51 protein-coding genes and 1 pseudogene (2 of these 52 running past the window's edge) are annotated in these 57,671 nt (G+C 40.7%); 31 read left to right on the top strand and 21 right to left on the bottom strand.

The features are described from left to right. The 3 genes from pyk to IPM65_05095 form a co-directional block, all read right to left on the bottom strand. Positions 1 to 631, bottom strand: the beginning of a protein-coding gene (gene pyk / locus IPM65_05105; GenBank protein ID QQS43501.1) for a pyruvate kinase. It extends 794 nt beyond the left edge of the window; the window shows 631 of its 1,425 coding nt (coding positions 1–631); its start codon is at positions 629 to 631; the stop codon falls past the left edge of the window. A gap of 81 nt (positions 632 to 712) precedes the next feature. Further along, complete coding sequence (locus IPM65_05100) at positions 713 to 1,966, bottom strand: adenosylhomocysteinase (GenBank protein ID QQS43500.1); 1,254 nt, start codon at positions 1,964 to 1,966, stop codon at positions 713 to 715. 14 nt (positions 1,967 to 1,980) lie between these two features. After that, the gene (locus tag IPM65_05095) at positions 1,981 to 2,922 is read right to left on the bottom strand and encodes a hypothetical protein (protein ID QQS43499.1); all 942 of its coding nucleotides are present in this window, start codon (positions 2,920 to 2,922) and stop codon (positions 1,981 to 1,983) included. A 40-nt stretch (positions 2,923 to 2,962) separates the two neighbouring features. On the opposite strand from IPM65_05095, the gene IPM65_05090 reads away from it, so the two are divergent. Continuing rightward, a complete protein-coding gene (locus tag IPM65_05090) occupies positions 2,963 to 3,997 on the top strand; it encodes a glycosyltransferase (protein ID QQS43498.1) in 1,035 nt (344 codons plus the stop codon). A gap of 62 nt (positions 3,998 to 4,059) precedes the next feature. On the opposite strand, the gene IPM65_05085 is transcribed toward IPM65_05090, so the two are convergent. Further along, positions 4,060 to 5,706 carry a radical SAM protein gene (locus IPM65_05085; GenBank protein ID QQS44724.1) on the bottom strand — a complete coding sequence of 549 codons (1,647 nt, stop codon included), beginning with the start codon at positions 5,704 to 5,706 and terminating at the stop codon, positions 4,060 to 4,062. 59 nt (positions 5,707 to 5,765) lie between these two features. Beyond that, positions 5,766 to 7,460 (bottom strand): tetratricopeptide repeat protein, encoded by a 1,695-nt coding sequence (locus IPM65_05080; GenBank protein QQS43497.1) that lies wholly within the window; start codon positions 7,458 to 7,460, stop codon positions 5,766 to 5,768. Positions 7,461 to 7,491: 31 nt separating this feature from the next. Here IPM65_05080 and IPM65_05075 point away from each other — a divergent pair, with 31 nt between their 5' ends. From IPM65_05075 to IPM65_05055, 5 genes are read left to right on the top strand one after another with little or no spacing between them, the layout of a single operon-like run. After that, positions 7,492 to 8,631 (top strand): glycosyltransferase family 4 protein, encoded by a 1,140-nt coding sequence (locus tag IPM65_05075; protein QQS43496.1) that lies wholly within the window; start codon positions 7,492 to 7,494, stop codon positions 8,629 to 8,631. Then, positions 8,628 to 9,596 carry a glycosyltransferase gene (locus tag IPM65_05070; GenBank protein ID QQS43495.1) on the top strand — a complete coding sequence of 323 codons (969 nt, stop codon included), beginning with the start codon at positions 8,628 to 8,630 and terminating at the stop codon, positions 9,594 to 9,596. Before IPM65_05075 ends, IPM65_05070 begins: the two co-directional genes overlap by 4 nt. Then, a complete protein-coding gene (locus IPM65_05065; GenBank protein ID QQS43494.1) occupies positions 9,593 to 10,606 on the top strand; it encodes a glycosyltransferase in 1,014 nt (337 codons plus the stop codon). Before IPM65_05070 ends, IPM65_05065 begins: the two co-directional genes overlap by 4 nt. Beyond that, a complete protein-coding gene (locus IPM65_05060) occupies positions 10,593 to 11,576 on the top strand; it encodes a glycosyltransferase family 2 protein (protein QQS43493.1) in 984 nt (327 codons plus the stop codon). The genes IPM65_05065 and IPM65_05060 overlap by 14 nt, the downstream gene beginning before the upstream one ends. Beyond that, positions 11,569 to 12,444, top strand: coding sequence for a glycosyltransferase family 2 protein (locus tag IPM65_05055; protein QQS43492.1), 876 nt, complete (start codon positions 11,569 to 11,571; stop codon positions 12,442 to 12,444). The genes IPM65_05060 and IPM65_05055 overlap by 8 nt, the downstream gene beginning before the upstream one ends. Positions 12,445 to 12,464: 20 nt before the next feature. Here IPM65_05055 and IPM65_05050 read toward each other — a convergent pair whose 3' ends face one another. The 3 genes from IPM65_05050 to IPM65_05040 are packed head-to-tail and all read right to left on the bottom strand — an operon-like array spanning position 12,465 to position 15,306. Then, positions 12,465 to 13,391 (bottom strand): glycosyltransferase family 2 protein, encoded by a 927-nt coding sequence (locus IPM65_05050; GenBank protein QQS43491.1) that lies wholly within the window; start codon positions 13,389 to 13,391, stop codon positions 12,465 to 12,467. Beyond that, positions 13,388 to 14,056, bottom strand: a complete 669-nt coding sequence (locus IPM65_05045; GenBank protein QQS43490.1) for a methyltransferase domain-containing protein — start codon at positions 14,054 to 14,056, stop codon at positions 13,388 to 13,390. The genes IPM65_05050 and IPM65_05045 overlap by 4 nt, the downstream gene beginning before the upstream one ends. Next, positions 14,053 to 15,306 (bottom strand): methyltransferase domain-containing protein, encoded by a 1,254-nt coding sequence (locus IPM65_05040; GenBank protein ID QQS43489.1) that lies wholly within the window; start codon positions 15,304 to 15,306, stop codon positions 14,053 to 14,055. The genes IPM65_05045 and IPM65_05040 overlap by 4 nt, the downstream gene beginning before the upstream one ends. Positions 15,307 to 15,367: 61 nt before the next feature. On the opposite strand from IPM65_05040, the gene IPM65_05035 reads away from it, so the two are divergent. From IPM65_05035 to IPM65_04980, 12 genes and pseudogenes are all read left to right on the top strand, one after another. After that, complete coding sequence (locus IPM65_05035; GenBank protein QQS43488.1) at positions 15,368 to 16,645, top strand: oligosaccharide flippase family protein; 1,278 nt, start codon at positions 15,368 to 15,370, stop codon at positions 16,643 to 16,645. Between the two features lie 55 nt (positions 16,646 to 16,700). Then, positions 16,701 to 17,567, top strand: a complete 867-nt coding sequence (locus IPM65_05030; GenBank protein ID QQS43487.1) for a hypothetical protein — start codon at positions 16,701 to 16,703, stop codon at positions 17,565 to 17,567. Positions 17,568 to 17,735: 168 nt separating this feature from the next. After that, entirely contained in the window at positions 17,736 to 19,808 is a 2,073-nt protein-coding gene (locus tag IPM65_05025; GenBank protein ID QQS43486.1) for a M23 family metallopeptidase, read from the top strand. Positions 19,809 to 19,853: 45 nt separating this feature from the next. Then, on the top strand, positions 19,854 to 20,372 hold the full coding sequence (locus IPM65_05020; GenBank protein ID QQS43485.1) for a hypothetical protein: 519 nt from the start codon (positions 19,854 to 19,856) through the stop codon (positions 20,370 to 20,372). 28 nt (positions 20,373 to 20,400) lie between these two features. Then, a complete protein-coding gene (locus IPM65_05015) occupies positions 20,401 to 21,189 on the top strand; it encodes a glycosyltransferase (GenBank protein ID QQS43484.1) in 789 nt (262 codons plus the stop codon). Positions 21,190 to 21,237: 48 nt separating this feature from the next. Beyond that, positions 21,238 to 22,161 carry a glycosyltransferase family 2 protein gene (locus IPM65_05010; GenBank protein QQS43483.1) on the top strand — a complete coding sequence of 308 codons (924 nt, stop codon included), beginning with the start codon at positions 21,238 to 21,240 and terminating at the stop codon, positions 22,159 to 22,161. Next, positions 22,145 to 23,083: a GDP-L-fucose synthase gene (locus IPM65_05005; GenBank protein QQS43482.1), complete on the top strand. Its 939-nt coding sequence runs from the start codon at positions 22,145 to 22,147 to the stop codon at positions 23,081 to 23,083. The genes IPM65_05010 and IPM65_05005 overlap by 17 nt, the downstream gene beginning before the upstream one ends. Before the next feature lie 2 nt (positions 23,084 to 23,085). Beyond that, a complete protein-coding gene (locus tag IPM65_05000; protein QQS43481.1) occupies positions 23,086 to 23,901 on the top strand; it encodes an alpha-1,2-fucosyltransferase in 816 nt (271 codons plus the stop codon). Beyond that, positions 23,898 to 25,078, top strand: a pseudogene (locus IPM65_04995) (DegT/DnrJ/EryC1/StrS family aminotransferase). Before IPM65_05000 ends, IPM65_04995 begins: the two are co-directional and overlap by 4 nt. 1 nt (position 25,079) lies before the next feature. Then, positions 25,080 to 26,126, top strand: a complete 1,047-nt coding sequence (locus IPM65_04990) for a hypothetical protein (GenBank protein ID QQS43480.1) — start codon at positions 25,080 to 25,082, stop codon at positions 26,124 to 26,126. After that, positions 26,119 to 28,287 (top strand): hypothetical protein, encoded by a 2,169-nt coding sequence (locus IPM65_04985; GenBank protein ID QQS43479.1) that lies wholly within the window; start codon positions 26,119 to 26,121, stop codon positions 28,285 to 28,287. The genes IPM65_04990 and IPM65_04985 overlap by 8 nt, the downstream gene beginning before the upstream one ends. After that, positions 28,253 to 28,783 carry an acyltransferase gene (locus tag IPM65_04980; protein QQS43478.1) on the top strand — a complete coding sequence of 177 codons (531 nt, stop codon included), beginning with the start codon at positions 28,253 to 28,255 and terminating at the stop codon, positions 28,781 to 28,783. The genes IPM65_04985 and IPM65_04980 overlap by 35 nt, the downstream gene beginning before the upstream one ends. On the opposite strand, the gene IPM65_04975 is transcribed toward IPM65_04980, so the two are convergent. The 8 genes from IPM65_04975 to IPM65_04940 form a co-directional block, all read right to left on the bottom strand. After that, complete coding sequence (locus tag IPM65_04975) at positions 28,760 to 29,560, bottom strand: hypothetical protein (protein QQS43477.1); 801 nt, start codon at positions 29,558 to 29,560, stop codon at positions 28,760 to 28,762. The two genes, IPM65_04980 and IPM65_04975, sit on opposite strands and share 24 nt — an antisense overlap. Positions 29,561 to 29,715: 155 nt before the next feature. Next, a complete protein-coding gene (gene rfbH, locus IPM65_04970; GenBank protein ID QQS43476.1) occupies positions 29,716 to 30,969 on the bottom strand; it encodes a lipopolysaccharide biosynthesis protein RfbH in 1,254 nt (417 codons plus the stop codon). Between the two features lie 17 nt (positions 30,970 to 30,986). Beyond that, positions 30,987 to 31,652 (bottom strand): SDR family oxidoreductase, encoded by a 666-nt coding sequence (locus IPM65_04965; GenBank protein QQS43475.1) that lies wholly within the window; start codon positions 31,650 to 31,652, stop codon positions 30,987 to 30,989. Further along, positions 31,649 to 32,536, bottom strand: a complete 888-nt coding sequence (locus tag IPM65_04960) for an NAD(P)-dependent oxidoreductase (GenBank protein QQS43474.1) — start codon at positions 32,534 to 32,536, stop codon at positions 31,649 to 31,651. The genes IPM65_04965 and IPM65_04960 overlap by 4 nt, the downstream gene beginning before the upstream one ends. Continuing rightward, positions 32,518 to 34,365: a thiamine pyrophosphate-binding protein gene (locus IPM65_04955; GenBank protein QQS43473.1), complete on the bottom strand. Its 1,848-nt coding sequence runs from the start codon at positions 34,363 to 34,365 to the stop codon at positions 32,518 to 32,520. Before IPM65_04955 ends, IPM65_04960 begins: the two co-directional genes overlap by 19 nt. A 1-nt stretch (position 34,366) precedes the next feature. Then, positions 34,367 to 35,779 carry a hypothetical protein gene (locus IPM65_04950; protein ID QQS43472.1) on the bottom strand — a complete coding sequence of 471 codons (1,413 nt, stop codon included), beginning with the start codon at positions 35,777 to 35,779 and terminating at the stop codon, positions 34,367 to 34,369. Between the two features lie 5 nt (positions 35,780 to 35,784). Continuing rightward, the gene (locus IPM65_04945; protein ID QQS43471.1) at positions 35,785 to 36,846 is read right to left on the bottom strand and encodes a 3-dehydroquinate synthase; all 1,062 of its coding nucleotides are present in this window, start codon (positions 36,844 to 36,846) and stop codon (positions 35,785 to 35,787) included. Between the two features lies 1 nt (position 36,847). Continuing rightward, entirely contained in the window at positions 36,848 to 37,729 is an 882-nt protein-coding gene (locus IPM65_04940; GenBank protein ID QQS43470.1) for a class I SAM-dependent methyltransferase, read from the bottom strand. Positions 37,730 to 38,021: 292 nt separating this feature from the next. Here IPM65_04940 and IPM65_04935 point away from each other — a divergent pair, with 292 nt between their 5' ends. Continuing rightward, on the top strand, positions 38,022 to 39,185 hold the full coding sequence (locus IPM65_04935; GenBank protein ID QQS43469.1) for an N-acetylneuraminate synthase family protein: 1,164 nt from the start codon (positions 38,022 to 38,024) through the stop codon (positions 39,183 to 39,185). Here the strand turns inward: IPM65_04935 and IPM65_04930 are convergent. After that, positions 39,182 to 40,141 (bottom strand): GDP-mannose 4,6-dehydratase, encoded by a 960-nt coding sequence (locus tag IPM65_04930; GenBank protein ID QQS43468.1) that lies wholly within the window; start codon positions 40,139 to 40,141, stop codon positions 39,182 to 39,184. The two genes, IPM65_04935 and IPM65_04930, sit on opposite strands and share 4 nt — an antisense overlap. 4 nt (positions 40,142 to 40,145) lie before the next feature. After that, entirely contained in the window at positions 40,146 to 40,922 is a 777-nt protein-coding gene (locus IPM65_04925; protein QQS43467.1) for a glucose-1-phosphate cytidylyltransferase, read from the bottom strand. Between the two features lie 49 nt (positions 40,923 to 40,971). Here IPM65_04925 and IPM65_04920 point away from each other — a divergent pair, with 49 nt between their 5' ends. Genes IPM65_04920 through IPM65_04885 form a run of 8 tightly spaced genes read left to right on the top strand, consistent with a single transcriptional unit; the run spans position 40,972 to position 50,596 of the window. After that, a complete protein-coding gene (locus IPM65_04920) occupies positions 40,972 to 42,018 on the top strand; it encodes a hypothetical protein (GenBank protein ID QQS43466.1) in 1,047 nt (348 codons plus the stop codon). 37 nt (positions 42,019 to 42,055) lie between these two features. Beyond that, on the top strand, positions 42,056 to 43,555 hold the full coding sequence (locus tag IPM65_04915) for a glycosyltransferase family 39 protein (protein ID QQS43465.1): 1,500 nt from the start codon (positions 42,056 to 42,058) through the stop codon (positions 43,553 to 43,555). 1 nt (position 43,556) lies between these two features. Further along, the gene (locus IPM65_04910) at positions 43,557 to 44,834 is read left to right on the top strand and encodes a hypothetical protein (GenBank protein ID QQS43464.1); all 1,278 of its coding nucleotides are present in this window, start codon (positions 43,557 to 43,559) and stop codon (positions 44,832 to 44,834) included. Continuing rightward, complete coding sequence (locus tag IPM65_04905) at positions 44,792 to 45,640, top strand: glycosyltransferase family 2 protein (protein QQS43463.1); 849 nt, start codon at positions 44,792 to 44,794, stop codon at positions 45,638 to 45,640. Before IPM65_04910 ends, IPM65_04905 begins: the two co-directional genes overlap by 43 nt. Before the next feature lies 1 nt (position 45,641). Continuing rightward, positions 45,642 to 47,063, top strand: coding sequence for a glycosyltransferase family 39 protein (locus IPM65_04900; protein QQS43462.1), 1,422 nt, complete (start codon positions 45,642 to 45,644; stop codon positions 47,061 to 47,063). Between the two features lie 16 nt (positions 47,064 to 47,079). Next, positions 47,080 to 48,564: a glycosyltransferase family 39 protein gene (locus tag IPM65_04895; GenBank protein QQS43461.1), complete on the top strand. Its 1,485-nt coding sequence runs from the start codon at positions 47,080 to 47,082 to the stop codon at positions 48,562 to 48,564. After that, positions 48,551 to 49,759 (top strand): glycosyltransferase family 39 protein, encoded by a 1,209-nt coding sequence (locus IPM65_04890; GenBank protein QQS43460.1) that lies wholly within the window; start codon positions 48,551 to 48,553, stop codon positions 49,757 to 49,759. Before IPM65_04895 ends, IPM65_04890 begins: the two co-directional genes overlap by 14 nt. Positions 49,760 to 49,786: 27 nt before the next feature. After that, on the top strand, positions 49,787 to 50,596 hold the full coding sequence (locus tag IPM65_04885) for a glycosyltransferase family 2 protein (protein QQS43459.1): 810 nt from the start codon (positions 49,787 to 49,789) through the stop codon (positions 50,594 to 50,596). Here IPM65_04885 and IPM65_04880 read toward each other — a convergent pair. Beyond that, positions 50,555 to 51,499, bottom strand: a complete 945-nt coding sequence (locus IPM65_04880; GenBank protein ID QQS43458.1) for a class I SAM-dependent methyltransferase — start codon at positions 51,497 to 51,499, stop codon at positions 50,555 to 50,557. The genes IPM65_04885 and IPM65_04880 overlap by 42 nt on opposite strands. A gap of 47 nt (positions 51,500 to 51,546) precedes the next feature. Here IPM65_04880 and IPM65_04875 point away from each other — a divergent pair, with 47 nt between their 5' ends. Beyond that, the gene (locus tag IPM65_04875) at positions 51,547 to 51,768 is read left to right on the top strand and encodes a hypothetical protein (protein QQS43457.1); all 222 of its coding nucleotides are present in this window, start codon (positions 51,547 to 51,549) and stop codon (positions 51,766 to 51,768) included. 3 nt (positions 51,769 to 51,771) lie between these two features. Here the strand turns inward: IPM65_04875 and IPM65_04870 are convergent, their stop codons facing one another. Then, on the bottom strand, positions 51,772 to 52,761 hold the full coding sequence (locus IPM65_04870) for a GDP-mannose 4,6-dehydratase (GenBank protein QQS43456.1): 990 nt from the start codon (positions 52,759 to 52,761) through the stop codon (positions 51,772 to 51,774). A gap of 39 nt (positions 52,762 to 52,800) precedes the next feature. After that, complete coding sequence (locus tag IPM65_04865) at positions 52,801 to 54,561, bottom strand: hypothetical protein (GenBank protein ID QQS43455.1); 1,761 nt, start codon at positions 54,559 to 54,561, stop codon at positions 52,801 to 52,803. A 315-nt stretch (positions 54,562 to 54,876) separates the two neighbouring features. On the opposite strand from IPM65_04865, the gene IPM65_04860 reads away from it, so the two are divergent. The 3 genes in view from IPM65_04860 to IPM65_04850 are tightly spaced (at most 28 nt apart) and all read left to right on the top strand, a layout consistent with a single transcriptional unit that may run on beyond the window. Then, complete coding sequence (locus IPM65_04860; protein ID QQS43454.1) at positions 54,877 to 56,319, top strand: hypothetical protein; 1,443 nt, start codon at positions 54,877 to 54,879, stop codon at positions 56,317 to 56,319. A 28-nt stretch (positions 56,320 to 56,347) separates the two neighbouring features. Further along, a complete protein-coding gene (locus tag IPM65_04855) occupies positions 56,348 to 57,610 on the top strand; it encodes a hypothetical protein (protein QQS43453.1) in 1,263 nt (420 codons plus the stop codon). A gap of 19 nt (positions 57,611 to 57,629) precedes the next feature. Continuing rightward, positions 57,630 to 57,671, top strand: partial view of a hypothetical protein gene (locus IPM65_04850; protein QQS43452.1) — the 5' end (the start) only. The gene runs 1,653 nt beyond the window's last position; only the first 42 of its 1,695 coding nucleotides appear in the window; the start codon lies at positions 57,630 to 57,632; its stop codon lies off the right edge, out of view.

Here is a 57,671-nt window from a genome sequence, read left to right as displayed (position 1 = left end):
CCGTCACTCCGTATTTTTTAGCTTCACGTCGGACCGTCCGAAGATCTTTTGAACTGCGGACCATAGAAAGAGCTATGAAATCAATTGCGTGTCTTGCTGCAAGTTTCAGCCCCTCAAAATCCCGGTCAATAAGAACGGGAAACGGAAACTCTGCTCCCGGGATATTCATGGACTTTCTGGTCGGAAGTACTCCTGTCGTTTCGGATCTCAGGTATGTCTTTTTGCCTGTCTTGACAACGCGGAATGTATAATAACCGTCGTCTGCAAGAATAAGCTGTCCGTCTGCTAAGTGTTCGATTATCTGTGGATGAGTGATGGAAAAACCTTTCTCTTTGCCTTTATAGACTTCCTCACCAAAAAGAAGCAATTCTCCTTTTTTGATTTTGATCTTGTCTTCAGGCATGTTAATACGGATTTCAGGCCCCTGAAGGTCAATCAGAGTACCGACATGAACACCCAGTTTTTTTGCCACTTTGTTTACACGCTCGATGCGTTCGCTGTGCCATTCGACCTCACTGTGCTTGAAGTTGAAGCGGAATACATTGACTCCTGCCTTAATCAGCTTTTCAATCATCTGTGGAGAATCAGATGAAGGACCGATTGTTGCGATGATTTTTGTTAGTTTTTGCATGTAATATTATAACACTCAATAAGCACTCAATACAGCATTGCCTATAAGCCATAAACTATCAGCACAAATTAACAGCTATATTCAGGTTCCTTCTTCCCATGAATTCAGATAATGCTTTTGTTCTTTTGACAGTTTATCAATACTGATTCCTTTGCTTGCCAGCTTCAATGCCGCAATCTCTTCATCGATTAAGGAGGGGAGTGCATACACTTTTGGCTCAAGTGTTTTTGCATGATCCCAAATGTATTTGGCAGCAAGCGACTGTCCCGCGAAACTCATATCCATAACTGAGGCAGGATGCCCGTCAGCTGCCGCTAAATTCACCAATCGTCCTTCTCCGACGAGATATACACGACGATTCCCGAAATCATATTCATCTACCATAGGCCTCACTCGTGTCATTTTCTTGGCCAGTTTTTTCAAAGCCACCTTATTGATTTCTATATCAAAATGTCCTGCCTGAGCAAGAATGACTCCGTCTTTTGCTTTTTTGAGATGCTTTTCATCAACGATGTGCTTGCCGCCGGTGACCGATACCACAAAATCCGCATTCATAATTGCTTTCTCAAGAGGCATCACCAGATATCCGTCCATCACGGCTTCCAGAGCTTTCACGGGATCGACTTCACAGATCACAACCTGTGCTCCCATGCCGCGTGCCCGCATTGCAACACCTCGTCCGCACCATCCGTACCCGCAAACGACAAAAATACTACCGGCTATCAGTTTATTGGTAGACCTCATCAAAGCGTCAATCGTCGATTGACCTGTTCCGTATCTGTTGTCAAACAAATGTTTCGTCAGATTATCATTAACTGCCACCACGGGTATTTTAAGATCTCCTTTTTGTTCCATTGCCTTCAACCGAATCACGCCCGTTGTCGTTTCTTCTGTCGACCCAATTACTTCGGGAATCTGTTTTTTGTATTTGGTGTGAAGAAGCCCGACAAGATCCGCTCCGTCATCCATTGTCTGATTCGGATAAATATCAAGGACTGAATACAGATGACTGTAATAGGTTTTATTGTCTTCGCCTTTTTTTGCAAAAGTAGGTACATCAAAATCTTTGACAAGTGATGCGGCAACGGCATCGTTAGTCGAAAGTGGATTACTGGCAGTCAGATACACATCGGCACCGCCTTCTTTCAGTGTGATCATCAGATTTGCCGTTTCAGACGTGACATGGAGACAGGCTGCAAGTTTTACTCCTTTCAGCGGCTTTTCTTTCTTAAATTGCTCACGAATGAGTCTGAGAACGGGCATATCCTTTTCCGCCCATTCAATACGTTTTTTTCCTTCTTTTGCTAAACCGATATCGGTTACATCGTATTTCATATTGTTAATGAAATTTATAAACTGGCTGCCCTTTGGACGATCTGTTCATGTGCCGGACGGTGATTAGCCGTACCGACTGATTCCACTGCAAAGCTTGCCAAAGCGTTTCCGAATGAAAGTGATTCCCTCAACGTTTTTCCTTCAGCAAGAGCCGCCACAAAACCTCCGCGCCAGGCATCACCGGCACCGGTCGGATCAACAAATCCTTTTATCGTAAAAGCCTTAACCTCATGTTTTTCTGATGAACTTTGATACATAACTCCTTCAGCACCGAGTGTGGTAATAACACCGCAGCCTTTCGGGACTACGTCAATAAGCTGCTTTTTAAGTCTGCGCTCCATCTGAGCAATTTCATAATCATTCCCGACAACAAATGCCGCATGTCTGACTCCCTGCTCAAGTCTCTCATCGTCAATCCAGGTCAGTGACATGCCGGGATCATAGAGATAGGGGACTGAATGTTCTATACAATATGTTTGTGCATGTAAAAACGCATCGGCATGATTGGCAGAAAGTATGACAAAGGAATTTTCAGCAAATTTTTCAAAGCGGACGTCTTTTCCCCGTGCTCCCGCTCCGTAATAATAACTCCAAATCTGATTATCGGCACGGTCTGTCATGACTTTTCCCGTAGAGGTATACAGCTTCTTATCAATAATGCAGCCTGAATAATCAATCCCGCATTCATCATAAAAATCAGTCAGGTTTTTGTGATCTTTCCCCATGGCGCCAAGTATGACCGTTTTTTTTCCGGTTATACGTGTAATATTGAAAGCAATATTTGTCGCGGTTCCGCCTAAATGTTTGTCGAGACGGTCCACAACGAACGAAATATTTATTTGGTGAAGTTTTTCCGGATGGAAGTGATCTTTGAAATAACCGGGGAAATTCATGATATCATCATATGCTATAGATCCTGTTACAATTATGCATGAAGATTTTGTAAGATCGGGCATACTGAATTTAAGCTTATTAAAATAACATTATACTAGAAGAATGTCTCTTTTTTTTACCATAATAATTCCGACAAGGAAAATATCCGGCATTCTTATCGATGAAACACTCCCTGCAATCGGAAATCAGACCTTTACATCATTTGAAGTAATCATTGTTTCGGATATTACGGGACAAGATGATCAGAAACTAACACAGAAGTATCCCTGGCTTCGGATTTTGTCTAACGGTGCCAAAAACAGGCCCGGAGATAAACGTGATTATGCAGCGAAGCACGCTAAGGGAGAAGTGTTGGCATTTATCGATGACGACGTATATCCTTCAAAGAAATGGTTGTTTCAGGCACATAAAATTCTGCAAAAGGAGCCAGAAATTGCCGCACTGGGAGGACCCGGGACACTTCCAGAAAAAGTCTCATTCTGGGAGAGGATATTTGATGCTGTTCTTCGGACCTGGGTAGGAAGCGGCTCATACGTGTACCGTTTTCAGCCGCAACCGAAACGGTTCGTCGACGATTATCCGGCAATGAATCTGATGCTTCGGAAAGAAATATTTGCAAGTATCGGCGGTTTTGACAATCATCACTGGCCGGGAGAGGACAGTAAATTATTGAACAAATTCATAGTCAAAGAACAGAAGTTTATCTTGTATCACCCTGACGTACAGGTGTTTCATCACAGGAGGGATTCACTTTCCGGTCATCTGGCACAGCATAAAAACTACGGAAAAACGAGGGGAAAATTTGCGGCTCAAGGAGATCAAAACTCGGTTCATCTCATGTATGTCATACCGGCTTTTTTTACTTTGTATCTTGCGGTCTTGTTTGTATTTTTTATACTGAAAAGTCCGTATCTTTTCACAGCTGCAATTCCGTTTTTTCTTTACTGCGGACTGTTAGCATATGTATTTTTTGAGACGCATCTGCGGACGGAAAATCTTCTTATCGCACTCGGAGCAATACTCGTCATCCCGATCACGCATGTGACCTACGGCTTCTGGTTTATTGTGGGGTATGTGAGAGAGAAAATGACAAATGTAACAAACCGCCAGGACGCTAAAGTAAATAATGGAGACTGAGATGCATAGCACTTGCGAAAATATAATTTTTTGTGCGACTTGGGAGGTTCGGAGCTGAAAAATCATCTTCCCACACTTGCCGCAATCCGTTCTTTCTCCTCGTCAACAGCCGTTTTTGATGTAGTAAAGTGACTGAATAATCGTTTGACGGTATTCTGCCAAAACTTCAGCGATGTGAACTTTACTTCTGTCTGATTCGGATCGAAGTCAAGCATATGCCCCAGGAACTTGTATGCCATATAAAACAAATACTTCACGTCATGCAGCGATCGAAGCCGGAGAAGTTTGCGTCCGATATACTGAGGTGTCATAAAAGTAGAGTAGAGATCCTGTTCAAGCTCCAGTAATTTCTCTTTCGGAAACGGAATTTTCATCACCGGTTCACGCATATCAAACCGTTCGTAGTCATCAGTCAGAAGCCAGTCATTTTCTTTACATTCACGATACAGAGGAGTGCCGGGATACGGCATGATGATCGTTGCCTGAATGGTTTCATAATATCCTTTTTTTAAAGCAAATTTAGCAGTCTCAATGGTACGTTTCGCATCTTCGTAACTTTCCCACGGATAACCGAGCATGATCGTCACATGCGGATCAAGACCGGCTTTTCTGGCCATTGCCGGCCCCATGATCGCATCGCGTTCTTTCGTTCCTTTCTCCAGACGATCCAGCGTCTTTTGGTTTCCGGATTCCATACCGTACAGGATGAACCGGAAACCTGCTTTTCCCATCAGGTCATACAACTCCTGATTCGGAATGGCATTAAATCTCATATTACATCCGTATCGGACTTTTTTGTTGTAGCCGCTCTCGATCATCAGCTCACAGAATTTTTTCAATTTATTTCCGACAAACATCGTACCGGCATCATCAAAAATTTCCTTTACACCGTAATTATCAACTACATGTTTCACTTCGGCAAAAAGCCGTTCCGGAGTCAAGCTGCGATACGAACCGATCGGATTTATCGTATGATCCCAAACACAGAACGTGCATTTATTCCACCAGCAGTCCCTTCCGCTGTACATATATGTTGCGGGAGTATATTTATAATTTCCGTTTGCATAGGCATAAAGCTCCCACTTGGTAAGGTCCCGATCCACGAAAGGAAGTTTGTTTAAGTCATGCTTCAGTGACGGCGGTCCTGAATTATAAATTACTTCGCCGTTTTTGAGTTTCTGCTTGCGGATTTCTTTCTTGTCTGCCTGAATACTTTTATCAGTAGAGCGCCAGTACAAACCGCCTTCCAGTTTTTCACCTTTTGCAAGATGATTCAAAAGATTCACCAAAACAAAATCATAATCACCACCTTTTATGACATAATCTACCTTGCTGTTTTCGAACTGCTCGTAAGGTACATAACTCGGATGGTCTCCGACCAACACAATTTTCATGTCAGGAAGCAGCTTTTTCATTTTGGCAATGATCTTCCAGTGTTTTTTCACAACGGGAGACTTCGTTTCGAGAAGGAAAATATCCGGATTATGTTCTTTCAGTTCCGCAAACCATTGGGTCTCAGTCTTTCTTTCGGCAATGCCGTCCATCCAGAAAACGGGATATCCGTGCTTTTTCAGATTGGAAGCAGCATAGGCCGGGACCATAGGATAAATATACGTGGGAGCATTAAAATACTGAAACTGCCTGTTCTGAGACAGTAGGGGAACGCCTTTTTTTGAGGAAAGAGGAGGATATCCGATTGCAACCGACATTTGTTTCATCTGTGACATGAGGCGGAGCTAATGTAATTGTATAATCAGTATACCAACAATCAGAGTTTGTTCAATTCAATGATACCTTGCTGGGCCATTTGGTTGTTGGGATCGGCTGATAAAACTATCTCAAAATACCTACGTGCCTGTTCCTTTTCACCCAGCTGGAAATAAATCACTCCGACATTCAGATAAGCGCTGACTTGATTGGGATTCATCTTGAGCACTGTCAAATTTTCTTCTAGCGCTTTTTGATAATTACCCTGATTGTAATAAATTGCTCCGAGATTTTGATGCGGCTGCCAGAGGCCAGGATTGAGTTCGATGGCTCTTTTAAATAACTGTTCGGCTTCTTCAGTTTTTCCCTGCTTCATATAAATATTCCCGAGATTGTGGTGTGCATCCGGATATCCGGGATTGAGTTTTATGGCATTATTAAATGCCCGGGCGGCATTTTCTAAATCATCGTGACGGGCATACACATCACCCATATTGTTGTGAGATTTAGGATCCGAAGGTGACGTTTTGACAGTGGCGATCCAAAGATTGTCTTCATTGTCCCAGTCGTTGTTTCTGACTATTGTGCGGATCGACAACGCTACGATGGCAAGAACCAGCAGTCCGTAAACAATGCCGTCATACCGTTTATGAATCCGTGTAAGCCCGTATCCGACAATATATACCAATCCGATCATACTGAAATATGCGTACCGCTCCGCAACAACCCACGCGATGGAAATCGGTGTAAGAGTCGGCAACAATCCAAGGAAAAAAATCGAAAGCCCGAAAAATACATGTTTATTTTTAAAAAATGAATAAACGGTCACACCGAATACCGTCAGAAAAACAATCAGTCTCACCGTATATTCAAGAGGCGGCGCTGACAATTCTGACTGATACAGTGTCAGAGAATCCGGCCACAAAAACAGTCTGATATATTCACTAATTGCAACTGGTACCTGTATCATCGGATTGAGTACTTCAGGAGCAGAATTATTGGTTGCGGATAGCGATTGGACCCGGGTCCCGTATCCTTTAAGCGTGAGGAAGGCATATATGCCGGACAGGACAAAATAGGGGAGAGACCACATCCATTTTTTGACAATATTCCCGAATGACAACTCATACAAGATAAAAACTCCCGAAAGGACAACTGCCGGAACGCCGACGACAAGTGACATCCAGAAGAAAAAAACGGAAAGGTAATATCGCCATGTGATACGGTCCCTTGCGAGATAGTAATAGAATGAAAGTAAAAAGAAAAAGGTATACCATGAATAAATTCCTCCTGAAATCCAAGAGACTGACTCGACCAGGATCGGATGTACGGCAAATAAAGCTCCGGCAATAAACGCAGCCATCGGATTGACAAACCGCTTGACCAAAATGAAAACAAGGTTGGCAACCCCCATATGAACAAGTATGTTGAAAACTCTGAATAATGTGGGGTTTGTGGGATCAATCTGATAAATCAAAAAGTAAAGAAGCGGCTGAAAGAATTTAAGTATTTGGGAAGTCACATTTTTCCACTGACCGATCGCCGGATTGTTAACGATACCATAGATGTCGTCCGATACAAATGCGTTATTGAATGCGTTAAAATATGTTATCAGGACAAGAAGAGTAATAATGGCAGGGTACATGTATTTTTCAATTTTCTGCATCTCCTCTGATTTCGGTTTTTCATCCTCTTTTATCTTTTTTTCTCTGTTGCGCCATTTTTTTTTGCCCATGGAAATCATTATACTACGCATATGAAATGGAGTATAATAACTGAACCCACACATGAAAGTTTTTATTGTTTCGACGCTTCAGCCGTTCGGTCATTATACCCAAATACTTACAAACTCCCTGACCAGGAATTCCGACTTAGAGGTCTTTGTTGCGGCTGAAAAAAATCCGGCAAATAAAACGCTGCAGGGCTGCGGAACCGTATTTCCTGTTTGGGAAAAAGGTCCGTTCTTTTTTGTTCCGATTCTCAAAAAAATACTTCAGACAAAACCAGACATTATTCATCTCCAGCATGAGTTTATGATGTACGGAGGAGCAGTATCTGCGGTCATGTTCCCGCTGTTTCTTGCCGTTTTAAAGATGCTCGGTTATCCAGTTGTTGTGACCATCCATGCCGTCCTGGATTTGGACAATATGAACGATGATTTTGTTTCTGCCTTTCATCTAAAGTCGATTCTCGCAAAACCGTTTTTCCTCAGAAAGTTTTTTACCTTCATTCTGTGGTTTATCGGACTAACCACTGACGGTATTGTTTGTCATACCGAAAGAGCCGTACATTTACTTGAAAAACAATACCGGGTATCTAAAAAAAAGATCCATGTCATTCCGGCATGTATTCCCGAAAAGAAAGTCCATAACAGGAATCCTGAGAAGTATTTTCTGTATTTCGGATACATCACACCGCGAAAAGGACTGGAAACCGTGATTTCCGCTTTTTCGGATTTTCAGAAAAAACATACCGGCTACCGGTTCATAATTGCAGGTGGAACAATTCGGGGTCAGGAAACATATGTTGAATCGATAAAAAAACTGATTACTCCCTGTCCTGCCATTGAATTTCGCGGTGAAATAATTGACGAATCGGAACTTGATTTCTTGTACGAAAAAGCATATGCAGTAATAAATCCTGCATTAATAAATGTCGGCTCCAGCGGACCTTTGTATCAGGCAAGAGGATATCACTCCTGTATTTTGGCATCCGATGTAGATCACCTGAAAGAAGACATTAGTCATCTGAAAAACGGCATGCTTATTGATAATAACCATTGGGCAGATGCATTTGAAATGATTACCAATGATAGAAAACTGAGAGACATGCTCATCAAAAATACTATTCACCTTGCAAAAAGCCGGAATCCTGAGAATACCGCCGTACAATATTTTAACTATTATTCTCGCATTCTTGCCTTATGAAAGCGAATATCTTCATACCGATTTCAAGAGATTCTGAACAACTGGTAAACTGTCTTAAAAGTTTGTCAGAACAGTCCGATCAGCGTTTTTCCGTTATTGCCGTGTCACTCACGGACAACGATCATATTAAAAAACTTCTGAAAAAATATATCAAAGATTATCTTTTTTTGGTTCAGCCGAAACGGGGATTATTGCATGCGGCAAACCTGGCTTTAAATCACGCAAAAGATGATATTTTTATCAGAATTGATGATGATATTGTGGCTGATAAAAACTGGCTCAAAGCTATTCTCACATCATTTGAAGATAAAAAGGTAGGAGGAGTGACCGGTCCCACGATTATTAAAAAGAAACTAATGGATGGCCGGGATCTTTTTGCGTTTTTGAATGATTTTGAGAAATCAACAAATCCTTTGAAGAAGCTTCTTTCGTATTTGTATACGGATGTTATTTATGAAGGGAAGATGAAGGAAGTAAGCCTGTTTACCCGTAGCGGTGCTTTTACCCTCGGATCCAATTTTGAGGAATCGGTTCAAAAAATCGGGGAACCGAAATCAGTTGATAATCTTGAAGCCTGTAACTTTGCCGTACGACGGACACTTCTTGAAGAGTTTGGCGGATTTGATCCCACCTTTGCTCAGGGACTTTCCGAATATCATGAAGCAGATGTTGCCTGCAAAATCACTGAAGCCGGGTATACGAACGTATTCAATCCGCAGGCTCAAGTCTTTCACAATGTACAGAAATCAGCTCATGTCCGCGTCGACTCATATCACCGTATTCAAAATTTTATTATCTTCTATCGAAAACATCTTTCAAGAACTGATTCATCAGCCCGACTACGGTTTCTCTTCAATGTTTTACTACAGAATTGCTACTATATATTTCTTTTCATGAGAACCGGGAAACGGGAGCTTCTCGGCGCCATCCCCGGAAGTATTGTAGGATTATTCCGACCGATATGAAACCTGAAATTTCAATTATTATCGCAGTAAGAAATGCAGAACAATTTATCAAAACCTGCATTGATTCATTGCTTGCGGAAAAAACGGAAAACTATGAGATTATTGCGGTTGATGATGCCTCAGATGACGATACCGGGAAAATTCTCAAAACATATGAACGACGGAAAATGATAACGCTTTACACTTTTCAGTCAAAAAAAGGAGCTGCCGCAGCACGCAACTATGCCGTGAGAAAAAGCAGCGGAACGTATTTGTTTTTTCTCGATTCTGATACCGAAATACAGCCCGGCTGGGGAGAAACCGTTCCGCAACTGTATAAAACTAATTCGAACGCAATTATGCTCTGCAAACTTCTCCGTTTTCACTCAAACAGATTTGACAGTGCGGGAGAATTGCTCACACCATTTTATCTTCTGATTGACCGTGCGAAAGCTGCAATCAATACCGGCCAGTTTGAAAAAGAAGCGTTCGTTTTTTCGGGAAAATCTGCCGCAATGATCATTCCGAAAAAGCAGTTCGAACGGATCGGAGGATTTGATGAAAAGATGGAATGGCTGGTGGAGGATACTGACCTTTGTTTCCGTAATTGGCTGGCGGGATACACTGTCCTGTACCAACCTGCAATCACCGTTTTTCACAATGATCCGACTTACGAAAAAACAAAAAAATATTACAGCATGCTTCAGCCGAAGTACCGCGGATGCAGGAATACCATCCGGTCAGTTATTAAAAATGTTGAGGGTAAAAGACTCTGGTATGCTTTACCTGTGCAGGTCGGGATCTGGATTGTGCTTGCAGTCATAATATTGCTTCGGTTTGATCTGAGAGCGGGAGGAGAACTCGTGCAGGGTATATTATGGAACTTTATGAATATCACGGATACCCTGCGTGAAAGGAAAAAAATTCAAAGGTTACGAATTATCTCCGATGAAGATTTACTGAAAAAAGTCGGAAATTCGGAACCTATTACTCATTATCTTGACAAAGCAATCCGATATGTCAAAGGCTGATATCTCAATTATCATTCCGTGTTTCAATGCTGAGAAGTATATTCAAAAATGTATTGATTCCGTCCTTCCGAATCTTCTGTCGGGGGATCAACTCATGGTGATTGATGACGGCTCAACGGATAGAACATCTGCCCTTATCAGAAAGTACAAGCAAAAGCAGCTGAGTCTTATTTCTCATGAGACCAACATCGGACCGTCCCGGTCACGGAACGAGGGGGCACAACAAGCATCAGGAGATATTCTGTTTTTTCTTGACGTTGATACGGAGATAACGGATCAAACCCTTTATACAATACGGAAGTTTTTTATGAAGGATCTGCAGGCAGGTGCCGTCCAATGTGAATTGAGATTATCAGATCAAAAACTTGACAGCATCGGCCATTTTTTGACGATTTTCGGGTTTCCGTATGAGCTCGGTGTCAATGAAGCTCCTGAAAAATTCAGAAAGATTACACCGGTTTTCGGTGCAAAATCCGCAGGAATGGCTGTCCGGAAAAAGGTATTCGAAGAAGCCGGCGGTTTTGATGAAGATTATTTGATTTACGGGGAAGATACGGATTTGTCATGGCGCATATGGCTTGGCGGATATGAAATAAATTACTTGCCGGGATCAGTCGTATATCACCGTCAAAGAAGCAGTATGACAGCTCAAACCAAACAGCGGGTGTATTTTGAAGGATCAAAGAATAATCTGAATTATATTTTGAAAGATGCACCGATAAACACTGCCCTTTACATGGTCCCGCTGCATATACTTGGATGGATTTTACTTTCAATGAAACTGTTTCTTCAAGGTGAGTTTCAATCGGCTTTTGTAATCTATAAAGGACTGGGATGGAATCTGTTGAATGGATATCGGACTCTGGAAAAGAAGCAGCGGATCATCAGAAAAAAAGACGTTCAGGTCTTCGGGAAGATCACCTTTCGAAAACTTTTACAGAAAGGATGGAGGTGGTTTATCCATGTCTGAAAAATTCCCGCGGATCACGGTCATCATTCTTCATTACAACGAATTTGCATTGACAAAAAAATGTATTCAGTCAGTCGTGAAAACCCGATACCCCCATTTCGACATTCTGGTAGTTGATAACGCTTCAACCAATGACTCATCGGACAAACTGAAAGAGTACTGCACAAATAAACAAATCTCATATATCCGTTCAGAAAAAAACCTGTTCTATACCGGCGGTTTCAACCTCGGTGCAAAACATGCAAAAGGAGAATATATTATCTTTTTGAACAATGACACGGAGGTTGATCCTGATTGGATTTCAGAGTTGATTCAGTGTTGTGAGGGAAATAATAAAGTATTTATCCAACCGCAAATTCTTTTTTCCGATAAACGGACTGTTGTCGACAACCGCGGAGGGAAATATCGTTGGTGGGGAAGCGGATACGGAATAGGAAGGAATAAACCTATGATGAGAGTGACAAGCAAAACTGTAGACTACACCGTCGGAACTGCCTGCATGATCAAAAGATCATTTTTTCTGAAACTGGGCGGTTTTGACGAATGGTATCGGGGATATTATGAGGATGTCGATCTCAGTCTGAGAGTAAAGCGAAACGGAGGAACATGTATGGTTTGCTACAGCAGTCTCGTTTATCACAAAGGTTCATCGACATATAAGAAGCACGTCTTAAAATCCGACCACTTATTTGATATCAGGAAAAACCGTTTGAGAACCGTGCTGAAAAATTTCTCCGGAATAGAACGTATCTTAAGAATTACGATTGCACTGATTTCATATGCAATTCTTCTTATGGTAGACCCGGGACATGCTTCTGTAACGATACGTGCAGTATATTTCGCTTTCAGACCAGAAGAATTAAAATAATAGTGTCTTTCAGCATCCATTCATTTTGAGAAAACCACGGAATAGATCTTCTTCTCAAGAGACCAATACAATCTGATTAGCTGCAGACCGAAAGGGATTTGTATGACCATCGAAATCAGTGTCCTTTCCACCGTATGCGCGATGAAATACAAATGCAGTACAAACGGAATATCCCAAAAGTTAAGCCTCTGGATATTCCCGAAATGAAAACCGCTTATTTTATATGACCTGAGGGTTTGAGCGATAGGATCGGGATCAGCCCAGCTTTCATTACCGGTCCGGCGAAGCACGATAGGTTTTTTAGTGATGATAATCGGACATTCCATTTTCGAATACAAAAAAGGGATAACTAGGGGAGTCATATTAAATTCGGAATCGTATTTTGCGTTAATATCAGAATATTTTTCATAGAGTTCCCGCCTGATAATAAAGTTTGAGATATATGACGTAAAGTACGTAATCCTCCCGAATTTGGTACTGAGGAACCGGAAAAAATCTTTTCTGGTTGAAAGTTCCATATCCTTATCCATCCGCAGCATATTCGGGCTGGTGATTTTCTCTCCGTTAAAATCATCGACATTCCCGAAAATGATGCCCGGTTTCTTTTGTTGAATTAACTCCAGCACGTACTTCAGACTTCCTTTGACAGGGACATCATCATCCGAAAAAAACCAGATATATTTCCCGCATGCTACTTCGGGAAGGTATTCGATCGCTTTCCGAAGTCCTCTTCGCTTTTTCTGCATAACATAGGTGATAAAAGGGTACTTGTGAAGCAACGTACGGATAAAGGTATCCGTTTCATCATGACCGTTGTCATTGAAAATGACGATTTCAAAAGATGATTCGAGTTTGTATTTTGTAACCTCATCAAGCATGGGGGACAGTGCCTGTTCTAAAAATGCCCGACGTTTATAGGTAGGAATACAGATCGAAATCTGTTTCATGAAGATGTGCAATAACTTACCCCAACCGTGTTTGCATGCATGATGGACCAGGAATAATGTGTTTTTGATAGTTCAGACATTTTTATTTCATGCCAATCATTCCAAAAATTGTTCCTTTCGAGAAAATAGGTTTTATCAACCGGAAGCTTTTCTTCAAGAAGCAGCACATCAAGGTACGGGTTGTATCCGAAAGGAGTTGTAATGAGTAATAATCCCTTCGGTGCCAGCAGTTTTTTCATATTTCTGACGGCATCAATAACTTTATCGGGTTCGCGCGGTGTCTCATCCCAGCCGACATGCTCCAGAGTTGAGATACACAGAATCAGATCATATTTTTTACCGGGATTAAATGTAACAATGTCTTCGTTCATGACACCGGGTGCAACTTCATATTTATCGAGAACTTCATGATTTCTTTTCGTGTAATTTGACAGCACATTACCGACTTCAAGAATCCGTTTTCCCTTATACTGCTCAAGCATATCAAGCCCCAACGGTACTTCAATGATCCTCTCGTTGACCCAGGTCCGATTGTGCGGATGTCTGAGATACGGATATGTTTTTCCCTGAAACTCAAACGTATCGGAGCCGTTTCTGACAAAAAGAGGATACAACCGGGGAACGATAAGTTCACGTAAAGCAGCGCGCAGTGTGGGAATATTCATACGATGTCAATTTCCGGAAGCGGAAAAATAAATTGTGTTCCGTGTTTCCGGTAAAACGTTTCTTTCCGTAAAATGGTGTCCCGGAAATGCCAGGGGAGGACCAGGAAATACTCAGGCGGTTTTCTTCTTACTTCTTCATCGGATATGATCGGAATATGGGTGCCCGGTGTGACCCGTCCGAATTTATCAGGATTGATTTCCATGATGAAGGGAATGTCCTTTCCTGTCAATCCGACATACTGAAGAATGACATTTCCTTTTGTTGATGCTCCGTACCCATATACTGATTTCCCTTTCAAGGTTGTCGTTAACAACTCAATTAATGCCTTCTTATGATTTTCAATATTTTTCCGGAACCTTTCAAATGTTTGCGTATCTTTTTCAACCGTTCTTTCCTCCTGTAGAATTCTCTCGATTTCCTCCGAAATTTCCGGAGCCGGATGCGATTTCTTTGCCGCAATGATCTGAAAGCTGCCGCCGTTTACGGTATTAAAACGGATGGAGACAATTTTCATACCGATTTTATCCATGATCCATTTGATTTGCTTCAGATTATAGTACTCCAGATGTTCATGACAGATCGTGTCATAGGATGAGTTTTTGATCATCGTATTGCAGTAGCTCTGCTCAAGGACCCAGATTCCCCGGTCATCAAGGAGAGAAACAACATCCAGAGCGAACTTCACAGGCTCATCAAGATCATAAAACATCGCAATACTCGTGATGATCTTTGCTTTGTGTCCCGGGAAAACCGATTCTACCTTTTCTTTTGAAAAAAAATCGGAAAGGACATGAATATCATCGCGATATGAATCAATAAATTTATTTGCCGTCGGATCAACCCCGAGGAGTGTATACGTACTTTTCGGAAAAAAAGAGAGAAGCGTCCCGTCATTACTGCCGATATCAATGATGAGATCTTTTTTTGAAAGCGATACAAATGTTTTGCCGTAATTCACAATATCCTCAAGATGACGCACCATCGATTTGTTGAGAGCCGAGCTGTACCCGTAGTTTTCACCGTACAGAATCCCGGGCTCGAATGTATCTTTGAGTTGTACTAATCCGCAGGAATTTTTCCCGGTACATCGGACAAGGGTTAGAGGACCGACAGGGACATCATCTTCTGAAGTTCTCGGAAAAATTCCGGTGACGGACATGATTCCCAAATCAAGAACGGTTTGAAGATCTCCGTTACCGCAAATTCTGCATTTGTCTATCGAAACATGCGTCTTTTTCTGATCGGTCATCACAAGTGATGAATTATAATGTACTCATTCTACTATACTGATTATTTAAAAAAGGACAAACATGAAACAGACTCCCAATAAACTTCGATCAAATACATTTGTCCAAGGCGGTTTTCTTTTTACGGTATCGAATCTGCTGGTCGGACTCATTAATTACTTCTTTAATTTTCTGGCAGGGCGGGCGCTGGGGCCGGTGGGTTACGGCGAGATTGCTGCCATGTTTTCATATATCGTGATTCTGAATATTCCGATTGGTGTCATCAGTATGCTTCTAATTCAGAAAATCGGTGCAGCCGAAGATCCTGAAAGCTATACGATTGCATTGCAGAAATGGCTGAAACTAAAACTCAGAAGATGGTGGTTTTTGCTCGTACTTATGCTTGCCGTGACGCCTTTTGTCCCGGGTCTGACGAATCTGACACCCATTGCGGGATATGCACTGCCGCTTCTTTTATTGCTTGCATTTCTAGGGGCTTTTTACAACGGAGCGATTCAGGGACTGCACCTATTTGCCTGGTTTTCCGTTCTCAGTATTCTGGGGGCAATTATCAAGCTGGGAGGAGCGCTGTTTGCTATTGCCGGTATCGGAGGTTTGAAGAGTGTCGTTTTACTTATTGTGCTTTCAACAGTGATATCATTTATACTCGGAGTCGTGATATTCGAAAGGCATATCCGGGGAAAGGTTGCCGATGTACCTGATAAGCTGAAAAGGATTCGGGATATTTTCAAAGACAAACAATTGTGGTATACCACAGGGGCGACTGGAATTCTTACGCTTTTGAACAATATCGATATTATTTACGTGAAAAAGATGTTCCCGGCAGAGGAAGCCGGGATCTTCGGAGCATGGGCATTGTTTGCAAAAATGGTTTTATATGCGATCGGTCCTTTGCTGACACTCAGTTATATTTTCTTCTCCAGCAAAAAGAATGAAAAGTATCATCATGCAGTGTTCATCGGGATGTTTCTTCTTTTTATTGTCGGCGGAATTGCCGCCAATCTTTTTTACGGCATGTTCGGACGGCTGATGATTGAGTCACTATTCGGAGAAAAGTTCTTAAGTCTGTACCCGTATATTGAATGGGCGAGTCTGTTCGGTATCGGGTACGTGATGATGATGTTTATGATGAATTATTTTCTGGCAAAAAAAAGTATTGTATCGCTCGTTCCGGCAATTCTGTTTCCGGTATATCTCGGCGCTTTGATTTTCTATGCTGATCAGCTTGTTGAGGTAATGTATGTTGATACGGTGTTTACTTTTGCCACAATAACTGTATTTCTTTTGGTATTCTTCAAAAACCGTATGGAATACCTATTTCATCTCTTTAAAAAACAATAACTCTTGCAGGAAGTGAATAAAAAGGTTAATCTGAAAGCATACTATGGATAGAATTATGGAAAAGCGCCCCTCATTACAACATTGGGTATGTGTGTTACTGATCGCCTTCTTCACAATAACTTCAGCAGCTCAGGTGAAACTGTATGCAGCAGAGGACACTGAGCCGCCGACAAGCAGCGCGACATTAATTGGGAACTGGGACGGACTGTATTACAAATCACCAGTCGAAGTTAGTATCTCAGCAACAGACAATCCGTCCGGTCAAAATCACGGCGTCGCATATACAGCGTACAGAATTAATTCCGGAGAATGGTCTGCTTACACTGAGCCTTTTGTGATAGAAAGGGAAGGAATTCATATCATTTCCTATTTCTCAGAAGATCGTGCCCGCAATCCGGAACCAGTCAAGACAGTGCAATTCGAAATCAATTTTAATGCGCCGACTCCCACTCCCACTCAAATACCGGCACCGACGCAGGGAGCATTTGCAACATCCACACCGACACCTATTACTACACCTACGGTAGTACAGGGAGTATCACCGTCTGTAATTCCGACTCAATCAGCAGCGTCTTCCGGTCAGGCTTACCCGGCATCATTCCCGTACTACCGAAGCCCGACCAAAACACCAACCCCGACTGCTGCAAAAGTACTAACATTCACAGCAAGCAGGCAGACAGCACCTGAGACAATATCCTCAACCCGCGTAATATTTTCACCTACTCCTACAGCTCCTATCGTAAATGAGTCTGTAAACACTGCGGATTATGAAGAACCTCCAGCGGTTTTAGGGACATGGACCAGTGTAAATGATGACCGACCGGAATCATCCGGACCTTTGTTCATGCTAATACTTGCCGTCATGACACTGGGAGTGTATATCGCTTTCGTATACTATTATTACTCAAAAATCAACAATTGAGTGATACGTACTTCATTGAATAGGCCGTTGAATTGAATCAATCACGAGTAATCCTTTAAAACGTGCCGTATACTTTCTCCACTTTAAGATTGTATAATTACATAACAAATAAGTAAACATCTGCAGACATCCCTTGCATTCACAAAAATATTTATCTAATCTAATGATATGAAAAATAATGTTATACAATTACACATACATTTATTAACCATTATATTTATTCTTTTTTTCTCTCCGCAGGCACATGCAGCTGAAGTAAAATCGTATAAAGTGACTGACGCCCGGGAGTTTGTCGGCGATCCGTATCTCCCGACTATTCTGTATCATACGACAATCCCTGTCCCGTGGAAGTCGGGAAAAGTACTTCTTTCTATGAATCCTGACGGTACGGGTTCGGCAGATGTCGGAGTACAACTGGAAGTGTACGGCAGTGACACCTCGAAGCGGTTTATTTACGAAGGCGGTTGTGAAGAAAAGCCGATGCCGCCGCTTGATATTACTCATCTCATGGGACCGAAATATCCCCACTTGGGATATGCTGATTCTCAGGTTTTTATTCGGTACAACAGAAAACTGTGTGCTAACTGGATAAAAGAAAATAACGTATCAAAAATATATTTTAATATCAGTCCTTTGTATATTGCTCATTTTGATGACGAATCAGAACAGGTTGCTCCTTTTCTACGATTGCCGTGGGATTATGAAAGTACGGGAACGGCTTTTCAACAATCTGCTTTTTCAATTTCTTCCTTTTTTGACCACCAATATCCGTTATTAAGCAGCGGTTTGGCAGAGCCTACAGAATTTGAGGCGACAATTACAGAATTTGACGGAACAAAATCACAAAGAGAATACTCAAGCCATGACGGATACGATTGGTCGCGAAAGGCAGACATAGTTTTGAATACTCCCGTTCTTGCCGCAGCAAACGGGACTGCGACATACAAACAGTGGGGGAACTGCGGAAATATGATTATGATTGATCACGGGAACGGATTTCAGACAAGATACTGTCATCTTTCTTCAGAAGATCTCATTACATCGGGTTCTCCAATAACGGTAATTGCAGGACAAATGATCGGACGCGTCGGTATGACGGGGAAAACAACCGGTCCGCATATCCATTTTATGGTCGTTCAGGACAAAAATAATGACGGCAATTTTGATGACAACATCCCTGACGGTCTGCTCGATCCCTTCGGATGGCAGGGGAGTGAAGTAGATCCTTGGGAGGGGTATTCATTCGAGTACAACGGGCTTTCACGGACCGGGAACAAAAGTCATTATCTGTGGACTGAGAAGCTGGCAGGCGGGACGTATACTCTCACTGCTGACGGCAAAAAATATATTGTGGGGGATAGTACCGTCGAGTTTCCGATGCAGATTGTGAGCCATGATATGATCGTCCGCTTTCGGGAGCTTCCTCCGGCTCCTGCCGTTACGGTTGATGATATCGTGAATGGTACTCTTCATAATCTTTCAAACAGATTACGGATCGAACTTGAGGACGGATTCGGAAATATTATAAAAACATTTGATAAATATCTCACAATTACCATTCCCGTCGTTTCCGAAGATCTTTCAAGATACAAGAAAGATACAGTTTCAGTCTATTCCAGTGACGACGGCACCACCTGGCAGAAAGAAAGTTCATATTTTGATGGCACAACAAATACTGTAAGAACGGAAGTAAATCATCTGACTGACTTTGTAGTGATGGGCGAAAGGATAGATTCCGTTTCTCCGATAACAACCATTCAGATAGACGGGACAATACTCAATGAGTCCTATTTACCCGGCGCCGTTATCAGTTTTTCCGTAATTGACGGGCCGGCAGAATCACTGGGAGTAGAGAATACCTACTACCGAATCAACGGAGAGGAAATGCAGGTATATACAGAGCCGTTTATGTTGGAGGACGAAGGCATGTATGAGTTCGAGTACTTCTCGGTTGACCTCGACGGTAATGAAGAACATATAAAGAAATCATCAATAACAATACAAAATCCTCCGCCAACGCCGACACCCACACCGAGAGCAACACCTACAATGACGCCGCTACCGACAATCACATCAGCGCCAACCAAAAGTCCATATCCCATTGTGACCGATCAACCGAATAAGAACAAAGAAAAAAAGCAGAAAAAAGAAAAGAAAAAAAATAAAAATCCAAACAAAATAATCAAACAATACTATCAGTACCTTATCCAATACATATATCAGTATCTTTTCAGGTATTGATAACTGTCACGCATTTCTGTAATCTTAACCATATAACTACATAACATGAAAAAACAAAAGCCACAAAAGAATGTAACATTTCTCGGAATTGTAATTCTGATATTGCTTCTTTCCGCAGTAGCCTGGTTTGTATCCTCACCGAAAAAGGAACCTGAGTCCACGGTCACAAAATCTTCAGAAGTTGAGCACTTTACCTCGGAAAACCTTGAGATATCTTTCGATGCCAAAACACCGGTTCTCATGAAAGATCTGTGGACAAATGTGGTCCTTGATTATGACGGGAAGGAAATCGTGATCGGACGATCAGGTTCTGATTATCAAAGTCTGAGAGAGTATCTTGATCATCTTATTGAAATAAATCACCTCGATGCAATAAGTCAAGAAGAGATAACAATAGATGATTCTCCGGGTATTATTTTGTTTACTCACACTACAGACGGTGATTACCCTACTTACTACGTGATCAAGGATGGTTGGGTATTTTCTCTGTTTACCGTTCATCCCGAACTGTTTGATGACCTCGATATGGTAGCAAAGACGTTTAGGTATCATCCCGAGAATTAGGCCCAGCTAATTCTTGTATAATATCCTCATGGCAGAGAATACGGCGCACTTCTTGTCCCTCATCATTCCCGCATATCGGCAGGAAAAAACAATCGTAGAAAATGTGCTTTATGTAAAGAAAGTACTCGATACTATCAGATATGACTATGAAATAATTGTGGTCGTGGACGGAATGGTCGATAAAACATTCGAGAAACTGAAAAAGAAAAAAATCCCAAAAGTCAGAGTACTGGCTTACAAAGAGAATAGGGGAAAGAGCTATGCTATACGCCTCGGCATGCATGAATCACGAGGCGATTATGTGATGTTTTTGGACTCCGGGATGGAGATAGACCCGAACGGTATCTCGATGCTTCTTGAGCATATGGAGTGGTATGAGGCCGATATCATTGTCGGTTCCAAGCGCCATCCGGCATCCCGTGTCAATTACTCACTTCAACGCAAAATCCTCAGCTTCGGCTATTATTACTTTGTCAAGCTTTTGTTCGGCGTGAATGTCAAAGATACCCAAGCCGGTATCAAAATATTCAGAAAAGAAGTATTAAAAAAAATCCTGCCGAGACTGGTAGAAAAGAAATTCGCTGGAGATCTCGAAATTCTCGTTGTAGCAAAACAGACGGGATTCAAACGTATATACGAAGCCCCGATAAAGTTGGATTATACCTTAGCGGAGCTTACTTCCGCTGCGACAGTACGATCTATACAAGGGATATTTGTAGATACCCTTGCCATTTTTTACCGAAGATATATCATGCAATATTACTCACGACCCCGCACTCTCTTCAAACCTCCGGAAAAGATTATTAGAGTAAAATAAGGTATGAAAAAGCCGCTCGTTTCGATTTGTATCCCGACACACAATCGATTGGAATACCTCAAAAAATCTCTCAAATCTGCACTTGATCAGACCTATGACAATATTGAAATTGTCATATCTGATAACAGTGAAAATAATGATACAAAGAAATATATCGAAAGTTTAGACAATAAAAAGATACGTTATATTAAAAATAAAATAAATATTGGACCATTTTTAAACTCAAATCAAGTAGTATCCTTATCTAAAGGAAAATATGTGAAATATTTGTTGGATGATGACCTATTGCATTCAAGTTGCGTTGAAAAGATGGTAACTATTTTTGAAAAATTTCCGAGTGTGGGAGTGGTAATGGCGCCGCTTAATATTATTGATACCCGTGGAAACGAAATAACTCCCCGTTTTTATTTCGTAAGACAAATGCATAACCTGTATCGATACAAAGATCAAAATATGCTCGTTCCAAAGAAGAAGATTATGGAAGATTTCTTAACGAAAGTATATCCTTGTTGCGTGCCAACTGGGTATATGTTTAGAAAATCGTTGTATGATGAATTGGGAAAACCGGATGAACAATTTGGTTATATTGGCGATGTCGAGCTTTGCATGAGTTTTGCTACAAAACAAGACTTTTATTATCTCGATGAGTACTTATCTTCGTGGAGATATTCTCCTACATCTGAAACTGTATCAATACTTCATAAAAAAGGAACAGTACTCGATATCTTTTACCGTGTCACACATAAATATCTTCATTACACTAACAACATACAGAAAGCATATTTTTTTGCCAGTAAAAGAACCGTTATCAATATAATTGCTGGCATAAGGTCAAAAAATATACCACTCATCATTGAGACGATTAAAACAATTCTGTATAATGACCCATACATTTTAAACAAACTCTATCTGCCTTTCGATATACTGTTTGAAGTATTAAAATCTTTTATTCCATATGAAAAAAAACGATAAAATCTATGTCGCAGGAGGACAAAGCGGACTTGTCGGGTCAGCAATTGTTCGTGCTCTCAAGAAAAAAGGATTTACAAATATCATTACAAAAACAAGAAAAGAATTGGATCTTTTGGAAAAAGATCAGGTAGAAGCTTTTTTTAAAGAAAATAAACCTGATTATGTATTTCTCGCAGCCGCTATGGTCGGAGGCATTATGGCCAATAAAACAAGAAAAGCAGAATTTATATATGACAATCTCCAGATTCAAAATAACGTCATTCATGCTGCATGGAAATATAAAGTAAAGAAACTTATATTTCTAGGCAGTTCGTGTATCTATCCCAAACTTGCTCCTCAGCCAATTAAAGAAGAATACTTCATGACCGGTCCTCTTGAAGAGACAAACGATGCCTACGCTATTGCGAAAATAGCAGGAATAAAACTGTGTCAGGGTTATCATGAGCAGTATGGGTGCAACTTTATTTCCGTCATGCCTACTAATTTATACGGACCTCACGATAATTTTGATCTTGTGAGTGCGCATGTTCTTCCTGCACTTATTCATAAATTTTATCTAGCAAAAAAAGAAGGTCAAAAAGAAATTCAATTGTGGGGAACGGGCAATGCATATCGTGAGTTTATGTATGTTGATGATATGGCCGATGCCTGTCTTTTCCTTATGGAGACCTATGACCGTCCTGACATTATAAATATCGGGACAGGCGTTGATCTGACAATCCGAGAACTTGCAGAAATTGTAAAAGAAACCGTAGGTTTTGAAGGAAAGCTTGTCTGGGATACATCAAAGCCTGACGGGACACCAAAGAAACAACTTGATGTTTCTAAACTTTTGTCACTCGGATGGAAGCCAAAAACTGATCTGAAGGAAGGAATTAAGATCGAATACGAATGGTTCCTTAATAATTATTTACACAAGTAAGGATGATCATAGCAAATCTGACCGGCGGACTCGGAAATCAGATGTTTCAGTATGCATTCGGACGGGCAACTGCAGAAAGAAACAAAACTACCCTCAAACTTCATTTTACAAACGCACTTTTGAATACTCCCCGTGAATTTGAACTTGATTTATTCAATATCACAGGGTCAATTGCAACAGAAGATGACCTTAATGCAATGCGTATTATTCAGAATCCTGCACTGAATCGTATTTTGTATCTTTTGGATGAACGTTTTGGCATACAATTTAACAGACATATTATTACTGAGCAATTTCCGTACAACTATAGTGAACAATACCGTCAAATACCTGATAACAGGTATCTGCAGGGTTACTGGTCACATACCATGTATTTTGAACATATAAGAGATATCTTATTTCAGGAGTTTACACCTAAAAAGCCTCTTGATGAAAAAAATAAAAAGATTGTTGAGCAAATGAGAAAAACAAATTCAATCAGTCTTCATGTCCGAAGGGGGGACTATATCACGAATAAAACCGGACCGAGATTTGTCGGAATAGAGTACTATAAAAACACAATAGATGATATGAACAGTAAGGTGAAGGCTGCAACATACTTCGTCTTTTCGGACGATATTGCTTGGTGCCAAAAGAATCTCTCACCGTTGCTACCTAACGTCGTATTTATCGATCATAATACCGGACGGGATTCATATAAAGATCTGATCCTTATGAGCAACTGTAAGCATAATATCACGGCAAACAGTACATTCAGCTGGTGGGGGGCATGGCTCAATCCGAATAAAAATAAAATTATTATTTCACCTAATCCATGATCAAACTTATCAAATCTACTTTTTATAATGAAGAAGAAACGAATAAGAAAATATGCAACTTTATAATGAACGCGAAGCAGCTTAGTATTGGGCCGGAGTGCGAAAAATTCGAAAAGAACTTTGCGAAATATCAGGGAAGGAAGCATTGTGTGTTTTTCAATAGCGGAAGCTCCGCAAATCTCGCCATCATTCAAACGCTCATGAATCTGGGACGGATTAAGAAGGGTGAGAATGCCGGATTCTCGGCACTTACCTGGGCGACCAACCCCATGCCGCTAATCCAGCTTGGACTGGATGCCGTCCCTCTTGATGTTGAACTGGATACGCTGAATGTCTCAAGCTCCAAACTATTGGAAGTGCTGAAGTGGCATCCGATAAAAATTCTTTTTATCACCAATCTGCTCGGTTTTTGTGATGATATCGACAAAATAAAAAAAATTTGCGATGAAAGAAAAATTATTCTTATTGAAGATAACTGTGAATCACTGGGAACGGTTTATAAAGGCAAATTACTTGGCAATTACGGGCTTGCCAGTACGTTTTCCTTCTTTGTAGGTCATCATATGTCTACAATTGAAGGCGGAGCAGTCTGTACTGACGATGAAGAAGTAGCAACGATGCTGAAGCTCGTGCGTGCTCACGGTTGGGACAGAAATCTTCCTGAAACAAAACAAAACCAGCTTAGAAAGCAATACGGAGTGGAATCAACTTTTTATTCAAAATACACATTTTATGATCTCGGCTACAATCTTAGACCGACTGAGATAAACGGATTTATCGGTAATGACCAGATTCAATACTTAGATACTATTGTCTCAACAAGACAGAAGACTTTCAAAAAATCGCATCAAAAATCTTTAAAAATACCAAGAAATATTATCCTCTCAGATACAATCAAATTGAGACTTTGTCCAATTTTGCAGTACCTGTGATCTGTAAAACACAAAAAATAAGAGATCGACTGATTGAGAAATGTGAAGGAAAAATTGAGATCCGACCGATTGTAGGAGGAGATATGACTAGACAGGCATTTTTCCATAAATACATGCCCAAGTATTCGGATATTCTGGGAGAATCAAATGCCAAACTCATCAATATGAACGGCCTCTATTTCGGGAACAACCCTGAACTGACAAAAGAAGAGATCGAAACCATTATTGAAGTTTTTGGTGAATAATATGAGGCTTTTTTTGGTCGATCCGCATGATGGAAGATTATATAATGATGGTCTTTTTGATACATCACTTGATCCGAACTTTATTGTTTGGCAGCAAATTCGAACCTTCCTGCATAAGAAAGGAATAACAATAGCTACTGTCGACCGTTATCCGTTAAACCAAGCCGAACGGATCTACTTTCTTGATCATAATATATTTACTTTTAAATCAAATGGACCAAGCCATTATCTGCAAAAGTGTATATCCGAAGATATTCCAAAAGATAAACTATATTTAGTAATAACCGAATGTCCGATTATCAAACCGGAAAGCTGGCTTCCTGAAAATCACGAACACTACGGAACAATTTACACGTGGAATGATTCGCTTATCGACAATAAGAAGTACTTTCACTATCGCTGGATACAAAATCTTAATGGAACTTTAGAAGATCTTCCTTCATTTTCTGCAAAGAAGCTGCTCACACTAATTAATGCGCATAAAACAAACTATAATCCGAATGAGTTGTATTCTTTAAGGATTAAAGCGATTCGATTCTATGAAAAGCATTATCCCGATGACTTCGATTTGTACGGAATCGGCTGGGATAAACCGCTCAATATTAAATTTGTTTATTCTGTATTGAAGGGAAATTTCATGAAAGTTCCGAAATTCATGCAAGACTTCGTCTTATCATATATAGGTTACCCATCATACCAAGGATCCGTGGAAGATAAGATTTCAACTTTGAGTAAATATAAATTCTGCCTGTGTTTCGAAAATATGGAGAATATCGACGGATATATTACTGAAAAGATCTTTGATAGCTTAAAGGCCGGTTGCGTACCGATATATCTTGGAGCACAAAATATTCAAAAATATATCCCAACTGAAGCCTTTATCGACTTCAGAAACTTTTCCGGCTTTGAGGATCTGACTAAGTATTTGCTCTCTATGAAGGAAGAAGAATATAATAATTATATTGATGCAAGAAACAGTTTTCTGAAAAAGGGAACAGAACAGTGGGATTACAAACATTTTGCAGAGGACATCTTTTTACATGAATGATATTCTTAGCACTTCAATCATACGATTTATCAGAAAACGCTATCCTTATTTGATTTTCTTTCTATTGTCCTTAGCCCCTTTTGCGTGGCACAGTAATTTGTTTCAAGTCCAGTTTATCGGCTCAGCCGATTATTTATCACCGTATGTCACACAGGAATGGATAGCTCAGACAACCAGTGTGTACGGACCACAGGTCGGCGGCGGAGGAGATTATGCATATCTTCTGGCATATTTATTCTTATATAACCTTCCAGTCCTGCTTCTCCATACTCTCGGAATGAGCGGGCCGGTAATTTCCATATCAATATTGGCGACAATGCTTTTTGTTTCTCAACTTTCAATGTATTTATTTGTGAAATATGTGATTCAGGAGAAATTACAACAGAAAAATATTTCCATATCTCTAATCACGACTTTTGGAGCTGTACTTTACGGATTTTCGCCCTACCTTGTAGGAATAATAGCCCCCGGTCATATTTTCCAAATATATTCTTATATGACCTTCCCTTTAATTCTTTTATTTACAGATAAGTTTCTTTCATCAAAAAAGTACAAATTGAACTATTTAATTTCTATTTACTACATTTTCTTTTTATCATCGCCTGCTTTTGCAAATATCGGGATTTTATATGTCACATTTCTAATACTTGGAGGGTATTATCTTCTATTTAACATCTTTAATAGAAAAAAACTCATAATAACTACTGTCAGAACCTTTCTTATCTTTCTATCTGCTATCTTTGCGAATATCTGGTGGATACTCCCATATGCAGCAAATTTCGGAAAAGCCGTAACGATTAATCAGGCATCAACTACAATCAACGAAGTAGTGAATACTGCTGTCAAGCATGCGTCTGTTACAAACATTTTCTTCGGAAGGGCAGAGAGTTTATTCTTTGAAGGGCTAGGAAACACATTCTATTCCAACGGAATAATATTCCTTCTGTTTACAGGTTTACTTCTTCTCGCGTTTGTACCGTATATTACAAAAAATGCTAAAAAGGGATACCTTTACCTGCTTTCTTTGCTCCTTCTACTCGGTGCCTTTATTACCAAAGGACCGAATGATCCTTTCGGATTCCTGTTCAACTGGATGTACTATACAATCCCGGGATTCCAGATTTTCCGAAGACCCGTAAGTAAATTTTACTGGTTCTTTTTACTTATTCTCATTACCTTAGCAATAATCGGGGCTGCTATCATTTTAACTAAAACGAAAAAGAAGACTGTCGCACGTGTAGTCATTGGATTTTTGACAACAGTATCCGCATATTTTGTCATTGCATTTTTTCGGACACCTCTTCTTATCACCTTTAATGTTCCCGATTATTATGATGATGCAAAGCAGTATCTTGAACAAACCCATGCTCAAAGAATTTTAATATTACCGGGATTTTATGGTACCTATCCCACGTATAACGCAACTGTCAACAAATATTATGGAGTAGATTTTATTCCATATCTATGGCCCTATCAAATTCTTGAACCGAATAGTTCCGATTACGGAGTGGGATCACCAACAAAAAGTAGAGTAAACGAAATTGTTAGTAGAATTCAAGATAATAAATCTGTTTGCGATCTGACAAAACGGATGGGAATTTCACACATAGTAATCAAACAGGATATTGATGATGCCTCCCTTACTGAAGGTTCCGCAGGAGATTTCCTCTCATCACTACAAAAATATCCTGAAATATCTGATATGAAAGCGTATAACGGAATTATAATTCTGAAATTACAACAGAGATGTGCAGGAATAGAGTTAATATCCGTTAATTCAGAACCGGTGAAATATCGATCATTAGGACTTTCAACAATACAAATCACTACAGAAAGTAAGCAGGACATTAGTAAACTGGTGCTGATTAGTAATGAAACAACTCAATGGCATGCATACACAGTTTCGGATACACAAAAGTACCATCCAATATTGGCACTTTTTAATTTTTATCCTGAAGCGAAAAAAGTAAAATCTGCGGATGGAACAAGAAATATATGGGAAATACCTCCATCTAATAATGATGAAATTATGATTCTCCAGTATCAGGCTCAGGCATACTTTTTAATTGGTTTTTGGATACTAATTGCAACACAGTTAGCCATCGTTTCTCTGGTATTATATGGACATGCTCAAAGAAATCATAAGGAATCTGGCAAATAACATTATTCTTTCTCAGGCAACACTTCGAGGTAAGTTTTGGAGCATTTTTCTCAAGTCTGCCGGGAAAGGAATACGAATAATGCATGGATGCCGCATCCTTGCACCCGGTGGAGTAGCAATTGGCAAAAATGTCTACATCAACCATAATACCGATATTTATGGCCAAGGTGGAGTAGAAATTGGAGATTATGTACTTATCGGACCAAACACTAATATTCTGAGCGTCAACCATGCCTTTTCTGATTGGGAAAAGCCTATCACAGAGCAGGGAATCACAACCAAGAAAGTAACTATTGAAGAGGATGTATGGATATGTGCTAATGTGACAGTCATTCCCGGCGTCCGAATCGGGAAAGGGTCGATTATTGGAGCAAATGCACTAGTTGCTAAAGATGTAGAACCGTATTCAATTATGGGGGGAGTACCGGCAAAGCTTATTAAGAAGCGCTTCTCTGACAAAATTATACAAAAATTACTCAAAGAAAAGAGAAAATAGTTCAATCATAGAACCATTAAATGTTGCTGACTTGAGATCTCCCCATGTCGACTGATCGCTAATAGAATAGTGAATAATCGTTTTATCTTCATACTCAGCCAAGTCTACATCTGCAGCACTTAGACCTTCCGATCCGTCCGGATCAGGCAGGAGGAAAGGTATTGCACTCGTTTCCCAGGTCATAAGGTCCGTTGATTTTGCAATACGGGTAATATATTGCTTGCACTCCGGGCAATTGGGATCATAAAAATGTTCATCTCCTAAAAGCAAATAGTACGTGCCGTCAAGATGTCTAATGGTCGGGCAGGCAACATAGGTATCATTTCCATAAACTGCATACTCGTCCATCTGCCACTCATCCAGAGTCCACGAGCGAAGAAATCGGATCGAAAAAGGTGTTCTGTCTTTTTCATCAGTCTCAAGTGCCATAACATACACACCATTATCTTCATCTTTAGTAACTGACGTATTAAAAAACCGCATATTTTCATTTGCTTTAAAAACACTTCGCGGACCAGTAAAATCTTTCAAATTCTTGGTTTTGATTTCAAATACTTCTGATTTCCCGAATACTGTCCAGTCTTTCGTACCGTAAATATAAAGAGTATCTCCGTCTACAAAAGCACTTGCAAGACTCAATTGGTCGCCGAAATGCGGTGAGATTTTTTCTCTTTTTTCATGATCATAAATTACTAAACTATGTTTTTGCTCAGCATCGTTTCTGTCCGATATAAGGTAATAGAGTTTTCCTTTCCATACAAAAGGTGAACTTTCCATATACTTATCACTGAATAATTCACCTTTTTCTATCATTTCTTTGCGAGCAACAGAAACTGTGCTTATCTGCTTATTATTTAAATTTTGTATATAGTAGAGAAGTGTTCCAAGCAGTATTAAAACAAGGATTGCAATAACACGATTTTTATCAATCCTCATTGGTGACGCTTAATAAAAGTTTGTAACGTCCTTAAGATATATGTTACTTGTTGTTCTTTTATCCCCGGCCAGACGCCGAGCCAGAATGCCTGTTTCATGACGACATCAGCGTTTTTGATTTTGCCGACCACCCGTTTCTTTTTTAAGTTTAGATAAGCCGGATGTCTCAACAGATTCCCTGCAAATACATTTCGTGTCCCGATCTTATTATCCTCCAGGTAGTGTGTAAGTTCATTTCGCGTAAACGGAGCATCTTCTTTCACAATAACAGGAAATCCAAACCAGCACGGATCTTCTTTTCCTGAAAGTTCAATGAGTTGAAAATACTCAGGATAGTTGCTGAAAAAGGCATGTAGCTTTTTATAATTTTCTTTTCTTGCTTCAATAAATCCGGGAACTTTATCGATCTGAGCGACCCCGATTGCTGCCTGAAAATCGGTGAGCTTTACATTAAAACCGATCTGAGAGTAAATATATTTGTGATCATACCCGAACGGAAGATCTCCAAGCTGCCAACCAAAGCGTTTTCCGCAGGTATTGTCCTGCCCAGTATCACACCAGCAGTCCCGACCCCAATCCCGAAATTGCCGAATCGATCGGTGGATGAGCGGATTGTCTGTGATAATCGCGCCTCCTTCACCCATAGTCATTTGATGGGCAGGATAGAAACTGTATGTAGCGATATCTCCGAATGTTCCGACAAACTTACCGTCATAACGAGACCCTAAAGCGTCACAGCTGTCTTCAATAAGCCAAAGGTCATGCTTTTTAGCGAGATATTGGACTTTTTCAAGGTCAAACGGAATCCCCAGAGTATGAGCCATCATAATAAGCTTTGTCCGTGGTGTAATTGCTTTTTCAATCTGATCCGCATCCATATTGAGAGTCTTCAAATCAACATCAACAAATACCGGAGTAAGGCCGAATTGAATACCCGGATTGACTGTTGTGGGGAAACCTACTGCTGCCGTGATAAATTCATCACCTTTTTTCAAAGCCCGTTTGCCGAATACTGATGAGGTAAGAGAGTAGAGAGCTATAAGATTGGCAGAGGATCCTGAATTCACCAATGAAACATAACGACGTCCCATGAAATTTCTGAATTTTCTTTCGAATTCCTTGACAAAACGCCCTTCTGTCCACCATGCGTCTTTTGAGGCTTCTATAGCATTATCAATCTCTTTATGATCATACACTTTTCCTGAGACGGGAATGTAGGTTTCACCTGAGTTGAAATTTGCTTTATTCATATAGACTGGAAAACTCCCTATTTTACACTAAATCCACCGTCAATGACTACTTCAGCTCCCGTCATATAGGTGTTTTGTTCAGATATTAAAAACTCGACGAGATGAGCGATTTCTTCAGGTTTAACCAGACGCCCGAGAGGAATATCTGCTTCAATCGATGCGATTTTTTCTTTAGGATTTCTAAGTACCATCTCTGTTTCGGCAAATCCGGGACAAACTGAGTTAACTAAAATATTATAGGGAGCAAGTTCTAAGGCCAAAGCTTTAGTCATACCGTTTATCCCGTGTTTTGTCGAACAATACAAAACCTGTTTCCCGCGGGCTACAATTCCAAAAGCCGAACTGATATTGACGATCCGTCCCCATTTTTTTTCTTTCATATGACCGATCAGTCCCCGAAGTAATCGAATAGGGGATTCCAGATTGATACGGATCGTGTCCTCAATATTTTTATCGGTCATTTCCTCAATCCATTCAGGTTTATTAATGCCGGCATTATTTATAAGGATATCCACTTTCAAATCAGAGTGATTCTGCAAATAATTTGCAATTGATTCAGAGTCAGATAGGTCCATCTCTTCTCTTGACGGAGCGACAACTTCATATCCAAGCGAAGAAAGGTGGTCAACTAACGTTTTACCAATCCCCCGTGCACCCCCCGTAATAAATACCGTCCTATTCATAAGATTTCCTTTGTAATTGTTAACTCATTCATATGCTCTCTGTACCAGATATATAATTCAGAAACAGATTTCTTGAAAGGAGTGAACGAGAAATTTCCCAACTCCTTCTTTAGTTTATCTGCATTTGCCGTATATTCATTGTTCATCCCGGGATTTTTAATGATTATCTCAGATGGTTTACCTGAGATCTCGTTTATGATCCCAGCAATGGTTGCCAAGTCAATTTTTTTTCCTGTAGCAATATTATATTGTTTTTCCTTTGTGTCATTCTGAATAAAATAATCAATTATCTTTACAAAATCATTGACATATACATAATCAAATACTACGTTTTGGTTTATTGTAATAGGCAAGCCAAGAATATTACGACATATTGCATTCGAAATAAATCTCAGTCTATAATCCTCATATTTACCGAATATTCCGAAGATTCGCAAATTTACACTATTTGGAGTATTTGTAACATATTTTGAACATAAGTATTTATAAAAGCCATAATCGTCATTCGGGATGCTCCGATCAAATTCATCTTCGGAAATGTCTACCATAGGCAATCTCTTGTCATATTCTGCTCCTGATCCCAGATGTACTAGTTTTGAGTACCTGCCAGCGTTACGCATGATGTTCATAAATATTCGAAGATTTGTTTTCAGGGCATCTTTCTGCGCTTCTTCCTTCCTGCTTCCTCCTACGACTGCCCCATGTATAACCACATCAATTGAATGTTCTTGAAAAAACTTTGATACGGCTGTATCTTCCGTCAGATCAAGTTCTTTACTTCTGGGTGCTAGAAAGTTATAGGAGTCAGACAGTTGTGTAAGGACATTCTTCCCGATATATCCGCCGGATCCGGTTAGCAATACCGTCAGTTTTTTTCTTCCCATAATGGTATCAGCATATTTGCTCGTAATTCTTCATCACTCAAAAAAGGTGCCATGTCTTCAAGGGTCGGAGAGATGAATTTCCCGTCCGGAGTTTGCTTCGTTTGTAATTTCGGAGTAAGGGTAAGATCACGAACTGCATTCAGGTCACAAAGGATCGGTCCTTCCGAATTAAGCACTTCTTTGATCTTTCGATCCATGTCAGAGTGGTTGTGAATTCTTATTGATGGTATGCCATATGCTTTTCCTACTTTTACGAAATCGGGACAACTGACTCCACTGCCAGAGTCTGTAGCAGTATAGTTACCCTTAAATAATCCTTTCTGTGTATTACGAATGGAAAGATATCCGTCGTTACTGTAAACAAATAGCTTGATCGGTAGGTTGTGATGTTTCATGACTTCAAGCTCATGAATATTCAGCTGAAGACTACCGTCGCCTTCAAAACAAATAATACGTTTCTTTTTATCATATGCAAAAGCAGCCCCTATTGCGGCCGGTAACCCATATCCCATTTGTGCACAACCTAGGTTAAGGATGACCCGTTGTGTGCCTTTAATAGGAAGCGCCTGATAAGAACAGTTTAGGGGACCAACGCCGTTGGAAACAACAATAGTTTCATCTTTATTGAAATATTTTGCAATAGTTTCAATAAAGCAGTATGGATTGACGTAATTTTTTTCCTTCCAGAATTTCTGCTGAATATTCGGATATTTTTGATTGAGATTCCGACCGTAATCCAGCCAGTTCTGGATATCAAGTCTGAGAGGTTTCGCTTTTATCTGACGAATCATTTCTTCAATAAATTCCTTTGCATCATACTGAATCGGCATATCAATTGAAAGTGACGGTTTATTGATCTCATTCTTATCAACATCAACCATGATTTTATATGCCTCTCGGGCATATGCCTGATAAGTGAAACCTGTGGTCAGAATATCCATTCTTGCACCGACTGAGAGCAATACATCACAGTTTTGGACAATAAAGTTGGCAGCACGCTGACCGAGCGCATGAGCTCTCCCGAAGTAATAAGGATGATCTGTAGGCAGAAGGTCGTATCCGACATAGCTCATGAGAACAGGAATTTTCAGAAGATTGACTAGCTCCCGAAACTGCTCGGCTGCACCGGCAAGTCGTATCCCGTTTCCCGCGTAAAAAACCGGGCGATTTGCACTTCTCAGCTTATCAAGGGTTTCTGACACCAGTTTTTTAAGTTTTGCTTTATCCGTCTGATACGGTTTCTTTACTTCTGAAGTATTAAAAGTCTTTAAACTTGAAGTGTCGATTTGGGCACCCTGTATATCAAGTGGGATGTCAAGCCAAACAGGTCCTTGCCTGCCATCTTTAGCTAAATATATAGCTTTATCAAGATGATACTTAATGTCATTCGGATCCATCACCGTCACCGCATATTTTGTAACCGGTTTGACCATATCAATAATGTTTATTTCCTGGGGACCGTACTGACGGAGTCCAAGCTCAGTACCGGCACCGATTAGCTCCCGCTTCACCTGCCCTGAGATGACAAGCATCGGGATTGAATCAAGCCATGACCCGAGAGCACCGGTGATAGCGTTTGTTCCGCCGGGACCGGTTGTCACAAGACATACACCGATATCACCTTTAGCCCTGGCATATCCTTCTGCGGATGTGGCACTTGCCTGTTCATGATGATTGCAGACATATTTGATTTTACTTTTACCAACAGAGTCTATCAGGTGGATATTACCTCCTCCTGACAGGAGGAAAATATGAGTAACACCACGTTTGTATAATTCATCAAACAGATAATCGCTCAATTTCACTGTTTTCTTGGGTGGTTTTGTCATATTATGCAAATCGAATAGGTTGATTTTTAACGGAATCTGAAGCCGCCTTTATTGTATCAAAGTCGTGCCGGCAGTACCTGGCAATTATAAAGAGTCCTACCAATGTTTCCTCTTCATACTGAGCCATTTGGAGAGGTTTTTGGAATGTTTTCCTGATGCAATCCTGAAGCTCTTTAATTTGACGTATAACTCCACCAGAGCAAATTATCTGATCAATGGTTTCATGTCCCGGTAGTCTCTGAAATGCCTGGTAGTAATTGTGAGACATACTTGTTATTGCTGCATAGAAAATGTTTTCAACGGTAAAATTATGCTCAGTGATCGAAGAAAAAGCTCCAGTTTGCATGCTTGTTGCATTATTCTTAAAAAAGGAAATATTTGCTTTCAGTCCTTCACTATTCTTCTTTTTATGCAATGACGAAAGTAAATTCCCCCAAATTTCAGTATCATTTATATTTTTCTTCAGAACAGACTTACTAAAGTTTTTAATTAGTGCAATAATTACATTCAGTGCACGTCCTGCTGGCAGATGGGTTACCGTATACAGATATGAGTTATCAAAAAATGAACGGATATCATAATTTCCGGATTGAAATCTGTCATGAATAATCGAAATCTGTGAACCTGTCCCGATATTGATTGATAATTCAGTTTTTGGTTTAACTAAGCTGCCTAAAACCGCTGCTTGTAAATCACCGACTGAAACATATACAGGAATCTGTTTCCCGTTTAGATTAAGAGCTCCAATCGACGTTCCCGTCGGTACAACATCGGGAAGCACTGAAAGAGGGATGTGGAGTGCCCGACATATTATTTTATCCCAACTTCCTTTTTTAGTATTAAATAATCCTGAGCCACAGGCATTCGTTACGTCTACGCATGCTTTCCCTGATGTCAGTGAAACTGCTACAAAATCTGCAAGGAAAAGTGCTTTGCTTGTTGGAATAAGTTTATTATTCTGCTGCAACCAGAAAAGAGTACTCCCCATCAGCCCTGACCGTAACGTTATTCCAGTTTGCAAAGTATCAATGTCTATCAGTCGATTATGGACTTCATCCATCCATGTTACCCCGGTTTTCAGATTTGTTTCAAGCAGCCGTTCATCCTGCCAACCGATAAAAGGGGAAAGCGGAGTATTCTCAGAATCAACAAGAATCATTCCATGCATTTGAGTTGAAAAAACAATTCCTTCGATATTGTCATGTCTGGAAAGGAATGTATCTATTATTTTTTTCGCAAGAGCTACATACTCTTTGCCGTCGATTTCAAAGCGTAATGGTGCACTGCCGGAATGAGTGAGATTATTCTCAGGAGAAGGATACTTAACAATACTGTGAATTGATCCTGTCTGTAGATCAAAAACTGCCCCTTTCACGAAGCTTGCTCCAATATCTATACCTACAAACTGTGACATAATAGTTATCTTTTGAAAGACTGACAATATTCCGTAATCTGATCTCCAAGCTCCTTATCGATTTTGATAGGCGTGATTTTAATTGTTCCTATGCCTTCACACAGAATAGCATAGAGTTTATCTCCAATGATTTTCTTATCACGGGAAAGAAACTTTAGGTACAGGTCGATATCATCAATCTGAATTTGATCGTAGGGAATATACGTTCTTAGGACACGGCTTATTTCATCAAACTGCTCTTGAGTTATCAGCTTTCTTTTCATAGATACAAAATTTGCAATATCCATACCAATACTCACCCCGATCCCATGCGGTATTTTATTTTTTGTATAACCTTCCAATGCGTGTCCGAATGAATGTCCGTAATTCAGCAAACGACGAATATCCTTTTCAAACTCATCTTCTTCAACAATTTCTTTTTTTATCAAAAGACTTTCATAGATGACCTGCTCACCTTTCACTTTGTCCTGCTGAATATGAGATAAGTTCTCGGTAATGCTTTGATAGGAACTACCGCCTTTGATTAGAGCATGTTTTAATATCTCCCCAATACCGTTTTGTATTTCCTGCGCCGGAAGCGTTTTAAGAAAACCATGATAAATATAAATCTCTTTTGGTGGGTGAAATGCACCTACTTGATTTTTATATGCTCCGACATTTATGCCGGATTTTGAACCGATGCAGCTGTCTGCAACGCTCAAAAGTGTGGTTGGTATAAAAACCCAGTTTATACCCCGAAGCAGAATATGCGCAGTAAACGAACCGATATCCTGGATAAGACCACCGCCAATCACTACAACCTGATGGCTCTTTTTAATACCGTTTTTTATTAGAAACTGTGCATAGTTTTGAACTTCAGTGAGATTTTTGTTTGATTCCCTCGCGTCAAATTCATAAACTGAAAGGAATGCAGTGCTATCAATCTTCTTATACATTTTGCCTATGTGACTATCGAGCAGTAAATGTGCGTTCTTCTGCCCGGTTTTCTTAAGTCCGTCTCTCAAGTCATCAACAAAAGTGACGGGATAGCTACCTGAAGTCGATGAAACTGTGAGTGTTCTATTCATTCTAAAACGTTATAACTTTATTTTTTAGTTTGAGATCTTTAATTTCTTTTTGAATCTCATCTCGAAATCTGAAAGAGGATATGAGGATCGGATAATCATACTTATGAATATCGGAAGGTGCAATAATATCTACATTATTCAGTTTTGAGCCGATAAGATGTTTGTTTCTGTCAATAAACTTATACACCTTCTTACCTAGATTGGTAGAATTTAATAGTTTCTGTGTCAAGGCTCCTGATCCCCAAACTAGAATCTCAGGTGGAAGACTATCAATTGTTTTTTTAACATCCTGAAACCGTTTTTTTGACAAGGAGATATATGAACTCATTGTTTTTTTCAGATTGTTTCCTTTCTGCCAGACTGAATATATTACCCGCTCATCTGTTTCCAAATGAACACAAGTAAAGTTCTTCATTAGTAAAAACAGGTGTGTTGGAGAGAAAAAGTTGATATGTTCAGTAGAAAACTCATAGTAAGGTTCTTCTACCGCTTCATGAAACCTTGCAGCATTCGGTACACTAATAAACAAATAGCCGTTTTCGTCTACAAGTTTTTCGAGTTTTGCGACGTTTGCACGTACATCCTTCAAATGCTCCAAAACCATTGCAAGTATCACATACTGGAACTTTTTTCCTGGTTTGAATGACGAGATTGTGGCAGTTTCCACCGGAATGTTGAACTCCTTTTTTGCGACAGATTTGCATCGAGGTGAAGGATCGACTCCCAACAAACTTCTGTATCCTTCTTGCTTGTAAATATGAAGTAAATTGCCGGTCGAACAGCCTATATCAAGAATTGATGAGTCTTTATGTGTAAATTTTTTGGCTATTGAGAAGTATTTGTTATGAAGGTCTTCATCCCTCCCGTGCTCATACTTTGACATGACCTTATAATACTTGTCATAGTATTTTTGGCTTGGAGCATTACTGACAAAGATAAAATGACAATTATTACAGGCAGTGATATCATGCTTAAAATGTTCTGCAAATTTTTGTGTATAAAGTAGGGAAGTATCCGGACTTTCACACACCGGACATTTCTGTATTACCGCCATATAATGAAGCTGGAACTCATAACGTGTAACAATTATACACCAGATACTGTTTCCTATCTGTCGTATTGACTTCATCTTGTTTTAGGTGTACTATAAGCACGATTTAAAATCTAAACTCTTTATGATAAATAACCAAATTTTTGAAGACCTTTTTGTCCTAGAATTAGCAAACAATCACTGGGGCGATGTAAACCGTGGACTAAAAATCATCAGCGATTTTGCAAAAATTGTCCGATTTAATAATGTTCGTGCTGCAATCAAGTTGCAGTTCAGGGATGTTGAGACTTTTATTCATAAAGATTACCGTAACCGTACGGATGTACGGTACATAAAAAAGACCTTAGCAACAGTCCTTAAAGACGAAGAGTATGCAGTGCTCGTCAATGCAATACGAAAAAATGGTTGTATCCCAACTGCTACACCTTTCGATGAGAAATCAGTAGACCTTTGTGTCAAACTTGATCTGCCGATTATCAAAATTGCAAGTTCTGATATCAACGATTGGGTGTTGATTGAGAAAATTGCTGCAACAAAGAAACCTGTTATTGTTTCAACCGGAGGATCATCATTGAAAGATATGGACGATCTGGTCACGTTTTTTGAAAATAGAAATATTCCTCTTGCTATAAATCACTGTGTTTCAATTTATCCATCGGAAAATAATGAATTAGAACTGAACCAAGTTGATTTTTTGAAAAAAAGATATCCAGAGCATGTGATAGGATTTTCAACACACGAATACACGGACTGGTATTCATCCATGCTTCTTTCATACGCGAAAGGTGCCCGTACCTGGGAACGTCATATTGATATTGAGAAAGACGGTATCCCTGTCTCGCCTTACTGCTCATTACCTCATCAGATTGATACTTGGTTTAAATCATTTCATCAGGCTCGTGCAATGTGTGGAGGATCAGCAGATATAAAAAGAACCCCTCCAGATAAAGAAACAACGTATCTTGACCAGCTGGTTCGAGGTGTTTATGCAAAGAAAAACCTGCCGGAAGGACATGTCCTGACAGATAAAGATGTATATATGGCAATACCGCTTTTGAAGGGTCAGATTTCCTGTCGGGAACTCATGGACGGAGAAGTGCTAAGAAATCCAATAAAAAAGAACCAGCCCATATTTATTGATGATATTGATAGTCCATATGCCTATAATGAAGATCTTAAGCAGAGCATTTATGAACGGGGAATTGAACTGTCCGCACCGGAAGAAGAAAAGCAGAAATCGAAAAAATCATCCAAGAAAAGCAGAGAGCCATCAGTAAAACACGCTTAACCGAATACCCCGACATACCACTTCTTGATAGATTGTGCGGTATTCTTTACGCTATATTCTGGTTTCCAGTTGAATTCCTTTCTTATCTTTGAATAATCAAGAGATTGATAGGGGATCTCATTCTTGGCAGTATTCAGAATATCATAAGAAATTTTCGTTTTTAGGCTCTTTTCTATCGTATCTATCAATTCCAATACTGAAAGAGTATCATCCGAACCGAAATTATAGGCTTTTCCTTTTGCGTTTTCTATATTCTCAGCAAGACGGATATAGCCATCCACGACATCTTTGACATACAGGTAATCTCGGACAAACGTACCGTCACTTCGAAGCTCAAGTGTTTCTTTTGTGATAAGTGAACGCATAATCCCGGGGATAATTCGTGAAAAATTCAAATCGCCCTCACCGTAAATATTTCCGAAACGTGTTATGACAACCGGAAGATCATATGTCTTTGCATATGATGTGCAGATGAGATCTGCAGCGGACTTTGACACCTCATACGGATGATCACCTTTGAGAGCATCAGTTTCTTTGTATTTGATCTCTCCGTGTTTACCGTATGCCTTATCAGATGAAGCAACAAGAATTCCTTTTACTTTCGGATAAAGCCTGGCACTTTCCAGAATATTTATAGTTCCGTTGATATTGGACTCAAGAGTGCGGCGGGGATTGTAATATGCGACATCAACCAAGGGCTGCGCTGCAAGATGAAAAATATATTCAACTTCATGCTTCGTGACAAGATCAAATACACGATCAAAATCCACAAGATCAATGCGCTCCATCACTGTTTTTTTATCAAGTTCTTCCGTCATGAAATAGGAGAGCGGATCAAGTTGAAGAAAAGTGGTCACAACATGGGCTCCCTGTTCGATAAGAGCTTTCACCAGATGTGATCCGACAAAACCCGTGCCGCCTGTGACCAGTATTTTTTTACCTTTTAGTGTGTTCATAGTTTTACCAGATTTTCCACGGGGGAGAATCACTTTCCCACATTTCGTTTAACTCTTCAACTTCCTTATAGGTATCCATACAGTACCAAAATCCCTCATGAGGATACAGCGATAACTTCTTTTCTCGTGCAAGTCTTCGAAGTGCTGGGTGTTCAAGCTCTCCTGGTCGGAAATACTTCAGAGCTTCACGGTTGAAAACCATAAACCCCGCATTTATCCATTCTGAAGTAATTGGTTTTTCATCAAATTTCTGTACAATCCCGTTATTATTTACCTTGACAACACCGAACTTTGATCTGGGATGGACACCTGTTATCGTCCCTAGAGTTTTTTGTTTTTTATGAAAATCAACAATCTTTTTTACATCTACATCTGACACTCCATCTCCGTAATTCAACATAAAATATTTATCTTCTTTCGGAATATAATCCTGGCATCGAAGGACACGCTCTCCCGGCTGAGTGTCGATTCCTGTATCAACAAACGTAATAGTAAAATTGTCAATTTCCTTTCGATTTTCCAGGTAGTACGTAGTTTGATGATCTTTCGTATGAAGAGTAAAGTCAGCAGTAAATGCCTTCTGATTGAGAAAAAAATCCTTGATGTAGTCAGCTTTGTATCCGAGCGCAAGAATAAACTCATTGAATCCTGCTGCTGCATATATTTTCATAATATGCCAGAGGATCGGTTTGTTCCCAATGAAAACCATCGGTTTCGGTTTAAACTCAGTTTCTTCTTTCAGTCGAGTTCCCGTTCCGCCGCAGAGTATAATAGTTTTCATATAGGTATTATATAATGAAAAACCCTCATTACTAAACAACTGTTATTCAATGAAGTATCGAAAAAACATCATACGATTATTCTTTATCCCTCTCGGGATTTTTGTATTAAGTTTTTGTCTATATGCGATATCAATCTACCTACATGACGGAAGATTCTTTTCGATTGTACGGAAGATTGATGAAACAGGACTTGTTACGAACAATAGCGAAAGGATATCGGGACGGATACCACCCGATATTGGTAAAATCGGAACAGTAATTTTTCATTTTCAACAACCAGAATCCGCAAAAGGATCAATTACTTTCACGCTGACTGAGGAAACCTCTCACAAAATACTGTATCAGAACAACTACTCGATACATGATATATATTATAAAAATGATTTTCCGTTTGGTTTCCCTCCTATTGAACAGAAGATGAGAGAAAAATATGTATTTACAATTACTCCAGAAGAAAACACTAACAACTTTGTTTTATTGAAGAATGAAACTTATCCCTATGAAGTACTGTACCAATTTGATCGGACAACTGTTCTGAAAAAACCAGAACAAATCCAAAGTTTTCTGAAAGAAAAAATATCTCAATATAGCTTTACCATGTTCCATTCGAGAAACAGTATATTTTATATTTCTTCTGTTTTTTTCTATTATTTAGGGATCTTCCTGTATAAACGATACCGTGACTTTATTTCAAATTTGACCTCAGAAAGAATTGTAAAAGTATTGCTGCAACCTACAGTGGTAATTCTATCTATTCTCTTATTCACTTCCTCAATACTTTTTCCATCAATTCACTCCGTTGGATTCTTTTTTGGAGCTTTAGCATGGATATTATTGTCTCTCCATCACCGGATGCTAACTGAGTCCACATTCATGCTTGCGTTAGTATTTCTTTTAGTCTGCCCACTATTACTTGTATCTATGATGGATCAGGCTGCAATAAACCTTGCATCTTGGTCATTCGTATTTATATTGATCGGAAGTTTGCAAGGGATCGGCAATCTTAAATCGAAAAAAAACCATATTCCGCTTATCTCAACTGTTGATCATATATTGAAACGGAATTATAAACATTTTATGCGTTGGGTTACCTAAATAGGGCCAATTTCTGCTATAAATAAAGTAATACCATATGAAATCAAAATATCTTCCTTATCTCATGCTTACAGGAATCATCGTTCTCGGTTTTTTATTCAGACTTCGTGGGATCTCAGCAGATCATTCCTTTTGGGCTGATGAATCATATATCGCAAGTATTTCCCGCGATATTGCTCAAGGTAAAACAGCAATTACTGATCTGTTTTCTATAGTAGGAGCATCATATCAACCACTTCAAGTGATCGTGATGTCAGTATCATTTTTCATATTTGGAGTTTCTGAATGGGCAGCCCGAATTCCTTCGGTCATCTTCGGAACCGTCGGCATATTTTTGGCATATCTTGTCGGAAAGAACTTTTCAAACAAAGCAGGCGGTCTTCTTTCCGCATTCTTGTACTCGTTTGCAGAACTCAATCTGGCATATGCTACACAGGCACGTTCATATGCAGCGCTGACTGCCATCATCCTTGCAATCGTATACTGTCTTCAGCTATTATCCCAAAAGAATCTTCAGAGAAAAAAGCAAATATTACTACACGTCGGAGTAGTAGTTTTGTCATTTGTCGCCTGGCTTTTTCATATCGTTGCATCTTTGTTTTTTGTAATTTACGGCGGATTTATCATCATTCATTACCGAAAATCCCTGTTTTCGTTTGCAAAGAAGCATCTTATATGGACTGCTCTGGGGATACTGGGAATTCTTCTTTTTGTTTATGTCTCTCAAGCCTATCAGCATCTACTTAATCTCAACTCTTCAAAAGTCAACAATGTCACATACTTACGGGAGCTTTTTGCCAGACAGTATCTGTTTCTTGTCCTACCGGCTTTGTTTGGGTTACTCCTCTCATATAAAAAATACATTGGAGCAGTATTCGGAATTGGGTTGTGGGGGATGGCTCTATTATTTTTATGGACTTTTTTTAAACCCTCTCACAACATACGATATATTCTTCCGCTTTTCCCGGTACTCTATGTGTTTTTCGGAGTATTTTGGGCAAGAGCCGGGGAAAAGATGTTTAATAAACAAAGCGGTCTCATCTGCGGAATTATCGCTCTCATACTTCTCACTGGCGGATACAAAATCTCCAGGAAACCTGCTGTCTACTACAGTCCGAATGCGGACCTCTACGCCGATGTCCAAAATGCCAACTACAAAGACGCTTTTGCATTCATCGAAAAAAAATATCCGAATTATCAGGACATGATAATTTTCAATGATATCATCGACGCACAGAGATGGTACCTGACTGAAAAACCGAATGCCGATGCTTACTTTGCCAAACACGCAAATCCGCCGCGTCCTCACGTTGTGAATAACGTCATGGAGTACGGAACTCTCAAAGACTTTCTCAAGGAACAATCAAAACATGAAAAAGGACTTCTCATCGTCGAGGACTGGGAGAGTATCCTGCCCGAAGACATCAAGCAATACGCCAAGAAAAATATGAAACTTGAGTATCGGGTCGAAAGTCTTGAGGTTTCTCCGACTGACAAATGGCCGATTGAGATTTACAGTTGGGGGATGGAGGAGTAATATGCTGAAAAAAAGCTTTGTTGTCACACTGATTTTCGTCATTTCACTGTTCATTCAGCTGGTGAGTCAGATCGTCATCACAAGGATTTTCGGAGCTTCTCAGGAAGTTGATATTTTTCTTGCCGCAGTCGCAATTCCCTCGATTATTGTGACTGTTATTTACGGATCTCTGAACAACGTGCTTCTTCCGCTTCTGGGTGAGAAGAAAAACCAAAAATCATATGAAAGATATGTATCGTCTCTGGTGCTGAGTCTCGGGATTTTCGCAGTTATAACAGCAGGAGTCATCACCTTGTTTTCCGGTCCGCTCAGCAAACTGCTGTATCCGGGAAGTACTGAGGAGTTTACTTCAAACGTCGCCGGACAGATGCGGGTTTTGTTCTGGAGTATCCCATTTGCATTTATCGCAACCACTTTCGGTGCGTATTATTACGTACAAAAACACTTTTTCCGTTTCCCGCTGGCACAGCTTGTCGGAAGCATCACCAACTTGCTTCTGATAGTCACCCTTTTCAATGTGGCAGGTATCTGGGCATTAGTAATGGGATTTGTGCTTAATATCGTCTTCCAGATCCTCTTTGTCGTACCGAAATTTAAAACTTTCCCGAAATTGGAGTTCCATAATATTACCCCGATCCTCATTTCTCTAGCTCCTCTTATAGTCGGTCAATTCATGATACGAAGCGATACAATCATTATCCGCTCCTATGCTTCATATCTGCCTGAAGGATACATGGTGTATCTGAATCTCGTTTCGAAAATCTTCTCGCTTGCAACCAGTGTCATGACCATCGGCATACAAGTGCTTCTACTGCCTCATCTTGTGGAATACCTGAATGAGAAAAAATATGAAAAAGCCATTCAGTCAGTAAACAGAGCAAAGCTTTTGAGTATCGGCCTGTCAGTGCTTGTCGTCGCTTCACTGATCATCCTCGGACCTTTGGCCGTCAAGATCCTTTTTGAAGGAGGAAAGTTCACGGAAGAAGATGTGAAAATCACTTCATCACTTCTTCCGCTCTTTATCATCCCGGGTATCGGTTGGGGGTTGAGCGGCGTATTTTTTCAGCCGCTTTTTGCGCTGAAAAAATATATGGAGGTAGGCATTATCAGTACGTTGGCTTTCATAGCGGCCATTACAACATCACAACTGTTATTCAAAACATCAGGTCCGGAATTTGCTATCATATCCGGATTGATCGTCCTTTTATTTATTGGCATAATAGGAAGTGAACTCATATGGCAGATGCAAAAACAACTCCTGACTTCGAAGAAAAAATAAGCGTTGTGATACCGACCTTTAACCGCCCGAACCTGGCACTTACTGCGGCTAAAACAATCAGGAAATTTCATCCTGATGCGGAAATCACAATCGTAGATCAGCAGGGTGGAGCAAACATCGATGAAGCTGAGGTACAAAAATTGCATATCAAACTCATCAATCTCCAGGTCGAAAATACGTCAGTTGCAAAAAACAGAGGAATAAAAGAGTCTTCGGGGGATGTCATTTTCTTTTTTGATGATGATATCGAGATCACCAAAGATACGATACCGGCACAGATGAAAGAATATAGTGATCTGAAGGTCGTGGGCACCTGTGGAAGAGTACTCAATGATCATGAGCAAATACCGGAAAATACCGATGTCAGGACCGGAACAACGAACTGGCTGGGAACCCGATTTGTACAGCAATTCTGGAGCACTACAAAGCAGGAAATCGATTTTCCGTACGGATGCAATATGTCGTTCCGCAGCGACATTCTGGAAAAAGTGAAAGGATTTGATGAACGCTTTCCGAAGATCTTTGAAGAAATAGATCTGGGAAAACGGGCCAAAAAATACGGGAAACTCTCTTTCGTACCTGAAGCTCTGGCTTATCACCACAAAGCAAAAAGCGGAGGAACACGAACTGACATGAAGAACAAAATGCGGATGATCTACAGAAATTACGGTTTATATATCGCCAAGCATGTCCTGTTTCCGGTCTCGCTTTTGACACTTGCTCTTCGGACCCGGACGGTACTTCATGAAGCGCCGTTTGCAGTCAAAGATCTTTATAAAGGATACATTTCATATTTCTTTTCGTAATATGATTGCAAAGATCCGCACATTCATTAGAACCCATAAAATATTTCTGATTTTATTTGTAGGAATTGCAATCTTACGATTATCTTTTGTTCCCGAACTCTTTTTTTTCGGGATCGATGAAGAGTATCAATCTTTTTTAGGTTGGTCTATCGTCAAAGATTTTCACCTGAAATGGATCGGACTTTCTGCTGCAGATACCGGATTTTATGTCGGTCCCGGTCTTGTGTATCTTCATGCATTACTCCTTTTTTTTTCGCACGGTGATCCGATCTCTCTGGCATATGCAGCCGCAATTATTGGGGTATTAACAACAGTTGCAATCTACTTTGTGACAAAAACTGTCTTCGGAGAGAAACCGGCTCTTATTGCTATAACACTGTATGGACTTTCATCTTTTATGAACATCTATGACCGGAAATTCTGGAATCCCACGTTTGCACCGCTTATATCGGTACTGATGTTTTACTCGCTTTTTAAAGCGTTTAAAAATGAACGATGGTGGATTGCTGTGGCATTTCTTCTTGGTGTCATTGTACATATTCACGCTTCGCTGTTTGTGTATTTTTTGATCGTCCCGGTCATGATACTCGCCTACAAAAAAAGTGCCAAGAGCAAACTCAAGCTCAGTACTCTGATTATCTCCGCCGTAACTTTCCTGACTATCTATTCACCGCTTATCGTCTATGATCTGAATAAGAATTTTGAAAATCTGAAAACACCGCTGAGACTTCTTGCCAGAGGAGGGAGCGGGGAAGGAGGACTACAATTTGACCTTCTCAGTAATACCCTCTCACAAGCGCTGACTACGCAAACAAATTTATTTTCTCTATTGATCCTTGTTTTTCTGTCAATTACAGCAATATTTGTTGTCTATCGACAACGGAACAAATATGAGTATGTGTTACTTTTTGTCCTAACAACAATATATTTGCTGCTGTTTTTGATATTCCCTGGCAAAATACTTGATTATTATTTACTCGGTGTCATCCCGTTTGTGATGATTTTCATAGCGATTGTTTTTGAACGATTGCGCTGGATTTTCCTTGTCCCGATAATGGTAATCTATGGTTATCTCAATGTATCTTCTTTTTACCAATACCCTCAAAGCTTCGGATTGAAAGCAAAAAAAGAATTTGTACAGAAAGTCTCCCCGTACCTGGAGGACAAATCATTCTACCTGGATACGAAAGGGGAGTATCTCTATCACGGCGGCTGGAGATACCTTTTCAAGATGTACGGAGAGACTCCTGCAGCAAGCCGGGCCGATGAGATGTTCGGGTGGATTTACCCTGATGAGTTATCTCAGAATAAAGCAGAGTATACAGTTGTACTATTCGAGCGATCGGAATACCCTGTCGGACCGAACGCATTACAAGTCATCCGCTCGGGAAATTATACGGCGTCAATCTATGTCAATGAATAAAATCCTTCAATCCGCGGTGAAATTCATAAAACAGAACAAACTGGTTGTTCTTTTTTTCGTTGCCGTTGCACTTCTTCGTCTTTGGAAAGTTCCCGAATTTTTCAGTTTCAACTTTGATGAAGAATACCAGGCAAGTATGGCATGGGAACAGGTAAAAGACTTTCATCCCATCTGGATTGGTGTCAGTGCCTCAAACATTGAGTATTATCTCGGCCCGGGATTTACCTATCTCAATGCATTTCTTTTCAAGCTCTCAAACGGAGATCCCGTCATACTGGCCTGGTTTTCATCGATACTCGGTCTTGTCACAGCAGGGAGTATTTACTACACAGTCAGAGATCTGTTCGGGAAAAAACCTGCATTGATTTCTATGACAATCTACGGTGCATCAGCATTTCTGAACTTTTTTGACCGCCGTTTCTGGAATCCCACTCCGATTCCGATCATCACGATCTGGCTTATTTACAGTCTGATAAAAGGACATAAGGACAGCCGTTGGTATTTGCTGACAATGGCACTGTATGCGGCTTTTTACCATGTGCACCTATCGCTCATGCTGTTTGTGCCGATTATTGCTGCCGTTTTATTTTTTGACAGGAAAAAGATTCAATTGAAAAAATGGCTAAGTATGGCGGGTATTTTTTATACGATAACTCTTCCGCTTCTTGTCTTTGATTTCGTCCACAACTTTGACAATATGCTCGGTCCTATCAAGTATTTATTTGACAAGTCTAGCGGGGCACAGGCGACCACGATGGCGACAATCAATGCGCATGTTCAGAGCATGCTGAACGCGTTAGGCAAAATCTGGTTTATGAAACCGGGAACGACTATTCAGGACGAACACTGTCTGAGTTCTCATTGTTCTATCTCCGAACCTCCGTGGATACTGGTTTTGGCATCTCTGATACTTCTTGGGCTTTTTATCCGAACTGCAATACAGAAAAAAGATCGTAAGCATATCGTTCTTTTGTCAGGAATCCTAACGTATGCCGGTGTTTTTACGTTTTATTCAGGATATGCTGCCGAATATTTTCTACTGGCCTGGTACGTAATGCTGAGTATTGCATTCGGGATCGTCCTTTCGAAGCTTCCGACGAAACTATACTTACCGATTCTGGCTGTTTTTGTCATCGCGAATGGGGTGCTTATGTATTCCTCGAAACAGGAACAGTACGGCCTTCTTACCCGCAAGCAATTGGTGAAGGAAATCATACCGCATATCGGAGATAAGCCGTTTGAGCTCGAGACATATGGGACAGATCCGCGAAGATATCACTCCTATGGTGGCTGGAGATTTTTATTCAAAGTATACGGTGAGACTCCGGAGAGAAGCTTCGCCGATGAATCATTCGGCTGGATTTATCCTGATGAATTAACAGGGGAAAAACCGGTATATCGTGTCGTTGTCACTGACACGATACAATACAAATCTGAGGAAAAACCGACATATTCAGTTAAAAGAGGAGCGTACTACGGGTATGTTTATGAAAATAAATAAGTATGTCCTGATAGGAGGGCTCATTCTTACAGGCCTTCTTATCATGCAGCTTCATAATGTTTTTTACCACCCTCCGGAAAGAGGTTTTGATGCGACGGGACATATGGCATATATCACTTATGTCCAACGGATTCACGCAATACCCACAGCAGCGGAGGACTGGGAATTCTATCAACCGCCTCTTTACTATCTTCTGGCATCACTCATGCCGAATCTTGTTTTAGTCAAATTCCTCGGTATTTTGGCTTACTTTAGTATATTGACGGCGGCATACATGCTCTATAAACATTACTTCAAAGGGCTGGAAACTACTTTGCTTGGCGTTCTTGTAGTCGCAACCTTCCCTGTACTTCTGTACATGTCACTTTCTATTGGAAACGAGTTTTTTTCGACAGCACTAATAACCATAAGCCTTGTCTATTATCTTCTTCACAGAAAACTGACCGATAAGCAAACAATAATCTTAGGGATCCTACTGGCTGCATCTCTGGCCTCAAAAGCAACCTCCTTAGTCCTTATTGCGGCAATAGGCATCGATCAGTTGCTGCTTAATAAAACATGGCATAAAAAACTGATTCCGCTTACGGTACTCATGATTACTACCATCGGTCTGGGTGGAGGATATTACATACGAAACTACATGATATATCAGAACCCCCTCATCACACCTGACAAACTTCCTGAGTTGTTCTTTTTTAAACAACAAATTGTTGAGCGTAACTTCCATTTTTTTACAACACTTCAGGGTTTTCTAACACTGGATCTATTCCAATCCCATCACTATTCATTTCTTTCGGGGACCTATTTTTCCTGGTTTTATGACGCACACAATGTCATAATCCCTGTGCAGGAATTTTCAAAAGCCGGAGCCTTGCTCATATTGCTTTCTATTCCTATATTCGTATATATCCTTGTAGGATTTGTACTGACTATGAAAGCATTTAAAGAAAAAGACAGAATTCTTGTGATTTATACGATTATGCTCCTCGGAAGTTATGTAGCCTACAACATTCATTTGCCTTACTACTCAACAGTAAAAGGATCTTTTATCATGAGTATGGCAGTTCCTTTGGGCTATTTCTTCTTGAGGGCCTGGCAAAAATATCAAATCAAACCGCCATATATGTATGGATATCTTTTTATATACACAGTCCTATTGATTAAAAATCTGTGGATTCTGGATTGGTGGTACTGAGATGCATCCCTATAGTAAAATTATAATATGAAACAAACGATTACCGCGATAATTCCGGCGAAAAATGAAGAGAAAAATATTGAACGCTGTATCAAAAGCTTGAGCTGGTGTGATAAGGTACAGGTTTTGTGGATGGGGGAGGATAAAACCGGTAAAATTGCAGAATCTCTCGGCGCGGAGGTAGTTGAGCGCAACAAGAAAGCTGAATCTGATTTTGTAGCGGTTCAGGAAAATATCAACTGGGCAATAAAAAATGCAACAACTGACTGGATTCTGCGAATAGATGCTGATGAAGCGGTCACGCCAGAACTCCAGCAAGAAATTGAAACGGTTCTTACTACTGACAACAGCCTACAACCTAACAACCTTCCCACCGCCTACGGTGTGCCGAGAAAACAGTATTTTATGGGGGAATTCCTGACCGGAGGGGACTGGGCATATGATAGACTGGTACGCTTATTTCGAACAGACGCTGCAAAATACGATCCGATTGTTGAAGTCCATGAACAGTTTAAAATCACCGGGAATATCGGTTATCTGCAGCACGCATTAGAACATTACTCCCATCCCACTTTGAAAGATGCCATACATAAATTCAACATTTATACCAGCATGGAGGCGAAGCACCTTCAGGTTTCAAGATTTACGGCACTTATGAAAATGATATTCCTGCCGCCATATATTTTCCTGAGATGGATGATATGGCACAAAGGCTTCAAGGACGGTACAAGGGGAGTGATCGCCGGTTTTTTGAGAGGATGGTATGATTTTCTGGTTTATGCAAAATATTTGCAGTTAGTTCTTCTTCCTGACTCCGACAACCTGAGTAAGTCCTAACGGAACACCTCCGATTGCTTCTTCAAATTTCAGAATTGAGTCAAGCACAAAGCGTACAAATCGACTCGGAATTGAATTGCTATAGCGCATTTTTTCATTGATCGATTTATGCAGGACTTTTTCATAAAAAGCATAGACAAAGAACCCGACGACATTCCATTGCGTGGCAAAAGCAATTTCATAATTCCTGTCATCCTCGGGCTTGACCCGGGGATCCATTCCTGAATTATTCCTGGATTCCCGATCGGAGTCGGGAATGACAAATGAACTGATTCCTTTATCAATCCTCTCCAATAGCACCTTCTGATCATATCTTCGAAAATGACCCCACATCTCATCCCGTTTGCCGTAAATCGCTGAATGTCCCGGTACCGTGATAAGAAGCATACCGCCGGGTTTGACAAATGACCACAAACCCTGGATTGCCCGAACATCATCTTTGATGTGTTCGATGACATCCGATGCGATCACCACATCATACTCTTCTTTTCCTTTGAGCTTGGTAATATCGCCTTGTTCGATCATATCTCCTTTCAATACAGGATCTTTTTTCATATTCGCGACCAGTTCCTTTTCAAGTTCATATCCTGCGACCTGAAATCCTTTTGTCTTGAAAAATTTGAGAAATAATCCGTTCCCCGCACCGACATCAAGAAGAGTAGGACATTTATCGTCATCCCGACCAACGTGGAGGGATCCCTCGACTTCGCTCGGGATGACATTATGCGTATCGGGAATGACAGCAAATGTACTTTTAATTTTCGAATACAAAAACCGTGCAAGATTCGTAATTCTGAGGTCATATTGCATGGAAGCAAGCTGATGTTGTTGAGATCCGAGATCTCGATCGGCATTATGAGGTGCGGTCATTTCTCTATTATACTCAAGTTCATACGATTTCATAATCGGAAATTTACCCTTATTTACAGGTCATTAGGTATAATATCCAGATGGAAACGGAAAAAAAACCGCCTATCGGAGAGGTCCATGTTAGCGGAGACATCTTTTTGACCCTGGAGCAACTCAATGCAATTCTGTGGTTCTATGGCAAAAATGCCACACTATCTGATGTCATCACAAGCATTACCGCAATGCCTGAAGAGGCAAGAGAGAATTTTATGGATCAGCTCGTCCTAAGACATCAAAATCCCGATAAACCGCCTCAGGAATAATTGTTATTTCTGTGCGATCTTCTTCTCGTACCGTTGGATATCGGCTTTCACCATCATATCAACCAGTCCCTCAAATGAGACTTTGGGTTCCCAACCGAGCTTGTTTTTGGCTTTGTCAACTTTTCCGCGAAGATGCGGTACTTCGGCCGGTCTCTGGAAACGGGGATCAGTTTTTACATATTGCTCCCAATTCTCAATACCTGCTGATTTGAAAGCGGCTTCGACAAATTCACGAACGGTGTGAGTATTTCCTGTTGCAACGACATAATCATCCGGTGTTTCCTGCTGGAGCATGAGATGCATAGCCTCGACATAATCTCCGGCAAAACCCCAGTCACGGCTGGAATCCATATTTCCGAGTCTGAGCTCATCAGCAAGACCGAGCTTGATCTGAGCGACGCCGTCAGTGATTTTTCTCGTGACGAATTGAATACCCCGAATCGGAGATTCATGATTAAAGAGTATACCGTTGCAGGTAAACATATTGTATGACTCACGGAAGTTCACGGTCATCCAATAAGCGTATACCTTTGATACGCCGTACGGACTGCGGGGATGAAACTGGGTCTCTTCTCCCTGAAAGCCGTCATCATTTGATAATCCGAACATTTCGGACGTTGAAGCCTGATAAAATCGGGCAGTCGGAGAGAAAAATTTGAGAGCATTCAACAGATACAGAACTCCGATTGCATTGACTTCTGTTGTGAGCTTGGCCTGCTCCCATGAAGAACCGACAAATGACTGAGCCGCAAGGTTGTACACCTCGTCAGGACGGATATTTTTTATGACATTGATAAGGGATGATTCATCAGTCAGATCACCCTCGACAAAATTGACATCTTTGGTGACGCCGACGTAGTCAAGATTCTCGAATGAAGGATTGGAGTACCGTCTGATAAGACCGTATACTTTGTACCCTTTTTCAAGCAATAATTTTGCTAAGTACGGACCGTCCTGTCCAAGTATTCCTGTAATAAGTGCTGATTTTGCCATATAACTTTGTAAATTCAATAATGAAACTATTATAGCAAGTTAATCCTGCTTTTGCCCTGCCTGTTTTTGCCGATTTCGCATCAAAACCCTTCCGTTTTCGAACACCTCAAGATCTATATTTTCCAGAACCAGAGGTTCATCACCGTTTTGTCCTAGGAAATTTTTGAAATCGGCTCCAGTGAGTTCAACAGGCGTATTCAGATGGGATTTCAATCTCACATTCCCACGCCACACAGCATCCGGACAAATAAACGCCCCTTCCATGTGAAGCATATCTAATCCGCGAATAGCAGCCCGTCCGAATGTCCTGCGTACGTTTTGAACATCAGCATAGTATCCTTTCTGTACAAGATCTCCTTCCATTCGGGGAATGTGACCCGGCCGCCGATTCTCAAGCATCCACGTATCAGTGTTTAACAGGAAATGATCCGAGCTGCTTTGCACCAAGAAATCGACCGGGAATTTATTCGGCGTGAATGTCTCATCACGATCCTGAGGATTAGTGTTGATAATTTTAAGGAATGCTTTTCCTCCCGATACTTCCTGCCAAATGCCTCCGATAAACTCATTATTCTGAACGGCTTCATTCAGTCTCAGGATAAGAGAACCGAGCGCACCCTCCAGTTGATCAAACTTTTTGCCGTTTTTTTCCTTTGTATTCAGCATAAGTTCGGGAGTGAGTAAAGCATCAAACGCTTCCGCAGTCATTTGATCACGCAATGCATGAAGGAACGGCCGAAGGACCGTTTCGTTCATGAGTGCCGTATTGGTATTGAAATATTGTTCACCTGAGGCATGGGTCCTATCCGAAGGAATAGTTTCACCTTGGATGTCCTGTGCAAGACCCAGCTGCATAAAGAGATCTGTCTGACCGGCTTTCTTTGCCTGGGCCAGCTCGCAGATATCAGGAGTCATTGATCCGTCTCCATGAACTTTTCCGCCGATAATACCGCCTTTCACGTCAGCAGGTGTCCTCGTTGTGGTAATCATGACAATACCGGCTTCCTCTGAGGTATACGCAACCATTTCCGGAGTGACGAAATTATTCGGTCCGTCACCGTTGAAGATTGACCGAACAGTCGGTACTCCCTGATCTTCTGCAGACATAATTTCATGCAACAGCATGACACCTGCCTGCCCGTGCCCTCCGGGAGCAACATGTTCCGTTGAAAACCGTCCTGCTGCCACATCCCATGAAGGCAGATCTCCCTGCTTGAGCCAGCGGCCATTCAGGATGTTGTGCTCCTGAAAATACGGTTCGTACTGATCATATACTGCAGCCATGGCTGGGTGACTGTCGTCATTGACAATCGGTGTCAAAGAAATTCCTCCATAACGACCGGCTTCCGCAATAATGCGATTGATTTTCACTTCAGCAATACTCATATATCCTATACTGCCATCGGCTTGCATATAGGGAAGATACAAATCAGTAGATTTTGATCCTTTTTTCCCGTGAAGAGCTTTTCTGTCAACAACATCTGACATCTCCTGCAGATAATCATCACGAATGACGCTTGACCCTAAGCCTGCATCCATCGGATGAAAACGGACATGCACGCCCTGAGCCGCATGCAGATAGTAATCCTGTCCTTTTAATAGCTCATACGGGACCACCCCAAGTACTTGTGCACGCTCGGATTCGGTCATAAGAGAAGAGGGGATGAAGTTCTCTCCTATTTTCACGTGCTTGTGCTGATGATCCCTTCTCTGGACATCGAGACCGTTGAAATATGCTCTGTCATGAGAGGCCAATTCCGATGTGATTTGAATATCCTGCTCCTGAAGTGCTGTTGACATAAGATATAAAAAACTTAAGATTGAAAGTATGATACTATATGAAATAACATTTGTGAATAGTGTATTTTTTTATCCTGTCAAAGTAGGAGGGATGAGAAGCAGGCAGTAAGTATTGATAGAAAAGGATAATTTACAAAAAAATACTATAAGATATCTTATTTTGAGGCTATTTTTTTCTTACAATTGATAATTTAGACTGTCACAAAAGCTCTTTGCTTATTTTTAAGCTCATTTAAAAACAGCAATTTCCGATTGACATATGAGTACTAAAAGTGTATGATAGTGTATGAAATTTGTTGTTATTTCATATAACATATGACAGAAATCAGAACAATAACTCCCCAGGAAATAACTGCGGGAACCAACGGAAACCATAACGGATATCATCCTGAATATGAAGTTCCCCAGCCTCTTGATGTAGAGGCTTTTTTGGAACGCCACCCGAATTTCGTACCCACACAGTATGACCCGCGTGTGCATGGTGTTGCCATTCAGCAATTCATGTTTCCGGGAGAAGTGACTGATGATACGGCTCTTGTTGATACTAATGTCGGGAACGGTGAGAGACTGTCATACAACGGGAAGTTTTCCCGATTCGAAGAAGAAGTAGCAGAACTTATTATGAGAACGGGTGTATACAATACTCCTGTCGGAGAAGACGGCAAAGGATACAATGTCGCAATCGAGGACCCGGAAGCCGCGGCCATCCGTCAGGCTTCACTTGAAGCGCTCCGAACCGCACCTATTGAAGTAATCGCTCCGTTTGCTGAAGAACCGGAATCTATTCAGGGAGTGATAGGATACTTGTCATCACGCGTCGGAATGGACAGAGTGCATCCTGTAGATGCAGGCATCCATGCCGAGTCAGGAGAACTCGCAAGAGAAACAGGTGCCAATGTATTGAATCAACAGAATATCCTCAAATACGTGGATCTTCAAAAACTTATGGATATTGGAGTGATTCCCCAGATCGACAAACTCAAAGGATCAAAAGGTCTGACTATGTTTGCGGGAAACCTTGCGCTTGCTGCCCAAGGAAAACTGGGAGGATATGTCGCATATCATGATACGGATATCGTAAACCCTGATGAATATGCCGCACTTGATTACCTTGGTATACCGTTTGCATTCCCTGTCGGGGAGATGAACGGAGTGTATATCGGACGAACCGGTGCAGGAAGAAATAACGAATCACTGCAGGGAGAAAATATGCATAACCTAAGTAAACGCAAATCTGCGGAAGTAAGAAGGATCGCACACAATTTTGCGCCGATTATGTGGCCTCTTACCGGAGAACGCATCGTCAAAGGTGATGTTATTGCGAATATGCCATGGCCTGTCGATATGAATATCGAAACGATGATAGACTTCACTCTTGCCGGCTTGAATGCCGAAGCGGGTGAACAGCGTTTGATGCAGGTCGCTAACCCGACTCAAAAAGAAGAAAATCGTGTCAGTACGGACCCGCGTGAATGGGGAATGATTTACGGTTGTGAAAAGTCACTCAGAACTTACTATGAAATGTTTGAAGACACGGGAAGAATGCCTCATCAATGGGGTGTAGAAGATGTTGCACGCTACAACAAAGACTACGGAAATTTCGGAGATAATGTCATGACAAAAGGTGAAATAGTAAATCAGCCGAATACTCTTCAACGCGTCGCTCGCGGAGTCATGATGCCGAGTATCAATCAGCTTATTGAGCTTGGTGTATTCGACATCGAAGGTCTCCGTCAGGAACTTATGCAAAGAAACTAAACTAATTTTTGCTTATACTATCCAATATATGAAACAAGATCTATCCCAACTCAAACTTGACGTCAAAAAGAACATGGCATACACAAAAGGTGCCATTAAACGCCGTGCCAACGGTGCTCTGAAATATGATTATCTTGTCCCCGGAGGCGTTTATGAAGAACAGTGGGACTGGGACGCCTTCTTCATGGGTGTAGCTCTCACATCCGAGATTCCGTCCGAAGCAATTTACCTGAAAAACTGGGCCTTGAATTATATTCTGAACGCACACAAAGACGGAAAAGTCGCAGGATGTATCACCAAAGACGGGGATGATCCGCGTTTGAATCATATGAAACCGTTTTTGGCACAAGGTGCATATATCGCCGCAAAAAATCTCGGAGATTTCTCATGGCTGAAACCGAACTGGTCTGCCATGAAAAAAGTCGTCATGTACCGGGAAAAACACCTTTGGGATAAAAAAAGAGGACTGGCGATGTGGCATGACAGTATGGAATCAGGTGCTGACAACAATGTGGCAGGACACCGGGCAGAGAGTCTCAAAGGCATGGAAAAGGAGCTCGGTACAAAATATGATGCTTTGAGAAAAGAACGGGGAGGATTTATAAAAGAAGACGTTAAAGACTATCCGAAAGGCACAATCGCTTTCCCGGACGTCAATTCGTATACCTACCTTGAATATAAGGCAATGAGTCTTATCGCAAAAAAGATCGGCAAGAAGAAAGATGCTGAGATATTTGCGGAAAAAGCAAAAACACTCAAAAAAAGCATTGAAAAATATCTCTGGAACAAAGAGGATGAGATCTACTACAGTCTGAATACAAAAACGGGAGAACAGATCAAACATATTAGTTTTTCATCGTTCCATCCGATGTTTGCCGGTATCACATCCCAAAAACAGGCAGATGCCATGATCAGCAGATATCTGATGAACGCGAAACACATGCTCTCCAAATACGGAGCACGAACTCTCTCAAAAGCTGACACTCATTACAACAATGTAAATATGCTCAAGCCTCACTCCAACTGGCAGGGACCGGTCTGGCCGATCGCAAACAATATTTATATGTTCGGCCTCATCAATTACGGTCATCAGGAAGAAGCTTTGGAGCTTGCAAAACGAATATCAAAACTCGTGTTATCAGATATCGACAAATCAGGCGGAATGCATGAGAACTATGATGCAGAAACCGGGGAGCCTCTGGCTGCACCGAATTTCGTCAGCTGGAACGTCCTGGTCTTGACCATGATTGAGAATGCTGAGAATATGAGCAATCCCTTCAAAATCTCATAAATACTAATTTATTTTCTCTATGACAGAACACATCGGCTATCGTGCCCCAACAACTTTGCAT

Source organism: Candidatus Roizmanbacteria bacterium (assembly GCA_016700135.1).
GTDB lineage: Bacteria > Patescibacteriota > Microgenomatia > UBA1406 > GWC2-37-13 > UBA1450.
This window is presented reverse-complemented; position numbering and strand designations above follow the sequence as displayed.

What these genes read in the sequence shown, in the direction of transcription:
- IPM65_04965 (QQS43475.1), bottom strand. Translation starts at nt 31,652, where the DNA reads ATGAATAGGACGGTATTTATTACGGGGGGTGCACGGGGGATTGGTAAA.
- IPM65_04920 (QQS43466.1), top strand. Translation starts at nt 40,972, where the DNA reads ATGAAGTATCGAAAAAACATCATACGATTATTCTTTATCCCTCTCGGG.
- IPM65_05065 (QQS43494.1), top strand. Translation starts at nt 9,593, where the DNA reads ATGAAACCTGAAATTTCAATTATTATCGCAGTAAGAAATGCAGAACAA.
- IPM65_05055 (QQS43492.1), top strand. Translation starts at nt 11,569, where the DNA reads ATGTCTGAAAAATTCCCGCGGATCACGGTCATCATTCTTCATTACAAC.
- IPM65_04985 (QQS43479.1), top strand. Translation starts at nt 26,119, where the DNA reads ATGAATGATATTCTTAGCACTTCAATCATACGATTTATCAGAAAACGC.
- IPM65_05050 (QQS43491.1), bottom strand. Translation starts at nt 13,391, where the DNA reads ATGAAACAGATTTCGATCTGTATTCCTACCTATAAACGTCGGGCATTT.
- IPM65_04860 (QQS43454.1), top strand. Translation starts at nt 54,877, where the DNA reads ATGACAGAAATCAGAACAATAACTCCCCAGGAAATAACTGCGGGAACC.
- IPM65_04875 (QQS43457.1), top strand. Translation starts at nt 51,547, where the DNA reads ATGGAAACGGAAAAAAAACCGCCTATCGGAGAGGTCCATGTTAGCGGA.
- IPM65_04945 (QQS43471.1), bottom strand. Translation starts at nt 36,846, where the DNA reads ATGAATAGAACACTCACAGTTTCATCGACTTCAGGTAGCTATCCCGTC.
- IPM65_05005 (QQS43482.1), top strand. Translation starts at nt 22,145, where the DNA reads ATGAAAAAAAACGATAAAATCTATGTCGCAGGAGGACAAAGCGGACTT.
- IPM65_05060 (QQS43493.1), top strand. Translation starts at nt 10,593, where the DNA reads ATGTCAAAGGCTGATATCTCAATTATCATTCCGTGTTTCAATGCTGAG.
- IPM65_04930 (QQS43468.1), bottom strand. Translation starts at nt 40,141, where the DNA reads ATGAACACACTAAAAGGTAAAAAAATACTGGTCACAGGCGGCACGGGT.
- IPM65_05025 (QQS43486.1), top strand. Translation starts at nt 17,736, where the DNA reads ATGAAAAATAATGTTATACAATTACACATACATTTATTAACCATTATA.
- IPM65_04880 (QQS43458.1), bottom strand. Translation starts at nt 51,499, where the DNA reads ATGAAATCGTATGAACTTGAGTATAATAGAGAAATGACCGCACCTCAT.
- IPM65_05035 (QQS43488.1), top strand. Translation starts at nt 15,368, where the DNA reads ATGAAACAGACTCCCAATAAACTTCGATCAAATACATTTGTCCAAGGC.
- IPM65_05045 (QQS43490.1), bottom strand. Translation starts at nt 14,056, where the DNA reads ATGAATATTCCCACACTGCGCGCTGCTTTACGTGAACTTATCGTTCCC.
- IPM65_04975 (QQS43477.1), bottom strand. Translation starts at nt 29,560, where the DNA reads ATGGAAAGTTCACCTTTTGTATGGAAAGGAAAACTCTATTACCTTATA.
- IPM65_05075 (QQS43496.1), top strand. Translation starts at nt 7,492, where the DNA reads ATGAAAGTTTTTATTGTTTCGACGCTTCAGCCGTTCGGTCATTATACC.
- IPM65_04855 (QQS43453.1), top strand. Translation starts at nt 56,348, where the DNA reads ATGAAACAAGATCTATCCCAACTCAAACTTGACGTCAAAAAGAACATG.
- IPM65_04955 (QQS43473.1), bottom strand. Translation starts at nt 34,365, where the DNA reads ATGACAAAACCACCCAAGAAAACAGTGAAATTGAGCGATTATCTGTTT.
- IPM65_05070 (QQS43495.1), top strand. Translation starts at nt 8,628, where the DNA reads ATGAAAGCGAATATCTTCATACCGATTTCAAGAGATTCTGAACAACTG.
- IPM65_04885 (QQS43459.1), top strand. Translation starts at nt 49,787, where the DNA reads ATGAAACAAACGATTACCGCGATAATTCCGGCGAAAAATGAAGAGAAA.
- IPM65_04905 (QQS43463.1), top strand. Translation starts at nt 44,792, where the DNA reads ATGGCAGATGCAAAAACAACTCCTGACTTCGAAGAAAAAATAAGCGTT.
- IPM65_04865 (QQS43455.1), bottom strand. Translation starts at nt 54,561, where the DNA reads ATGTCAACAGCACTTCAGGAGCAGGATATTCAAATCACATCGGAATTG.
- IPM65_04890 (QQS43460.1), top strand. Translation starts at nt 48,551, where the DNA reads ATGAAAATAAATAAGTATGTCCTGATAGGAGGGCTCATTCTTACAGGC.
- IPM65_05100 (QQS43500.1), bottom strand. Translation starts at nt 1,966, where the DNA reads ATGAAATACGATGTAACCGATATCGGTTTAGCAAAAGAAGGAAAAAAA.
- IPM65_04960 (QQS43474.1), bottom strand. Translation starts at nt 32,536, where the DNA reads ATGGGAAGAAAAAAACTGACGGTATTGCTAACCGGATCCGGCGGATAT.
- IPM65_05040 (QQS43489.1), bottom strand. Translation starts at nt 15,306, where the DNA reads ATGACCGATCAGAAAAAGACGCATGTTTCGATAGACAAATGCAGAATT.
- IPM65_04925 (QQS43467.1), bottom strand. Translation starts at nt 40,922, where the DNA reads ATGAAAACTATTATACTCTGCGGCGGAACGGGAACTCGACTGAAAGAA.
- rfbH (QQS43476.1), bottom strand. Translation starts at nt 30,969, where the DNA reads ATGAATAAAGCAAATTTCAACTCAGGTGAAACCTACATTCCCGTCTCA.
- IPM65_05015 (QQS43484.1), top strand. Translation starts at nt 20,401, where the DNA reads ATGGCAGAGAATACGGCGCACTTCTTGTCCCTCATCATTCCCGCATAT.
- IPM65_04910 (QQS43464.1), top strand. Translation starts at nt 43,557, where the DNA reads ATGCTGAAAAAAAGCTTTGTTGTCACACTGATTTTCGTCATTTCACTG.
- IPM65_05020 (QQS43485.1), top strand. Translation starts at nt 19,854, where the DNA reads ATGAAAAAACAAAAGCCACAAAAGAATGTAACATTTCTCGGAATTGTA.
- IPM65_04915 (QQS43465.1), top strand. Translation starts at nt 42,056, where the DNA reads ATGAAATCAAAATATCTTCCTTATCTCATGCTTACAGGAATCATCGTT.
- IPM65_05085 (QQS44724.1), bottom strand. Translation starts at nt 5,706, where the DNA reads ATGTCGGTTGCAATCGGATATCCTCCTCTTTCCTCAAAAAAAGGCGTT.
- IPM65_05090 (QQS43498.1), top strand. Translation starts at nt 2,963, where the DNA reads ATGTCTCTTTTTTTTACCATAATAATTCCGACAAGGAAAATATCCGGC.
- IPM65_04950 (QQS43472.1), bottom strand. Translation starts at nt 35,779, where the DNA reads ATGTCACAGTTTGTAGGTATAGATATTGGAGCAAGCTTCGTGAAAGGG.
- IPM65_04990 (QQS43480.1), top strand. Translation starts at nt 25,080, where the DNA reads ATGAGGCTTTTTTTGGTCGATCCGCATGATGGAAGATTATATAATGAT.
- IPM65_04940 (QQS43470.1), bottom strand. Translation starts at nt 37,729, where the DNA reads ATGTCAAAGTATGAGCACGGGAGGGATGAAGACCTTCATAACAAATAC.
- IPM65_04870 (QQS43456.1), bottom strand. Translation starts at nt 52,761, where the DNA reads ATGGCAAAATCAGCACTTATTACAGGAATACTTGGACAGGACGGTCCG.
- IPM65_05000 (QQS43481.1), top strand. Translation starts at nt 23,086, where the DNA reads ATGATCATAGCAAATCTGACCGGCGGACTCGGAAATCAGATGTTTCAG.
- IPM65_05095 (QQS43499.1), bottom strand. Translation starts at nt 2,922, where the DNA reads ATGCCCGATCTTACAAAATCTTCATGCATAATTGTAACAGGATCTATA.
- IPM65_04935 (QQS43469.1), top strand. Translation starts at nt 38,022, where the DNA reads ATGATAAATAACCAAATTTTTGAAGACCTTTTTGTCCTAGAATTAGCA.
- IPM65_05080 (QQS43497.1), bottom strand. Translation starts at nt 7,460, where the DNA reads ATGCGTAGTATAATGATTTCCATGGGCAAAAAAAAATGGCGCAACAGA.
- IPM65_04900 (QQS43462.1), top strand. Translation starts at nt 45,642, where the DNA reads ATGATTGCAAAGATCCGCACATTCATTAGAACCCATAAAATATTTCTG.
- IPM65_04980 (QQS43478.1), top strand. Translation starts at nt 28,253, where the DNA reads ATGCTCAAAGAAATCATAAGGAATCTGGCAAATAACATTATTCTTTCT.
- IPM65_05030 (QQS43487.1), top strand. Translation starts at nt 16,701, where the DNA reads ATGGAAAAGCGCCCCTCATTACAACATTGGGTATGTGTGTTACTGATC.